Annotated in this window: 55 protein-coding genes and 1 pseudogene (2 of these 56 cut by a window edge); 39 read left to right on the top strand and 17 right to left on the bottom strand. The window is 66.8% G+C overall.

Going from position 1 to position 56557, the window contains the following annotated elements:
* A protein-coding gene (locus BAC01S_RS02115; protein ID WP_027793277.1) for a branched-chain amino acid ABC transporter substrate-binding protein crosses the window boundary here: on the bottom strand, positions 1-929 show its 5' portion. The gene continues 217 nt to the left of window position 1, outside the view; 929 of the gene's 1146 nt are visible here — the first part of the coding sequence; its start codon is at positions 927-929; its stop codon lies off the left edge, out of view.
* A 597-nt stretch (positions 930-1526) separates the two neighbouring features.
* Here BAC01S_RS02115 and BAC01S_RS02110 point away from each other — a divergent pair.
* Both BAC01S_RS02110 and BAC01S_RS02105 read left to right on the top strand, forming a co-directional pair.
* The gene (locus BAC01S_RS02110; RefSeq protein WP_027793276.1) at positions 1527-2225 is read left to right on the top strand and encodes a dienelactone hydrolase family protein; all 699 of its coding nucleotides are present in this window, start codon (positions 1527-1529) and stop codon (positions 2223-2225) included.
* A gap of 133 nt (positions 2226-2358) precedes the next feature.
* Positions 2359-3873 carry an amidase gene (locus BAC01S_RS02105; protein ID WP_027793275.1) on the top strand — a complete coding sequence of 505 codons (1515 nt, stop codon included), beginning with the start codon at positions 2359-2361 and terminating at the stop codon, positions 3871-3873.
* 62 nt (positions 3874-3935) lie between these two features.
* Here BAC01S_RS02105 and BAC01S_RS02100 read toward each other — a convergent pair whose 3' ends face one another.
* On the bottom strand, positions 3936-4247 hold the full coding sequence (locus BAC01S_RS02100; protein ID WP_027793274.1) for a high-potential iron-sulfur protein: 312 nt from the start codon (positions 4245-4247) through the stop codon (positions 3936-3938).
* Between the two features lie 143 nt (positions 4248-4390).
* Positions 4391-5497, bottom strand: a complete 1107-nt coding sequence (locus BAC01S_RS02095) for an NAD(P)/FAD-dependent oxidoreductase (RefSeq protein ID WP_027793273.1) — start codon at positions 5495-5497, stop codon at positions 4391-4393.
* 330 nt (positions 5498-5827) lie between these two features.
* On the opposite strand from BAC01S_RS02095, the gene BAC01S_RS02090 reads away from it, so the two are divergent.
* From BAC01S_RS02090 to BAC01S_RS02020, 14 genes are all read left to right on the top strand, one after another.
* On the top strand, positions 5828-6331 hold the full coding sequence (locus BAC01S_RS02090) for a hypothetical protein (protein WP_027793272.1): 504 nt from the start codon (positions 5828-5830) through the stop codon (positions 6329-6331).
* Positions 6332-6437: 106 nt separating this feature from the next.
* Positions 6438-7235, top strand: coding sequence for an endonuclease/exonuclease/phosphatase family protein (locus tag BAC01S_RS02085; protein WP_027793271.1), 798 nt, complete (start codon positions 6438-6440; stop codon positions 7233-7235).
* Positions 7236-7361: 126 nt separating this feature from the next.
* Positions 7362-8006 carry a LysE family translocator gene (locus BAC01S_RS02080; RefSeq protein WP_027793270.1) on the top strand — a complete coding sequence of 215 codons (645 nt, stop codon included), beginning with the start codon at positions 7362-7364 and terminating at the stop codon, positions 8004-8006.
* Positions 8007-8399: 393 nt separating this feature from the next.
* A complete protein-coding gene (locus tag BAC01S_RS02070; protein WP_027793269.1) occupies positions 8400-9170 on the top strand; it encodes a ferredoxin--NADP reductase in 771 nt (256 codons plus the stop codon).
* Positions 9171-9608: 438 nt separating this feature from the next.
* Positions 9609-10514 (top strand): sensor histidine kinase, encoded by a 906-nt coding sequence (locus BAC01S_RS30050; protein ID WP_043200824.1) that lies wholly within the window; start codon positions 9609-9611, stop codon positions 10512-10514.
* Positions 10511-11167, top strand: a complete 657-nt coding sequence (gene rqpR, locus BAC01S_RS02060; RefSeq protein WP_027793268.1) for a response regulator transcription factor RqpR — start codon at positions 10511-10513, stop codon at positions 11165-11167. Before BAC01S_RS30050 ends, rqpR begins: the two co-directional genes overlap by 4 nt.
* 350 nt (positions 11168-11517) lie before the next feature.
* Positions 11518-12927: an amino acid permease gene (locus BAC01S_RS02055; protein WP_027793267.1), complete on the top strand. Its 1410-nt coding sequence runs from the start codon at positions 11518-11520 to the stop codon at positions 12925-12927.
* A gap of 440 nt (positions 12928-13367) precedes the next feature.
* Positions 13368-13862, top strand: coding sequence for a (2Fe-2S)-binding protein (locus BAC01S_RS02050; RefSeq protein WP_027793266.1), 495 nt, complete (start codon positions 13368-13370; stop codon positions 13860-13862).
* Between the two features lie 12 nt (positions 13863-13874).
* On the top strand, positions 13875-16274 hold the full coding sequence (locus BAC01S_RS02045; RefSeq protein WP_027793265.1) for a xanthine dehydrogenase family protein molybdopterin-binding subunit: 2400 nt from the start codon (positions 13875-13877) through the stop codon (positions 16272-16274).
* A gap of 13 nt (positions 16275-16287) precedes the next feature.
* Positions 16288-17100 (top strand): FAD binding domain-containing protein, encoded by an 813-nt coding sequence (locus tag BAC01S_RS02040; protein ID WP_027793264.1) that lies wholly within the window; start codon positions 16288-16290, stop codon positions 17098-17100.
* Between the two features lie 81 nt (positions 17101-17181).
* Complete coding sequence (locus tag BAC01S_RS02035; RefSeq protein WP_027793263.1) at positions 17182-18069, top strand: AAA family ATPase; 888 nt, start codon at positions 17182-17184, stop codon at positions 18067-18069.
* A gap of 4 nt (positions 18070-18073) precedes the next feature.
* A complete protein-coding gene (locus BAC01S_RS02030) occupies positions 18074-19315 on the top strand; it encodes a vWA domain-containing protein (protein ID WP_027793262.1) in 1242 nt (413 codons plus the stop codon).
* A complete protein-coding gene (locus tag BAC01S_RS02025; RefSeq protein WP_027793261.1) occupies positions 19306-19893 on the top strand; it encodes a CoxG family protein in 588 nt (195 codons plus the stop codon). The genes BAC01S_RS02030 and BAC01S_RS02025 overlap by 10 nt, the downstream gene beginning before the upstream one ends.
* Positions 19866-20888: an XdhC family protein gene (locus BAC01S_RS02020; RefSeq protein WP_027793260.1), complete on the top strand. Its 1023-nt coding sequence runs from the start codon at positions 19866-19868 to the stop codon at positions 20886-20888. The genes BAC01S_RS02025 and BAC01S_RS02020 overlap by 28 nt, the downstream gene beginning before the upstream one ends.
* A gap of 78 nt (positions 20889-20966) precedes the next feature.
* Here BAC01S_RS02020 and BAC01S_RS02015 read toward each other — a convergent pair whose 3' ends face one another.
* On the bottom strand, positions 20967-21095 hold the full coding sequence (locus tag BAC01S_RS02015; protein WP_027793259.1) for an MFS transporter small subunit: 129 nt from the start codon (positions 21093-21095) through the stop codon (positions 20967-20969).
* A gap of 13 nt (positions 21096-21108) precedes the next feature.
* Positions 21109-22503, bottom strand: a complete 1395-nt coding sequence (locus tag BAC01S_RS02010; RefSeq protein WP_027793258.1) for an L-lactate MFS transporter — start codon at positions 22501-22503, stop codon at positions 21109-21111.
* 403 nt (positions 22504-22906) lie between these two features.
* Here BAC01S_RS02010 and BAC01S_RS02005 point away from each other — a divergent pair, with 403 nt between their 5' ends.
* Positions 22907-24850 carry a DUF3857 domain-containing transglutaminase family protein gene (locus BAC01S_RS02005; RefSeq protein WP_027793257.1) on the top strand — a complete coding sequence of 648 codons (1944 nt, stop codon included), beginning with the start codon at positions 22907-22909 and terminating at the stop codon, positions 24848-24850.
* A gap of 67 nt (positions 24851-24917) precedes the next feature.
* Here the strand turns inward: BAC01S_RS02005 and BAC01S_RS02000 are convergent, their stop codons facing one another.
* Both BAC01S_RS02000 and BAC01S_RS01995 read right to left on the bottom strand, forming a co-directional pair.
* A complete protein-coding gene (locus BAC01S_RS02000) occupies positions 24918-25970 on the bottom strand; it encodes a serine/threonine protein kinase (RefSeq protein ID WP_043200821.1) in 1053 nt (350 codons plus the stop codon).
* 99 nt (positions 25971-26069) lie between these two features.
* Positions 26070-26282 carry a hypothetical protein gene (locus tag BAC01S_RS01995; protein ID WP_027793255.1) on the bottom strand — a complete coding sequence of 71 codons (213 nt, stop codon included), beginning with the start codon at positions 26280-26282 and terminating at the stop codon, positions 26070-26072.
* A gap of 390 nt (positions 26283-26672) precedes the next feature.
* Here BAC01S_RS01995 and BAC01S_RS01990 point away from each other — a divergent pair, with 390 nt between their 5' ends.
* Positions 26673-27923 carry an MFS transporter gene (locus BAC01S_RS01990; RefSeq protein ID WP_027793254.1) on the top strand — a complete coding sequence of 417 codons (1251 nt, stop codon included), beginning with the start codon at positions 26673-26675 and terminating at the stop codon, positions 27921-27923.
* Positions 27924-28082: 159 nt separating this feature from the next.
* A complete protein-coding gene (locus BAC01S_RS01985; RefSeq protein ID WP_027793253.1) occupies positions 28083-28268 on the top strand; it encodes a hypothetical protein in 186 nt (61 codons plus the stop codon).
* 95 nt (positions 28269-28363) lie between these two features.
* On the opposite strand, the gene BAC01S_RS30045 is transcribed toward BAC01S_RS01985, so the two are convergent.
* A complete protein-coding gene (locus tag BAC01S_RS30045; protein ID WP_245616477.1) occupies positions 28364-29353 on the bottom strand; it encodes a fatty acid desaturase family protein in 990 nt (329 codons plus the stop codon).
* 141 nt (positions 29354-29494) lie between these two features.
* Positions 29495-30538: an L-glyceraldehyde 3-phosphate reductase gene (gene mgrA, locus BAC01S_RS01975; protein WP_027793252.1), complete on the bottom strand. Its 1044-nt coding sequence runs from the start codon at positions 30536-30538 to the stop codon at positions 29495-29497.
* A gap of 301 nt (positions 30539-30839) precedes the next feature.
* On the opposite strand from mgrA, the gene BAC01S_RS01970 reads away from it, so the two are divergent.
* Positions 30840-31046 (top strand): DUF3185 family protein, encoded by a 207-nt coding sequence (locus BAC01S_RS01970; RefSeq protein ID WP_027793251.1) that lies wholly within the window; start codon positions 30840-30842, stop codon positions 31044-31046.
* A 36-nt stretch (positions 31047-31082) separates the two neighbouring features.
* Here the strand turns inward: BAC01S_RS01970 and BAC01S_RS01965 are convergent, their stop codons facing one another.
* On the bottom strand, positions 31083-31844 hold the full coding sequence (locus BAC01S_RS01965; RefSeq protein ID WP_027793250.1) for a phytanoyl-CoA dioxygenase family protein: 762 nt from the start codon (positions 31842-31844) through the stop codon (positions 31083-31085).
* Between the two features lie 443 nt (positions 31845-32287).
* Here BAC01S_RS01965 and BAC01S_RS01960 point away from each other — a divergent pair, with 443 nt between their 5' ends.
* Positions 32288-32659, top strand: a complete 372-nt coding sequence (locus tag BAC01S_RS01960; RefSeq protein ID WP_027793249.1) for a hypothetical protein — start codon at positions 32288-32290, stop codon at positions 32657-32659.
* Positions 32660-32779: 120 nt separating this feature from the next.
* Here BAC01S_RS01960 and metK read toward each other — a convergent pair whose 3' ends face one another.
* Positions 32780-33967, bottom strand: coding sequence for a methionine adenosyltransferase (metK, locus tag BAC01S_RS01955; RefSeq protein ID WP_027793248.1), 1188 nt, complete (start codon positions 33965-33967; stop codon positions 32780-32782).
* Positions 33968-34287: 320 nt separating this feature from the next.
* On the opposite strand from metK, the gene BAC01S_RS01950 reads away from it, so the two are divergent.
* The 9 genes from BAC01S_RS01950 to hslU all read left to right on the top strand — a co-directional run bounded on the left by BAC01S_RS01950 (position 34288) and on the right by hslU (position 43804).
* Complete coding sequence (locus BAC01S_RS01950; protein ID WP_027793247.1) at positions 34288-35175, top strand: lipid A biosynthesis lauroyl acyltransferase; 888 nt, start codon at positions 34288-34290, stop codon at positions 35173-35175.
* A gap of 71 nt (positions 35176-35246) precedes the next feature.
* Entirely contained in the window at positions 35247-36113 is an 867-nt protein-coding gene (gene dapF, locus BAC01S_RS01945) for a diaminopimelate epimerase (RefSeq protein WP_027793246.1), read from the top strand.
* A gap of 89 nt (positions 36114-36202) precedes the next feature.
* Positions 36203-36886 carry a DUF484 family protein gene (locus BAC01S_RS01940; RefSeq protein ID WP_027793245.1) on the top strand — a complete coding sequence of 228 codons (684 nt, stop codon included), beginning with the start codon at positions 36203-36205 and terminating at the stop codon, positions 36884-36886.
* A 46-nt stretch (positions 36887-36932) separates the two neighbouring features.
* On the top strand, positions 36933-37883 hold the full coding sequence (gene xerC / locus BAC01S_RS01935; RefSeq protein WP_027793244.1) for a tyrosine recombinase XerC: 951 nt from the start codon (positions 36933-36935) through the stop codon (positions 37881-37883).
* 72 nt (positions 37884-37955) lie between these two features.
* Positions 37956-39167: a class I SAM-dependent rRNA methyltransferase gene (locus BAC01S_RS01930; protein ID WP_027793243.1), complete on the top strand. Its 1212-nt coding sequence runs from the start codon at positions 37956-37958 to the stop codon at positions 39165-39167.
* Between the two features lie 251 nt (positions 39168-39418).
* Positions 39419-40516 carry a CobW family GTP-binding protein gene (locus tag BAC01S_RS01925; protein WP_027793242.1) on the top strand — a complete coding sequence of 366 codons (1098 nt, stop codon included), beginning with the start codon at positions 39419-39421 and terminating at the stop codon, positions 40514-40516.
* Between the two features lie 645 nt (positions 40517-41161).
* Entirely contained in the window at positions 41162-41581 is a 420-nt protein-coding gene (gene dksA / locus BAC01S_RS01920; RefSeq protein WP_027793241.1) for an RNA polymerase-binding protein DksA, read from the top strand.
* Between the two features lie 310 nt (positions 41582-41891).
* Positions 41892-42428 (top strand): ATP-dependent protease subunit HslV, encoded by a 537-nt coding sequence (gene hslV, locus BAC01S_RS01915; RefSeq protein ID WP_027793240.1) that lies wholly within the window; start codon positions 41892-41894, stop codon positions 42426-42428.
* Positions 42429-42454: 26 nt separating this feature from the next.
* The gene (hslU, locus tag BAC01S_RS01910; protein WP_027793239.1) at positions 42455-43804 is read left to right on the top strand and encodes an ATP-dependent protease ATPase subunit HslU; all 1350 of its coding nucleotides are present in this window, start codon (positions 42455-42457) and stop codon (positions 43802-43804) included.
* 116 nt (positions 43805-43920) lie between these two features.
* On the opposite strand, the gene BAC01S_RS01905 is transcribed toward hslU, so the two are convergent.
* The 3 genes and pseudogenes from BAC01S_RS01905 to BAC01S_RS01895 all read right to left on the bottom strand — a co-directional run bounded on the left by BAC01S_RS01905 (position 43921) and on the right by BAC01S_RS01895 (position 46375).
* Entirely contained in the window at positions 43921-44463 is a 543-nt protein-coding gene (locus BAC01S_RS01905; RefSeq protein WP_027793238.1) for a response regulator transcription factor, read from the bottom strand.
* 124 nt (positions 44464-44587) lie between these two features.
* Positions 44588-45896 (bottom strand): annotated as a pseudogene (locus BAC01S_RS30040) (ATP-binding protein); the annotation flags it as partial.
* A 248-nt stretch (positions 45897-46144) separates the two neighbouring features.
* Entirely contained in the window at positions 46145-46375 is a 231-nt protein-coding gene (locus BAC01S_RS01895; RefSeq protein WP_027793237.1) for a cysteine-rich CWC family protein, read from the bottom strand.
* 278 nt (positions 46376-46653) lie between these two features.
* On the opposite strand from BAC01S_RS01895, the gene argB reads away from it, so the two are divergent.
* The 9 genes from argB (at position 46654) to BAC01S_RS01850 (ending at position 54567) form a co-directional block, all read left to right on the top strand.
* Positions 46654-47553: an acetylglutamate kinase gene (argB, locus tag BAC01S_RS01890; RefSeq protein ID WP_027793236.1), complete on the top strand. Its 900-nt coding sequence runs from the start codon at positions 46654-46656 to the stop codon at positions 47551-47553.
* A 25-nt stretch (positions 47554-47578) separates the two neighbouring features.
* The gene (locus tag BAC01S_RS01885) at positions 47579-48370 is read left to right on the top strand and encodes a pyrimidine 5'-nucleotidase (RefSeq protein WP_027793235.1); all 792 of its coding nucleotides are present in this window, start codon (positions 47579-47581) and stop codon (positions 48368-48370) included.
* 54 nt (positions 48371-48424) lie between these two features.
* Positions 48425-49099, top strand: coding sequence for a nucleoid occlusion factor SlmA (slmA, locus tag BAC01S_RS01880; RefSeq protein WP_027793234.1), 675 nt, complete (start codon positions 48425-48427; stop codon positions 49097-49099).
* Between the two features lie 236 nt (positions 49100-49335).
* Positions 49336-50481 (top strand): homoserine O-succinyltransferase MetX, encoded by a 1146-nt coding sequence (metX, locus tag BAC01S_RS01875; RefSeq protein WP_027793233.1) that lies wholly within the window; start codon positions 49336-49338, stop codon positions 50479-50481.
* Positions 50478-51086, top strand: a complete 609-nt coding sequence (metW, locus tag BAC01S_RS01870) for a methionine biosynthesis protein MetW (protein ID WP_027793232.1) — start codon at positions 50478-50480, stop codon at positions 51084-51086. The genes metX and metW overlap by 4 nt, the downstream gene beginning before the upstream one ends.
* An 81-nt stretch (positions 51087-51167) precedes the next feature.
* A complete protein-coding gene (locus tag BAC01S_RS01865) occupies positions 51168-52574 on the top strand; it encodes an AmpG family muropeptide MFS transporter (RefSeq protein ID WP_027793231.1) in 1407 nt (468 codons plus the stop codon).
* Positions 52571-53680, top strand: a complete 1110-nt coding sequence (locus BAC01S_RS30035) for a M48 family metallopeptidase (RefSeq protein WP_245616475.1) — start codon at positions 52571-52573, stop codon at positions 53678-53680. Before BAC01S_RS01865 ends, BAC01S_RS30035 begins: the two co-directional genes overlap by 4 nt.
* 174 nt (positions 53681-53854) lie before the next feature.
* Positions 53855-54220, top strand: a complete 366-nt coding sequence (locus BAC01S_RS01855; protein ID WP_027793230.1) for a toxin-antitoxin system TumE family protein — start codon at positions 53855-53857, stop codon at positions 54218-54220.
* On the top strand, positions 54217-54567 hold the full coding sequence (locus BAC01S_RS01850) for an HVO_A0114 family putative DNA-binding protein (protein WP_027793229.1): 351 nt from the start codon (positions 54217-54219) through the stop codon (positions 54565-54567). The genes BAC01S_RS01855 and BAC01S_RS01850 overlap by 4 nt, the downstream gene beginning before the upstream one ends.
* A gap of 32 nt (positions 54568-54599) precedes the next feature.
* On the opposite strand, the gene BAC01S_RS01845 is transcribed toward BAC01S_RS01850, so the two are convergent.
* From BAC01S_RS01845 to gatB, 3 genes are all read right to left on the bottom strand, one after another.
* Positions 54600-55382, bottom strand: coding sequence for an exodeoxyribonuclease III (locus BAC01S_RS01845; protein WP_027793228.1), 783 nt, complete (start codon positions 55380-55382; stop codon positions 54600-54602).
* A 56-nt stretch (positions 55383-55438) separates the two neighbouring features.
* A complete protein-coding gene (locus BAC01S_RS01840; protein WP_027793227.1) occupies positions 55439-56275 on the bottom strand; it encodes a polyphosphate kinase 2 family protein in 837 nt (278 codons plus the stop codon).
* Positions 56276-56419: 144 nt separating this feature from the next.
* Positions 56420-56557: the final stretch of an Asp-tRNA(Asn)/Glu-tRNA(Gln) amidotransferase subunit GatB gene (gene gatB, locus BAC01S_RS01835; protein ID WP_043200814.1), read on the bottom strand. The gene runs 1353 nt beyond the window's last position; only the last 138 of its 1491 coding nucleotides appear in the window; its start codon lies off the right edge, out of view; the stop codon is at positions 56420-56422.

Below are 56557 nucleotides of genomic sequence, written 5' to 3'. Positions count from 1 at the left end.
GGCGCGTAGATCTGGATCGGCTGGCCGAAACGCTTCTCGTACTTGGCCTCGAACTCCTTGCCTTGCGGCATCTTTTCGAGCGCCATGCCCGCTTCCGAGCACACGACGTTGTCGGTCGCGTCGCCGGCGAGGTCGGACAGCTTGTCGGTACAGACGCCGTCACCCGCGAGAATCTTCGCGCGCAGGCCGAGCTGCTTCGCCTGCTTCGCGAACGGGCCGCCGGTGGCGTCCATACCGCCGTACATGATCGCGTCGGGGTTCTCACCCTTGATCTTCGTGAGAATGGCGCGGAAGTCCACGGCCTTGTCGTTGGTCGCGTCATGCGAGAGAACGCTCATGCCCAGCGACTTCGCGGTCTTCTCGAACTCGTTCGCGAGACCCTGGCCGTAGGCCGTCGAGTCGTCGACGATCGCGACGCTCTTGAGCTTCAGCGTCTTGGCCGCGTAGTTCGCGAGCGCCGGGCCCTGCTGGGCGTCGGTCGCCACGACGCGGTAGGTCGTCTTGAAGCCTTGCTGCGTGTAGGCCGGGTTCGTGGCCGACGGCGAGATCTGCACGATGCCCGCGTCGCTATAGATCTTCGAGGCCGGGATCGACGTACCGGAGTTCAGGTGGCCCACGACGGCAACGACCTTGTCGTCGACGAGCTTCTGCGCAACCTGGGTGGCGGTACGCGGGTCGGCCGCGTCGTCCTGCGCGTCGAGCACGAGCGTGACCTTCTGGCCGCCGATCATGAGACCCTTCGCGTTGATTTCCTCGACGGCGAGACGTGCGCCGTTCTCGTTATCCTTGCCGAGGTGGGCAATGCCCCCCGTCAGCGGCGCGACGTGACCGATCTTGACCGTTTCGTCTGCGAACGTTGCCGTGGCAAACGCTCCGAACATCATGACGGCAGCGCTGATCGGCAACAGCTTTTGAAGCTTGATATTCATGTAAGTCTCCAGTTTCGAACCCAAAAGCAACGTAATCGCCCTGGTGCTCCCGCGCCCCGAACGTGTCGCTCCCCTGAGCGGACGACCACGCAGGATGCATCCTTGAATGCACCTGGCCAGCATGCCGTCGGGCCCGCTCATGGCGAACCGTGTGGTCATACTTGCGCGCAAGTGTAGGCGATCAAATTAAATTCGGGGACTTTTTTCAGATATTGGTGCGAGTACCAATAGGCTTTCCACAGGGGAGCTTCGAGCCCCTGAATAATCGAGCCCGAGCCTTACACCGCAAGGTTGAGAGAAGCGATTTGCAATGCTCATGAAATCCCTTCGGAAGCCTTGGGCGGCTATTTTCGAGAGTAATAGCGAAGCCCCCGAAGGGCGTTCGAAAGCGCCAGCGTTTGCGCTCGCCGTGCACGCGCAAACCACGCACGGAGGTAGTCAGTTCAATTAAGCATTCGATTAAACGTATGCGAACATATTGAGAATGAGAGTCCGGCGCAGGAACGAGGCGCGCTGCAGGCTCAGGTAAGGGTGTGGCAAACTGGCCCCCCGAATTTCGCGGCAACGCGACCGACCCAGGATCAGAAGGAGAGTAACGTGAGCGTTTCGACTCGTTGGATCGACATTCCCGCCGGCAACGACAGCTTCGGCGGCTATCTGGCGCTGCCGAAGGGCGGCAAGGGCCCCGGCATCGTCATCATCCAGGAAATCTTTGGCGTCAACGGCCATATCCGCGACGTGGTCGAGCAGTATGCGCTCGACGGCTACGTCGCCATCGCGCCGGATATCTTCTGGCGCATGCAACCGCGCGTCGAGCTCGACTACGTCGGCGCGGACCGGGACAGGGGCATCGAGCTGCTGCAGAAGACCGACGTGAAGCTCGCCGTGCAGGACATCGCCGCGACGGCCGCGGCGCTGCGCGCGCTGCCCGAGTGCACGGGCAAGGTGGCGGCCATCGGTTATTGCTTCGGCGGGCGCATCGCCTATCTCGCGGCGGCCGAAGGCTCGGTGGATGCGGCGGTCGCCTATTACGGCGGCGGCATCCAGAACGCGCTCGACCTCGCCGACAAGGTGAAGGTGCCGATCCAGTTCCACTACGCCGAAAACGATCACGGCATTCCGCTCGACGCCGTGGGCCAGGTGAAGGAGCGCTTCGCAGGCCGCGACAACGCCGAATTCCATCTGTACCCGAACGCCGACCACGGCTTCAACTGCTCGGTGCGCGCGTCGTACAACCAGCATGCCTCCGGGCTTGCCCATGGCCGCACGCTGACGTTCCTCGCCGAGCGTCTGTAAGCTTAGTCTCCGGGCATCAGCCGGCGGCACTGCCCGCTATCGCGGTGCACCGCCGGCGTCACGCGCAGGCATCGCTGCCCGGCGCCGTCGCCCGCCGCCGCGTCCCGTCTTTTCGAAAGCAGGAGGCCCAGCCTTGCAGTCCGACTATCTGGAATACGACGCCATCGGCCTCGCCGAGCTCGTGAAGCGCAAGGAAGTGAGCGCACGCGAACTGCTCGATACGGCCATCGCGCGCGCGGAAGCCGCCAACCCCGCGATCAACGCGATCGTGCTCAAGGACTACGAGGCCGCGCGCCTGCGCACGCGCGCCATCGAGGCGAACGGCAACGGCGCCGACACGCTCGCCGACGGGCCGCTCGCAGGCGTGCCGTTTCTCGTGAAGGACCTCGGCGCGACCGTGGCCGGGCTGCGCTTGACCTACGGCAGCCGCCACTACCGGCACTACGTGCCCGCCGAGGACAGCCCGGTCGTCACGCGCATTCGCGCGGCGGGTCTCAACATCTTCGGCAAAACGAGCGCTTCGGAGCTGGGCCAGATGCCCTACACCGAACCGGAGCTGTTCGGTCCGTGCCGCAACCCGTGGAATCTCGACCACACGCCGGGCGGATCGAGCGGCGGCGCGGCAGCGGCGGTGGCCGCCGGCGTCGTGCCGCTCGCGCATGCTTCGGACGGCGGCGGCTCGATCCGCATCCCGGCTTCGTGCTGCGGCCTCTTCGGACTGAAGCCGTCGCGCTCGCGCCAGGTGCCCACGAACGCGGCGCCGGCGCCCGGTGCGCTCGGCGTCGATCTGGCGGTTTCGCGCAGCGTGCGGGACAGCGCGCTGATGCTCGACCTGCTCGCGGGCGACCCCGAGCTCGCCCCCGGCGCGCCGGGCACGTTCCTCGCGGCCGCCCGCGAGCAGCACGGCTTCGCCAAGCCGCTGAACGTTGCGCTCATCACCGATCCGATGTTCGCCTTCGAGCTCTCGCCCGAAGTGCGCGCCGCCGTGGACGACGCCGCGGCGCTCGTCGCCTCGCTCGGACATCGCGTGGAATCGGTCGCGCTGCCGGTCGACTTTGCCGCTGCGCGCGAAGCGTTTCTGATGCTGTGGTCGGTCGTGGCGGAGCAGATGGTTCTCAAGGCCGACCAGATCACAGGCACGCGGCCGCGCCGCCAGGACTTCGAGATCGCGACGTGGGCGATGGCCCACATCGGCAGCAAGCTGGGCGAGCGCGAGCTGCCGGGCGCGCTCGACGTGCAGCAGCGCATCACGGCGCAGCTCGCCGACCTGATGACGCGCTACGACGTGATCCTCTGCGCGACGCTCGCCGCCGCGCCGGTGAAGATCGGCGAACTGAAGCCGTCGCAAGCCGAGCGCCTGCAGATGCGCGCGGTCACGGCCATGCCGATGGAAGCGTTGATGAGAAAACTGCTGACGGAGGCGTCGAACAAGGCGTTCGCGTGGGCCGGCGGCACCGAACTCTTCAACATGACGGGCCAGCCCGCGATGACGGTGCCGCTCTCGTGGAGCGCGCGCGGCTTGCCGATTGGCGTGCAGTTCGCGGCGCGCGAGGGCAATGATGCGCTGCTCGTGCGCCTCGCGGCGCAGCTCGAAGCGGCGCGCCCGTGGTTTGGGCGGCGCCCGCCGCTCCTGCAGGCGCGCAGCTAGCACTAGCGTGCCGTGGGTTCAGTGCCGCGCGCCAGCTAACGAGGCGCGGCATCGGGAAACGATCACGCCTTCTTGTTATAGGCGCTGCACCAGCCCTTGCCCGCCACCTGCTTGCCGCCGAACATCGGGCACGGAGCCCACGCATCGGCCGCCTTGCCCTGGTAGAACGTGCAGTTGCTGCAGTCCTGACCGGCGGCGTATTTCGCGAACTTCGCCTTGTCGACCTTGCTGGCGTCGGCCTTGTAGCCGAGCGCCTGGGCGGTGGGATCGGATTCGCTGGCCTTCGGGGCATCGGCGAACGCCTGGCGGGACATCGCGACGGTGGCGGCAACACCCATGCTCGTGATCAGAAAGCTGCGGCGGGACGATTTCATAAGACTCACTCCACTCCAGTATGTAGGGCTAAACGCCGTTCTGACGACAGCGTCGCGCAAGCATAGCAACGAAGCACCGCAGAATTTCGTTGCAATTCCGGAGATAAGAGAGCCGCATCAATCGGGGATAAGAATCACTCCGCTCAGGCCGCACCCGCCAGTTCGCACACGCGCTGGGCAATGGCGAGCGACGCCGTCAGCCCCGGCGACTCGATGCCGAACAGGTTGACGAGACCGCGCACGCCATGAGCGGCGGCGCCCTGAATCATGAAATCGGCGGCGGGCTCGCCGGGGCCGGAGAGCTTGGGCCGGATGCCCGCATAGGCCGGCTGCAGCGCGTCGTCGGGCAGGGCCGGCCAGTAGCTGCGGATCTGCGAGTAGAACGCATCGGCGCGATGCGGATCGACGTCGTAGTCGATCGAGTCGATCCATTCGACGTCCGGGCCGAAGCGCGCCTGGCCGCCCAGATCGAGCGTCAGATGCACGCCGAGCCCGGCTTCGTTCGGCATCGGATAGATGAGCCGCGAGAACGGCACGCGCCCCGACACGCTGAAATAATTGCCGCGCGCGAGATAAAGCGGCGGGATGTGCCGCGCGTCGAGCCCGCGGATGCGCCGCGCAAGCTTGTTGGCCGCGAGCCCCGCGCTGTTGACGACGCAGGCCGCGCGCAGGATCGTGGGCGCCTCGCCGCCCACCTTCACCACGAAGCCGTTCGCCGTCGCATCGATCGCCTCGACGGGCGACTTCAGCGCAACGACCGCGCCGTCACGCTCGGCGTCGCCCTGCAGCGCGAGCATCAGCTGATGGCTGTCCACGATGCCGGTCTGCGGCGAGTACACGGCCGCCACGCATTCGAGCGCCGGTTCGAGCGCCAGCGCCTCGGAACCGCTGATGCGCGTGAGGTCGAACACGCCGTTTTCCTTGCCGCGCGCGAGAATCGCCTCGAGCTGCGGGATCTGGTTGGCCGCCGTGGCGACCAGCAGCTTGCCGCAGCGCGCATGCGTGACGTTGCGCGAGGCGCAGTAGTCGTAGAGCATCTCGCGCCCGCGCACGCAGAGCGTGGCCTTGAGCGAGCCGCGCGGGTAGTAGAGCCCCGCGTGGATGACTTCGCTGTTGCGCGAACTCGTGCTGGTGCCGATGGCGTCGGCCGCTTCGAGCACGATGACCTCGCGTCCGCGCGCCGCCAGCGCACGCGCAATCGCGAGCCCGACTACGCCCGCGCCGATGACTACACAGTCGATCTGATCCATGTCTGAGCGTCTGCCTCTGCGGCGCCAGCCGGGACTCGGCCCGCGCCGCAATCCTCTCGGTATGGTTGATGGCGTGCGAGGCACGCCGTCGCTTCGGGGAAATTGTACGCCCTGTGGCGACGCAGCAAAGATGGGACATGCGGCGAACGCGCGGCGCCGCACAAGCGCGGCACCGGCTGACCCTTAATTTGCGCAAGCGCCGGCCGCCCCCGCTTCCATGAACTGTAAGGGTTCGCTTTTTGCGAACCCGGTATAGGATCGGTGGTCAGACTGATCCAGTCTGACCGTCGCTCCGAGGCGGCGAACGTGTAGGGAGTCACCGATATGATGTTGTGGAACCGCCGCATCGCCGCCATGCTGCTGGCCGCTTTCGTCGGCACGGCCGCTGTGGGCGCGCAGGCGCAGGACACCGGAGAGCAGTCCGTCAAGTGGACGCTGCAGGTGATACGCGACGGCCAGCAGATCGACGAATTCGACGGCACGACCGCCGTAGGCCAGGCGCACACCGATACGCACCATCACGCGGTCACGCACGACATCGGCTGCAAAGACCAGCCGGCCGGCAGCATCGACCTCGAGCGCACCGTGACCGTCTCGCCGTTGCGGGCGAATGCGAGCGACGCGATCCTGTCCATCGACGCCGAGGAAACCCTCGAATCCGACGACCGGCCCCAAACGGCCGAAGGCTGCAAGCTGCCGCCGCAGCCGCGCCAGATCAACGCCAGCCACCCGGGGCTGGACGTTCCGGCGGGCCAGACGGTGAGCTGGCAGATCGTCGACAAGGATCCGTCGCTTGCGTACCGGGTCAGCGCGAGCCTCGCGCCGCAGCCGTGAGCGGCGCGGCGGCCAACATGACGAGCGAGCATGACGAACAAGCGCGGCGACGAGGCGCGACCAACGAACACGACGAACCACCGCAAATAACCGCGAACGACCGCTGATGCGAAACCCCGAAGAACCGCTCATCGACACCGCCCACCGCAAGGACTTCGTCGCCGTGAGCTGGAACCTGCACAAGGGCCGCTCGCCGCTGGGCTTCCAGGCCTGGCAGGCCATGCGCCGCTGGGTGCAGTCCACCCATGCCGACGCCTACTTTCTGCAGGAAGCCATGGCGCGGCGCCTGCCGCAGCCCGTGCTGGCATCCACGTTCGGCGCGCCGCTCGGCGATCCGCTCGAAGACGTCTGGCATTGCCAGGCCACCGAGATCGCCGACTCGCTCGAACTGCAGATCGCGCTCGGCACCAATGTGTTCAAGCCCTCGTGGCGGCATGGCAATGCGATCCTCTCGCCGCACCCGCTCGACCTGGGCGGGCGCTGGGACATTTCGGCGCACCGGTTCGAGCGCCGCGGCTTGCTGGTGGCGCGCGCGAGCGTGGCCGGAACCTCCGTCACGCTGCTGTGCGCGCACCTCGCGCTCACGCGCAGCGCGCGGCTGCGCCAGATGAACTGGATCGCCCACTGGATCGCGAGGGAAGCGCCGCAGGGGCCCCTCGTGCTCGCGGGCGACTTCAACGACTGGCGCAACGATTCCGTGCCGCTCTTCGCCGAGCACGGCATGCAGGAGGTGGCGACGCTGCTGGGCGAGCCCGCGCGCACGTTTCCGGCGTTCTCGCCCGCGCTCGCGCTCGACAAGATGTTCGTGCGCGGCCTGCAACCGGTCGAGCTGATCGAGCCCGCGCAAGAGACCGCCTGGCTCTCCGATCACCTGCCCTACATGGCCCGGCTGCGGCTCGAATAAGCCGCCGGGCTCCCGCACGGAGAGTCTCGAATTGGCGCGCGCTAACGCGTTAAGATGGCGGGTCGCGTGCCGCGCATGCCGCGCCGCACATGCCGTTACGCTTCTTCGAGTCGCTCAGGTCTCCTCATGCATTTCTTCACCGCGCTGCTTCAGATCGCCGCTGTCTATTCACTCGCGCTCGTGAGCCCCGGCCCGAACTTCTTCATGGTCACCCAGCTTTCGCTCGCGGGACGGCGCGCGCTGGGCGTGACCTCGGCCTTCGGCGTGGGCGTCGGGTCCACCGCGTGGGCGGCGCTCGCCATGCTCGGCTTCGCCACCGTGCTCCAGCGCATCGACTGGGTCTACACCGGCGTGCGCATTGCCGGTGCGCTCTACCTCGTCTGGTTCGGCATCAAGCTCGTGCGCTCCGGCGCGCGCCGCGACCCGGTTGCCGCGGCGCCGGCGGCCGTGGAGCCGCTGCCGCCGGCCGGGCGCCACGAGTATTTCCGCACCTGGCGCGCGGGCCTTTTCACCTGCCTCACCAATCCGAAGGGCTGCGTCTTCTGGACCAGCGTGTTCGCGGCGATGCTGCCCGCGCATGCGCCGCTGTGGTTCTACGGCGCCGTGCTCGGGACGGTGGCGGCGATGTCGTTCGGCTGGCACTGCAGCATCGCGTTCCTGTTCGCCGACGACCGCACCCAGCGCGGCTACCGCCGCGTGCGGCGCCCGGTCGATGCCTTCTGCGGCGTGGCGCTGGTCGGCCTCGGCCTGAAGCTGGCCACCGACCGCTGAGCGCGCCGGCAAGCTCCGTAACTGCCCCGCCACCAGGGTCTATGCTGCGGTCCGACAGGGCTTCCGGTATCATCTTGCAGAATATTCGTATGCGCGCGCCCGATTGAATCACCGTCGACCGGGCCAGCGTCGCAAGCGGCGCACTGCCCGCTCTCGCGGGCTTAAGGCCTGGTACCACCGGCCCATGCGCCGCCATCACGGCCAATTGCCAGCCTTGCCCGTCACGCGCGCCGTGCGGGCGCCGGCGTCCCGCAGCGCGGCTTCGCCGCCGCAGCGCGAGGCGCGAGCCACTCCTCCCATTGGCGCCCCCCGCCCTCGCGGCGCGGTCGCGGTAAAATGGCGGACTGCGCCTCGTTTTGGTCTGGCGGCCTTTGTTTCGCACCATCAGGAACCATGAGCAAAAACACCGAAGAAACCGTTTTGAGCGTCCATCACTGGACCGACACGCTTTTCAGCTTCACCTGCACGCGCGATCCGGCCCTGCGCTTCGACAATGGCCAGTTCACGATGGTGGGCCTCGAAGTGGACGGCAAGCCGCTGATGCGCGCCTACTCGCTCGCCAGCGCCAACTACGAAGAACACCTCGAATTCCTGAGCATCAAGGTGCCCGACGGCCCGCTCACGTCGCGCCTGCAGCATTTGAAGGTGGGCGACAAGGTGCTGATCGGCAAGAAGCCCGTCGGCACGCTCGTGGCCGACAACCTGCTGCCCGGCAAGGTGCTGTGGCTGCTCTCGACCGGCACGGGTCTGGCGCCGTTCATGTCGATCATCAAGGATCCGGACATCTACGACCGCTACGACAAGATCGTCCTCACGCATACCTGCCGTTTCGTCGATGAACTCGCCTATAAGGAGTACATCACCGAAGAGCTGCGCGAGCACGAGTACCTGGGCGAGATCGTGCGCGAAAAGCTGGTCTACTTCCCGACCGTCACGCGCGAGACCTTCGAGAACCGCGGCCGCATCACCGAGCTGATCGAAACGGGCAAGCTGTTCGAAGACCTCGACCTGCCGGCGTTCACGCCCGAGCGCGACCGCATCATGCTGTGCGGCAGCACGCACATGCTGCGCGACACCGTCGAGCTGCTCGAAAAGGCCGGCCTCACGGAAGGCAGCAACAACAAGCCGGGCCACTACGTCGTGGAAAAGGCCTTCGTCGGCTGATCCGCCAGCCTCTCCGGGCTCGACCCGGACCTCACCGAATGTCACGAAAGCCGGAGCCTCGCGCTCCGGTTTTTTTTCGCCCGTATCTACTGCGACGCGCCGGCACGACGCGGCCCGCCGGCGGTTACATATTTCACAGAAATCGGGTAGCTTCTCTGTCAGCATTTTTCTGACAAATACGGCCCGTGCGCGGCCCATGCGCCACTTCAAGCTGGCTCTTAACTTTTTCCGCTAAGCCTTGTCCAGCCTGAATTTTTTCTTTTTTTAAGATATCATCGCGGCGCAACGCTGGCCGCTTGCACGTCCCGATCAGGGACACAGCCAGGTTGTTACTGGATGTAAATTTCGTTACGCTGCGCCGTGCCGTTATCCGTCGCACCGGGACCCAGATTCCCGGGCACGCATGGCGCGGCAAACCGGTTCCAGAACGGGGGATGAATGGACACGTCGAATTTCGCGGCAGGGATCGCGCGTGCGCCTGACGCGGTGGCGTCGGGCGGCGATTCGTCGCCCGGCGGCCCGTCGCTCCCGCACGCACTCCCTATGCGACACCAGGCCGATGCGGTGCTCGCCGGCCTGAGCGAGATCGTCGGCCGACAGGAACACCTTGCGGCGGCCCGCACGATCCGCATCGAAGCCGACGAGGCGGCCCGCGGCCGTCTCGCCCGCGAGCTGCACGACAGCGTCGGCGCAGAACTCGCCGCCACCCATTTCGCGCTCGCGAACGTCCAGACCTGGCTGCCTGCCGATGCGCCGCCGCAGTGCGCCGAAGCCCTCGCGCTCGTCGCGCGCTCGCTCGAAGCCGCCGGCGAGGCGCTGCGTCACGCGCTCGACGGGCTCGCCGCGCCGCAGCTCGACGCCGGCCTCGTGCCGACGCTCGCCGAGTGGACGCGCGGCTTCGGCAAGCGCACGGGCCTCGCCACGAGCTTCGTCTGCGCGGCCGACGTGCGGCTTGCGCGCCTGCGGGCCGAAGCGGCGCTCGCCGTGTTCCGCGTGGCCCAGGAAGCGCTCGCCAACGTCGCGCGGCATGCGCGCGCGACCCACGCCGACGTGCGCATCGACTGCAGCTCGCGCGACCTGACACTCACCATCAGCGACGACGGTATCGGTCTGCCGCGCAGCGCGACCGGCCTGCGGCGTGCCGGCAGCCGCCGCAGCCAGTACGGCATCGCCGGCATGCGCGAGCGCTGCGCCGCCTTCGGCGGAACGCTGCGCACGAGCGCCCGCAACCCCGGCAACGGCCAGCCCGGCACCGTGGTGCGCGCACGATTCGCCTGGGACGCGCTCCTTGCCGCTCCCGCCCCCGATTTCGCTCCTACCCTCGTGAAAGGCGCTCTCTCATGACCCATCGCATTCTGCTGGTCGACGACCACGCCGTCGTGCGCCAGGGCGTACGCCAGTTGCTGGTCGACCGAGGCGTCGCCAGCGAAGTGATCGAGGCGCAAACCGGCGCCGAAGCGCTCGCCGCCATCGCGAAGCACGCCTGCGACGTGGTGCTGCTCGATATCTCGCTGCCCGACATGAACGGCGTCGAGGTGCTCAAGCGCGCGAAGCGCAAGGCGCCGCGCGTGCCGGTGCTGATGTTCTCGATGTACCGCGAGGACCAGTACGCCGTGCGCGCGCTGAAGGCCGGCGCCTCGGGCTATCTCTCGAAAACGGTGGACGCGGCGCAGATGATCGCCGCGATCCAGCAGGTGGCGAGCGGCCGCAAGTACGTGAGCCCGGCGATGGCCGAGGCGCTGGCCGACTACGTGCTAGTGGACGGCGAGCAGATGCCGCACGAAAAGCTCTCCGACCGCGAGTACCAGACGCTGTGCATGCTCGCCTCGGGCAAGCGGCTCACCGACATCGCGCGCACACTCTCGCTTTCGGTGAAGACGGTGAGCGTGTACCGCACGCGCCTGCTCGAAAAAATGAACCTCACCAACAACGCCGAGCTCACGTTCTACGTGATGAGCAACCGGCTCGTCGATCTCGCTCCGGCGGTAGGCGCGTAAACGCCTTGCAAGGCGAGCAGGCATCCTGCGGCGCCAGGGTGGCGCCGGGTTGCACCTCGCGGGCATGCCGATGCCACCTGGGTGGCAACTAAGCGGCCTTCTCGCCATAAGCCCTTGATCCGGAAATGACTTTTTCCGATTCCGCGCACGCGGGCAAGGATTGCGCGTGCCTGTCCCGGTTTGCGGCAAATTCGCCCGCCACCGCCAGGCCTCTCCGGTCTCTTTTCGCCCCTTCCCTTGGCCCGATCGGCCCGGTTTCACCGCCTATATCCGCTAAAATTTCCGGTTTCCCGTTTTTCGGCACGCAAGCCTCTGCCGAGGCTGCGCGCAAACCAGGAGTTCCCCGCCAAATGTCCCTCTTTCGCAAGAAGAACGTCGAGCACATGCTGCAGGCGAGCGCCCAGGGCGCCGGCCTGAAGAAAGCACTCGGCGCACTGGACCTCACCTTCCTCGGCATCGGCGCGATCATCGGCACCGGCATTTTCGTCCTGACCGGCACGGGCGCCGTGCAGGCCGGTCCCGCCCTGATGGTCGCGTTCCTGATCGCCGCCGTGGCCTGCTGCTTCGCCGCCCTCGCCTACGCCGAGTTCGCCTCGACCATTCCCGTCGCCGGCTCGATCTATACCTACTCGTATGCGACGCTCGGCGAACTGGCCGCCTGGGTGATCGGCTGGGACCTCATGCTCGAATACGGGCTCGCCACCTCCGCCGTCTCGGTGGGCTGGTCGGGCTACCTGCAGTCGCTGCTCGCGGGCTTCGGGCTCAATCTGCCCGCCGCGCTCACGGCCGCGCCCGGCGCGGTGCCGGGCGTGCACACGCTCTTCAACCTGCCGGCGTTCCTCGTGATGATGGTGATCACGGGGCTCCTCTCCATCGGCGTGCGCGAATCCACCCGCATCAACAACGTCATGGTCGCCATCAAGGTGACGGTCGTGCTGCTCGTGATCGCCGTCGGCGCGTTCCACGTCACGCCCGCCAACTGGCACCCGTTCATGCCCAACGGCTGGAACGGCGTATTCGGCGCCGCCGCCGTGATGTTCTTCGCGTTCATCGGCTTCGATTCGGTCTCGTCCGCCGCCGAGGAAGTGAAGAATCCCAAGCGCGATCTGCCTGTCGGCATCATCGCTTCGCTCGCCGTGTGCGCCGTGCTCTACGTGGCCGTCGCGGCCGTCGTGACGGGCATCGTGCCGTCCGCGCAGTTCGCCAACATCGGCCACCCGGTCTCCTACGCGCTGCAGGTGGCCGGCGAAAAGTGGGTGGCCGGCTTCATCGACCTCGGCGCCGTGCTCGGCATGCTCACCGTGATCCTCGTGATGAGCTACGGCCAGACCCGCATCATCTTCGCGATGTCGCGCGACGGCCTGCTGCCCGCCGCGCTCTCGCGCGTGCATCCGCGCTACGCGACGCCATTCCTCACCACCTGGCTCGTCGGCATTTTCTTCGGGCTGATCGGCGCGCTCGTGCCGCTCAACGTGCTTGCGGAGCTCATCAACATCGGCACGCTCGCGGCGTTCTCGATGGTCTCGATCGCCGTGCTGATCCTGCGCAAGACGCATCCGCACCTGCCGCGCGCGTTCCGCTGCCCGGGCGTGCCCGTGGTGCCGATCCTGGCCGTGGCCTCCTGCCTCTTCCTGATGATCAACCTGCAGCCGCTCACGTGGATCGCGTTCGTGGTCTGGCTCGTGATCGGCATGCTGATCTACTTCGGCTATTCGCGCCGTCATTCGCGTCTCGCGCACGAGACGCACGATCAGCATTGAAGCAGGCGTAACAAGCTGGCGTAACGCGGCCCCATTCTCCCCCGCCGCATTTCGCGGCGGCGCATCAAACACACGAATGCGCTCGAACGGCCTGTCCCGGACCGGTAACCCCGCCGTCCGGGACAGGCCGTTTTTCATGCCCGCCCGGCGGTAAAAGCCCGCGCAGCGCAAACCGGCAATTTGTGCTTTACTGTCCGGGCGTCATCCCTTGGCATCACTGAAGAGCAACGCACCAGCCGGACCCTCGCCCCTACTCCTTCCGGGTCGCCCGTGACATATACGGGCAGCCGCGCGCGGCACGCGCAACGGAGGGCAGACACGCAGACGGCATTTCGGGGCAACATGGTGTACGCGGGCCCAGGCCGGTCTCTATCCCATCGCTTTGCATGGGGCCGCACGAGGCGCTGAAGCGCCCGCTGCGGCCGACAAGGAGACAGTCAATGGCGATCAGCATCCGCCTCACGGTCAACGGCGCGCCCGTGACCGCCGAAGTCGAACCCCACACGCTTCTGGTCCAGTTCCTGCGCGAGCAGCTACGCCTCACCGGCACGCATGTCGGCTGCGACACGGCGCAGTGCGGCGCCTGCACCGTCCATCTGAACGGCCGCGCGATCAAGTCGTGCAACCAGCTTGCCGTGCAATGCGACGGCATGGACGTCACCACCATCGAAGGCCTGGCGAAAAACGGCGAGCTGCATCCCATGCAGGCCGCGTTCCGCGAGTGCCACGGCCTGCAGTGCGGCTTCTGCACGCCGGGCATGGTGATGAGCGCAACGGCGCTCGCCACCGAGAACCCGGACCTCACCGAAGCCGACGTGCGCGCGGGCCTCGACGGCAATCTGTGCCGCTGTACGGGCTATCACAACATCGTGAAGGCCGTGCTCGCGGGCGCGGAAGGCATGCGCGCCGGCACGTCCGCCGCCGCCACGGTGTAAGGGGAGGCCGCCATGAACGCACCCGAACCGAACCGCCTGATCGGCGCCCCCATCAAGCGCAAGGAAGACCAGCGCTTCCTCACCGGCGCCGGCCAGTACACCGACGACGTCGTCCTGCCGGCACAGAGTTACGCCGTGTTCGTGCGCTCGCCGCATGCGCACGCGCGCATCAAGCGCATCGACACCAGCGCCGCGAAAGCCGCGCCCGGCGTGGTGGCCGTCTTCACCGGCGCGGACCTCGCCGCCGAAAACGTGGGCGGGCTGCCGTGCGGCTGGCTGATCCACAGCATCGACGGCACGCCCATGCACGAGCCGCCGCACCCCGTAATCGCGCACGAGAAGGCGCGCCACGTGGGCGACCAGGTCGCGCTCGTGATCGCCGAATCGGTGAAGGCGGCGAAGGACGCCGCCGAGCGGGTCGAAGTCGATTACGAAGAGCTGCCCGCCGTCGTCGACACAGCGCACGCCGCCGACGCCGGCCAGGCGCTCGTGCACGACGGCGTGCCGAACAACACCTGCTATACGTGGGGCCACGGCGACAAGGCCGCCACCGACGCCGCGTTCGCCAGGGCGGCGCACGTCACGACGCTCGACATCGTGAACAACCGCCTCGTGCCGAACGCCATCGAGCCGCGCGCCGTGAACGCGAACTACTCGCTGCACGACGACAGCTACACCGTTTATGTGGCCAACCAGAACCCGCATGTCGAGCGGCTGCTCATGGCCGCGTTCGTGCTGGGACTACCGGAAACGAAGTTGCGCGTGGTGGCCCCGGACGTGGGCGGCGGCTTCGGCTCGAAGATCTTCCTCTATGCCGAGGACGTCGCGCTCACGTGGGCCGCGAAGAAGATCCATCGCCCGGTGAAGTGGACCGCCGAGCGCAGCGAATCGTTCGTCTCCGACGCCCACGGCCGCGACCACGTGACGAAGGCCGAACTCGCGATGGACAAGGACGGCAAGTTCCTCGCCATGCGCGTGCACACGACCGCCAACATGGGCGCGTATCTCTCGACGTTCGCCTCCAGCGTGCCGACCATCCTCTACGCGACGCTGCTCGCGGGCCAGTACACCACGCCCGCGATCTACGCCGAGGTGAAGGCCGTGTTCACGAACACCGTGCCCGTGGATGCGTATCGCGGCGCGGGCCGCCCCGAGGCGACCTACGTGGTCGAACGCCTCGTGGAAACGGCCGCGCGCGAGATGAAGCTCGACCCGGCCGAGATCCGCCGCCGCAACTTCATCACGTCGTTCCCGTACGCGACGCCCGTCGGCCTCACCTACGACACGGGCGACTACGAAGCCTGCCTTGGTCGCGCGCTCGAACTCGCCGACGTCAAGGGCTTTGCCGCCCGGCGCGACGCTTCGAAGCAGAACGGCAAGCTGCGCGGCCTCGGCTACTCGTGCTACATCGAGGCGTGCGGCCTCGCGCCGTCGAACGTCGCGGGCGCGCTCGGCGCGCGCGCCGGCCTCTTCGAAGCGGGCGAAGTGCGCGTGAACCCCACGGGCTCCGTCACGGTGTTCACGGGCTCGCACAGCCATGGTCAGGGGCACGAAACAACCTTTGCGCAAGTGGTGTCCGACCGGTTAGGTGTGCCGATCGAGCAGATCGAGATCGTGCACGGCGACACGGCGCGCATTCCGTTCGGCATGGGCACGTATGGCTCGCGCTCGATCGCGGTGGGCGGCTCCGCCCTCATGAAGGCGCTCGACAAGATCGAGTCGAAAGCGAAGAAGATCGCCGCGCACATGCTCGAAGCCGGCGTGGAGGACATCGAGTTCGCGAACGGCGTCTTCCGCGTGGCGGGCACCGACCGCACGAAGGCCTTCGCGGAAATCGCGCTCTCGGCCTACGTGCCGCACAACTACCCGCTGGAAACGCTCGAACCGGGCCTCGACGAAAGCGCGTTCTACGACCCGACCAACTTCACCTATCCCTCGGGCGCCTACATCTGCGAGGTGGAAGTCGATCCCGAAACGGGCGTGACGAGTATCGAGCACTTCACCGCCGTGGACGACTTCGGCAACGTCATCAATCCGATGATCGTCGAAGGCCAGGTGCACGGCGGCCTGGGCCAGGGCATCGGCCAGGCGATGCTGGAGCAGTGCATCTACGACAACGAGACCGGCCAGCTGCTCTCGGGCTCGTATATGGACTACGCGATGCCGCATGCGTCCGACGTGCCCTCGTTCACCGTCGAAACCGCGAAGGGCACGCCGTGCACGCACAACCCGCTCGGCGTGAAAGGCTGCGGCGAGGCGGGCGCGATCGGCTCGCCGCCGGCCGTCATCAATGCGATCCTCGACGCGCTTGGCCCCCTGGGCGTGAAAGACCTGCAGATGCCGGCCACGCCGCATCGCGTGTGGTCGGCAATCCAGGCCGCCGGGGGTTCCGGCGCGGCTTCACAACCTTGAGCGGAGGCGCACCATGTATTCATTCGACTACCAGCGCGCAGACGATGCGCAAGGCGCCGTGAAGACGATCGCAGCCGACGCGGACGCCAAGTACCTGGCCGGCGGCCAGAGCCTGCTCGCAGCGATGAAGCTGCGGCTCGCGCAGCCCTCCACGCTCGTGGACGTCACGCGCATTCCCGACCTGAAAGCGCTCTTCGTGGACGGCAAGGTCGTGAAGGTGGGCGCGGCGGTGTGTCATGCCGACGTCGCCGAAAGCGCGCAGGTCCAGAACGCGCTGCCCGCGCTCGCGCAGCTCGCGGCCGGCATCGGCGATCGCCAGGTGCGCGCGCTCGGCACGATAGGCGGCTCGCTCGCGAACAACGACCCGGCGGCCGACTACCCGGCCGCCGTGCTCGCGCTGAATGCGACCATCGTCACCGACCGCCGCCGCATCGCGGCCGACGACTTCTTCCTCGGCATGTACGAGACGGCGCTGGAACCCGACGAGCTGATCGTGGCCGTCGAGTTTCCGGTGCCCGAGCGTGCGGCCTACGAGAAGTTCAAGAACCCGGCCTCGCACTTCGCGCTGACCGGCGTGTTCGTCGCGCAGTTCGCCAATGGCGCGGCGGGCGGGCCCGTGCGCGTGGCGGTCACGGGCGCGGCGCCTTCGGTGTTCCGTGCGGATGCGCTCGAACAGGCGCTCGCGGCGAACTTCACGCCCGCCGCCGCGCGCGCCGTGACTCTCGCCGCCGACGACCTGAACACCGACCTCCACGCCAGCGCCGCCTATCGCGCGCACCTGATCCCGGTGCTCGCGGGGCGCGCGGTAACCGAGGCCATCGGCTAGGTCCGCCACCGGGACGCTCCCGCGCGCAGCCTGCTGCCCGCGGGAGCGCGCCCGCTTACGCTTTCGCTTTTCAGGCACGCCATGCAACCGGCCTCGATCGACGACACCCAGGCGCAGCTTCAATTGCGCGGCTATTTCGCGAGCCGCGAGCTGGCAACCGCCCTCTTCCTCGCACTGCGCATGCAGCGTCCGCTGTTCCTCGAAGGCGAGCCCGGCGTGGGCAAAACGGAGCTCGCCAAGTCCGCCGCCGCGATGCTCGGCACGACGCTGCTGCGGCTGCAGTGCTACGAAGGGCTCGACACCGCGAGCGCGCTCTACGAATGGGACTATCCGCGCCAGATCATGGCGCTGCGCCTGGCGGAAGCGGCGGGCGAAACGCCGCGCAACGACACGCTCTACCGCGACGAATTCCTGCTCAAGCGGCCGCTTTTGCAGGCCTTGCAGCCCGACCCGCAGAACCCTTCGGCGCGGCGCGTGCTGCTGATCGACGAAATCGACCGCGCCGACGAACCGTTCGAGGCCTTCCTGCTGGAGCTTCTTTCGGACTTCCAGGTATCGATTCCCGAATACGGCACGGTGCGCGCCCACGAACCGCCGCTCGTCGTCATCACTTCGAACCGCACGCGCGAAGTGCACGACGCGCTCAAGCGCCGCTGCCTCTATCAATGGCTCGGCTATCCGGACCGCGATCGCGAGCTCGCGATCGTGGCCGCGCGCGCGCCCGAAATCTCGGAGGCGTTGCAGCGCCGCGCGGTGGGTTTCGTGCATCGGCTGCGCACGATGGATCTCTTCAAAGCGCCCGGGATTGCGGAAACCATCGACTGGTGCCGCGCGCTCGAGGCGCTCTCGGTGACCGAACTCGATCCGCAGTCGGTGCAGGACACGCTGGGCGTCCTGCTCAAGTATCAGGACGACCTCGCACAGCTGGACTCGCAGCGCATTGCCGAAGCGCTCGCGGTGGCGGAGTGAGGCGATGAACACCGCGCCCCCCATGCTCGCGCGCAACGTGGTGCACTTCGTGCGCGTGCTGCGCGGCGCGGGCTTGCCGATGTCGCCCGCCCAGGCTGCCGACGCGCTCGAAGCGCTGAGCCTGATCGATCTCGCGCGCCGCGACGACGTGCGCGCGGCGCTGGCCGCCCTGCTCACGGCGGCCCCCGACGAGCGCGAAATCTTCGACGCCGCCTTCGATCTGTTCTGGCGCGACCCCGACTGGGAGAGCAAGCTGCGCGCCCTGCTGCTGCCGAAGGTGCAGGGCGGCCTGCCGCCGCCGCGCCGCAACAACCGTCTCGCAGAGGCGCTCGCGGCCCGTGCCGCCGCGCCGCGCGACGCGAAGCCTCCGCCGCCTGAAGAGTACAAAGAACACGAATTGCGCGCCCACGCGAGCTTCAGCGCCGAAGAACGCCTGCGCCATCGCGACTTCGAAACGCTCACCGCCGACGAATGGCGCACGCTGCGCCATCTGATCCGGGCGCGCCGCCTGCCGCTCGCGACCGAGCGCACGCGGCGGCTCAAGGCGGCCTCGCACGGCACGCACGCCGACCTGCGCGCGAGCGCGCGCCATGCCGTGCGCGCGGGCGGCGACTGGACCGTGTGGAAATACCGGGCGCCCGTCGAGCGCAAGCCGCCTCTCGTGCTGATGCTCGATATCAGCGGATCGATGAGTGCGTATTCGCGCGCGGTGCTTTACTTCTGTCACGCGTTACTGCATTCTCGCGAGCGCCTTCAGGTCTTCCTGTTCGGCACGCGCCTCACGCACGCCACGCGCGCCCTGCGCGAACGCGATCCCGACATCGCGCTCGCCCAGCTCGCCACGCAGGTAGCGGACTGGTCGGGCGGCACGCGCATCGGCGCGACGCTCGGCGAGTTCAATCGCCGCTGGGCGCGCCGCATGCTGGGCGGAAGGGCAACCGTGCTGATCGTCACCGACGGGCTCGATCACGAGGCAAGCGAGACGCTCGCCGCCGAAATGGCGCGCCTGCATCGCTTCGCGCATCGCGTGGTGTGGCTCAATCCGCTCCTGCGCTACTGCGACTTCGCGCCGAAGGCGCGCGGCGTGCAGGCGATGCTGCCGCACGTGGACGCCCACTACCCGGTCCACAACCTCGATTGTCTCGAAGCGTTCGGGCGCAGTCTGAGCGAAGCGCCGTTCGCCGCGCGCGCGCCGCTTCGCATACCGCTGCGCACGTCACCAGAAGGAGGAGCACGATGGAGCTGACCGAAAGCCACTCGCTGCCGGTGCCGCAGCAGCGAGCGTGGGAAGCGCTCAACGACACGGCGATACTCAAGGCCTGCATTCCGGGCTGCGAGAGCATCGAGCCCGAAGGCGAATCCGCCTACGCCGTCGCGCTGACCGCGGCCGTGGGCCCGGTGAAGGCGCGCTTCAAGGGGCGCATGGAGCTGGCCGATATCGACGCGCCGAGGAGCTACACGATCCAGTTCGAAGGCCAGGGCGGCGCGGCGGGCTTCGGCAAGGGCAGCGCACAGGTGAGGCTCGAGCCGGAAGGCGAGAACGCCACGACGCTCACCTACACCGCGAACGCGCAAGTGGGCGGCAAGCTCGCGCAGATCGGCTCGCGGCTCGTGGACGGTGCGGCGCGCAAGATTGCGGCAGAATTCTTCAAACGCTTCGGCGAACAGTTGGGCGGCGGTTCCGCCACCGCAAGCGAAGCAGCAGGGGCCGAACCCGCTCAAACGGACAGTGAAGCAGACAGTGAAAACGCCGCCGAAGAAACATCGGGCGACGACGGAAAAAAGAGGAAACGATCATGGACAGCGTGGATCTCGAGGTCCTGAAGTCCAGCGTGCGCTGGCTGGAGGAAGGGCATCGCGCCCTTCTGGTGACGGTAGTGAAGACGTGGGGCTCGTCGCCGCGTCCCGAGGGCGCGATGCTCGTCGTGCGCGACGACGGGCTCGTGGTGGGCTCGGTCTCGGGCGGCTGCATCGAGGACGACCTGATCGACCGCGTGCGCCGCGAAGGCATCGGCATCGACAAGCCCGAAGCCGTGAAGTACGGCATCACGGCCGAAGAGGCCCATCGTTTCGGACTGCCATGCGGCGGCACGATCCAGCTCGTGCTGGAACCGCTTGGCAGGACGAGCGGCATCGGCGCGCTGCTCGCCGCCGTGGAGCGCGGCGAACTCGTGGCGCGCACGCTCGACATGGCGACGGGCGTGGCCGCGCTCGGCCCCGCCAGCGCCACGGACGGCGTCTATTTCGACGACGCGCAGCTGCTCACCATCCACGGGCCGCGCTACCGCATGCTCGTCATCGGCGCGGGACAGCTCTCGCGCTACCTGTGCCAGATCGCCGTCGGGCTCGACTACCACGTGACGGTGTGCGATCCGCGCGAGGAGTACACCGATACCTGGGATGTGCCGGGCACGACGCTCGTGCGCACCATGCCCGACGACACCGTGCTGGAGATGAAGCTCGACGAACGCTGCGCCGTGATCGCGCTCACGCACGATCCGAAGCTCGACGATCTCGCGCTGATGGAGGCGCTCAAGACACCCGCGTTCTACGTGGGCGCGCTCGGCTCGCGGCGCAACAATGCGGCACGGCGCGAGCGGCTCAAGGAGTTCGATCTGAGCGAGGCGGAGCTGGCGCGGCTGCACGGGCCGGTGGGCATTTACATCGGCAGCCGCACGCCGCCCGAGATCGCCGTGTCGATTCTCGCCGAGGTGACGGCCGCGAAGAACGGTGTCTCGCTGCCCACCATTCTCCAGGTCGAGGGCGCGAAGGCCGCGCGCGAAATCTCGGCCAGCGTCGGGTCGGCCTGCCACGTTTGAGCGGCTTTGCGTGCAGCGGGCGGGCCGCGGCCCTCGCCGGCGGCCCGCGCTGTCGAGACGGCGCATGGCCGTCTCCGCTTACCCGAAGAGTTTCATCGCCTGGGTAAGCGTACTGGTTACGCCCCATGCAAGCGGCACCAGCACATAGAGCCAGAAAACCGCCATCAGCAGCTTGTTCGAGGATTTCGTGGCAACGGTCGTGCTCATCGTTCGAGACTCCTTAATTTCCGGCCGCGAGCTGCGACTCGCTCATGTGATGTTTCTCGTGCACGCGCGTGACGAGCAGATTGCAGACGAAACCGATCACCAGCAGCACCGCCATGATGTGCACGGTCATCGTGTAAGCGTCGGCCTTCGCGACGCCGTGCGCCACCTGATAAGCGCGCACGTAGTTGACGAGCACCGGCCCCGCGACGCCGGCCGCGGCCCAGGCGGTCAGCAAACGCCCATGGATGCCGCCGACGAACGCCGTGCCGAACATGTCCGCGAGGTAGGCGGGCACGGTGGAAAAGCCGCCGCCGTACATCGAAAGGATCACGCAGTACGCGAGCACGAACAGCACGATGTTGCCGCTCTGCGCGAACTGCGGCACCGCGTAATAGAGCACCGCCCCAAGCACGAAGAAGATGTAGTAGGTGGTCTTGCGGCCCACCCAGTCGGAAGCCGAAGCCCACACGAAACGCCCGCCCATGTTGAAGAGCGAGAGCAGGCCCACGAAGCCCGCCGCGGCCGCCGCCGTCACGGTGCCCTTGAAGCTCTCCTGGATCATCACCGAAGCCTGCCCCAGGATGCCGATGCCGGCCGTCACGTTGAGAAACAGCACGAGCCAGATCAGGTAGAACTGCGGCGTCTTGAGCGCCTGATCGATATGGACGTGCGCGCGCGAAACGAGCCTGGCCGTGGTCGCGGGCGGCGTCCAGCCTTCGGGCTTCCAGCCCGGCGGCGGCACGCGGATCGCGAGCGAGCCGATCGACATGGAGATGAAGTAGACCACGCCGAGCACGACGAAGGTCTGCGCGACGCCCATGCTCGTGTCGCTCGCGAAATGCTTCATCAGCATCACGGAGAGCGGCGCCGCGATCATCGCGCCCCCGCCGAAGCCCATGATCGCGAGGCCCGTGGCCATGCCGCGGCGGTCCGGAAACCAGCGGATCAGCGTCGAAACGGGCGAGACATAGCCGAGCCCGAGCCCGATGCCGCCGATCACGCCGTAGCCCAGATACAGCATCCAGATTTCGTGCAGCCACACGCCGAGCGCCGAAACGAGAAAGCCGCCGCCGAAGCAGCAGGCCGCCGTGAACATCGTGCGGCGCGGCCCCACGTGTTCGAGCCACTTGCCGGCGAACGCGGCCGAAAGCCCGAGGAAAACGATGGCGAGCGAGAAAATCCAGCCGAGCGTGGTGAGCGACCAGTCATCGGGCGCCGATTGCGTGATGCCGATCACCTTCGTGAGCGGCGCGTTGAATACCGAGAAGGCATACGCCTCGCCGATGCACAGATGCACGGCAAGCGCGGCGGGCGGCACCATCCAGCGCGAAAAGCCCGGCGGCGCGATCGTGGCCTCCTTCGAAAAGAAAGGTGGGGCACCGGACGTCGAATCCGCAACGCTGCTCATTTTGGTCTCCTGTTCTGGGGCGTGTGGGTAATTGCGTGTGGCTACATCGAGCCGCGCACCCCACCTGGCTGGATGTACGGTGCGCTTAAATGTCGCAGAGCGACTGCCCGGAACCTTAGTCCCCACCGCAGGCGTTGGCAATATGAGACATCTATGCATATGGGATGCCCCCAGGTCCAGCAGCCCCCGGCAGCGACCAACGAGACCGCGCAACACGGCCCCATGCGCCTGTCCGCACCATTACACGATCGAAAGGAGTCCCCATTGGCCGCGCCCGCAACGCGACCTCCGGCGTTGTGCGCGGCGCCCGCTTGACAAGCGGATCGCGTGACTTTTAAGTGGGAACGTTGCGTTCGACAGCCGTGCCCCCCACACATCCGTTGCCAACCGCACGAACACGCCCATGCGCCTCGCCCACCTGATCGCGCTATGCATTGCCCTTGCCGGCGCGGCGGCGCACGCGACCCGTGCGGCCAACGCGCCGAATGTGCCCAGTGCGGCCCTGCCCGACGACAACGCGCAGGCACCCTATACCAACGAGTCGGAAACGCAGACCTACACCGTCAACAAGGACGGCTCGTTCATCAAGCTGGACAAGCTCACGCTGCGCGTGAACACGGAAGCGGGCGTCGAGCGCGCCGGCCAGTACTACATCTGGTTCAACCGCGAAATGGCCGACGTCGAGGTGCTGGACGCCTGGACCGAGGACGCCCACGGCGGCCGCCACGACGTGCAGCCCGGGCAGATCCGCGACGTCCAGGAAGTGCGCTCCTTCGACGCGCCGATGTTCCAGGACGTGGAGGACAAGGTCATCGTGTTCCCGGCCGTCGAGCCCGGCGCCCGCGTGCACCTCACCTATCGCAAGACGCAGCGCACGCCGGTCGTGGCGGGCTGGTTCAGCGACTTCACGCCGCCCGACCTCGCGCCCACGCGCGACTTCCGCGTGATCTACGACATGCCCGCCTCGGAACCGCTCTATGCCGACGCGCGCGGCTTCACGGCGCTGCCGCCGCGAACCTCGGGCGAGCGCACGCGCTACGAATTCCGCTACGACAAGGCGAATTTCGGGCGCCTCGAATACGGTTCGGTTTCCTACGTAAGCTATGGCGACCGGCTCATGGTCTCGACCTTTCCCGACTATGCGGCGTTCGCGGCGGTGTATCGCGAGTCGGCGGCCGATCCGGGCGCGCGCGATCCGTCGCTCGTCGCATTCGCGAAGCGCCTCACCGAACACGACGCGACACCGCGAGCGAAGGCGCAGACGCTCTACGACTGGGTGCGCCGCAATATCCGCTACGTAGCGATCAATATCGGACGCGGCGAGATCGTGCCGCACCGCGCCACGGACATCCTTGCCAACCGCTACGGCGACTGCAAGGATCACGTGGCGCTCTACGGCGCGCTGCTGGCCGCAGTGGGCGTGAAGAGCGAGCCCGCGCTGGTCAACAGCGGCACGGTCTACACGCTGCCCGACGTGCCGGGCTTCGGCGTGATCAACCACGTCATCACCTGGCTGCCCGATCTGCAGCTGTTCGCCGACTCCACGGCGAACAACATCGAGTTCGGCTTCTTGCCCTCCACCGACATGGACCGCGTGGCGGTGCTCGCGGGCGACGGCACGCGCATACGCACACCGGCCACGGCATCGACGACGCGCGAGAGCGACCTCGACATCACCGTCGCGCCCGACGGCTCCGCACACTTCGTGTTCCGCCTGCAGGCAACCGGCTGGGCCGCCGAGCAGACGCGCAGCGTGCTGCGTCTGCAAACGCCCGCGCAACGCGAAGAATCGCTGCAGTGGGAACTGCACAACGCGAACCTGCGCGGCACGGCAACGATCGCGACGAGCCCGCTCGAAGCGACGAGCGGCCCGCTCGTGCTCATGCTCACGGGCCAGCTGGACGGCTTCGTCGACCCGGAGATGACCACGCCCGTCCCGGCGCTCACGAGCTTCGTGGGCGGGCTCGACGCGAACCTGCGCTACTGGCTGGGCGAGCCGCGCCGCACGCAGCCGTTCGTGTGCCGCAACTTCGTGGCCACCGAACGCGCGCGCATCGCGCTGCCGGCGGGCATGCGCGTGCTGGACGTGCCCACGCCGCAGCACGCCGAAAATGCCTACGTCGACTTCAGTTCGGAGTACACACTCGATCCGGCGACGAACGTGCTGCGCGTCACGCGCACGGGGCGCACGCATTTCGCGAGCGACGTCTGCACGCCCGACGAATTCACGCAAATGCGTCCGGCGTTCGAAACGATGTCGCGCGACCTGCGCGCGCAGTGGATCATCAAGCCGACGACGAACACCGCCGCGACCGGGCAGCCGGTACGCGCGGCAAGCTCGCAATGAGAGACAAACGGGAGACAGCCGGCCGAGAGCCGGCCAGCAGCGGTCTCACGCCGGTCTCACGCCGGCCTCACACCGGCCAGAGCGGCCCTTCCTGCATCGCGCCGATCTGTTCGCGCAACTCGAGAATGCGCTCTTCCCAGTAGCGTTGCGTGTTGAACCACGGAAAGGCGGCAGGGAACGCCGGATCGTGCCAGCGCCGCGCCAGCCACGCCGAGTAATGCAGGAGCCGCAGCGTGCGCAGCGCCTCGATCAGATGGAGCTCGCGCGGCTCGAATTCCGCGAAGTCCTCGTAGCCCGCGAGCAGGTCCGCGAGCGCGCGCGACGCCCCCGCGCGATCGCCCGGCAGCAGCAGCCATAAATCCTGGATAGCGGGACCCATGCGGCTGTCGTCGAAGTCGACGAAATGCGGTCCGGCATCGGTCCACAGCACGTTGCTCGGGTGGCAGTCGCCGTGCAGGCGCAGCGTGCGCACCTCGCCCGCGCGCTCGAACGCGGCCTCGGCGCCTTCCAGCGCGAGATTCGCGGCCGCCTCCCAGGCGCCGCGCACGTCGGCGGGCACGAAGCCCTGCCCGATCAGATAGTCGCGCGGTTCGTAGCCGAAGGTCTGGATGTCGAGCGTGGGCCGCGCGCGATACGGCGTGAGCGCACCCACGGCATGAATGCGGCCGATGAAACGGCCAAGCCATTCGAGCGTATCGCTGCGGTCCAGATCGGGCGCGCGGCCGCCGCGCCGCTCGAACAGGGAAAAGCGAAAGCCCTCGAAGCTGTGCAGCGTGCGGCCTTCGAAGGCGAGCGCCGGCACGGCCGGAATCTCGCGCGCGGCGAGTTCGGCGACGAAGGCATGCTCTTCGAGGATCGCCTCGTCCGACCAGCGCTCGGGACGATAGAACTTCGCGACGATAGGCGCCTCGTCCTCCACGCCCACCTGGTAGACGCGGTTCTCGTAGCTGTTGAGCGCGAGCATGCGGCCGTCCGTGCGGCGGCCGGCCGGCATCAGCACGCTGTCGACGGCGTCGAGCACGCATTCGGGCGTGAGTCTTGCGTAGGGTGCAGACGGGGAAGCCGGCGACGCGGGAGTGTCGTCGGGGAAAGGAGGTTGAGAAGAGGGATCGAGAGTCATACCCGCAATTGTGCCTTCTGCGGGCCGGCTGGGCGAGTAATACGATCGTTCTGCTGCCGGGCGCGTCGCGCGCCCGGCGCCGGCTTCAACCTGCCAGTGTCAATGCACGAGCGAACCCGCCGGCAGGACGTGCTCGCCCGTGTCGATCAGGTCTTCCAGAAAAAAGGGTTCGGTGTTGAGCTGCTTCGATGCGCCAGGCTCGCCGATGTACCAGGTGACCATGGCCATATTGCCGAGAATGCGCATCACGATGCCCCGCGCGCCATGCGGGACGGCGATGTGGACAGTGCGGACGATAGAACCGACTTGCATGATGTTTCCCCGTTCTCCATGCCGGCTTTCCTGCGTGAAACGCCGGTCAATTTGCTGAACCAGGCCTGTGGGCACCAACGGTTGTGCTCACATCCATACCAACGCCGGCGGCCTGCCGTTTTGCGCGCGCCATGCGCGTCAGGCCGGACCGGTTAACGCATTGTTGCCTGTTTGGGCCTGCGCGCAAAGCAAAAAATTAGGGGGGTGAATCCTCTGCCCCATGTTCGTGCCGGCATGATCAGGTGCCCGAATCGGCCGCTTTTCTTACAAGAGACGAACCATAGCAGACGATTAAGTCATCTCTTCGAACCGCCGGCGCTGCGGCCCCGGCGTCGCGATTCACACAACTGGCGTATCGTTGCGCCTTTGTTATCTTTCGGAGACCTTGCCGTGACCGTTTCACCGGGCGCCGATCGCAATTCCACGGCCCCCTCGCCGTCGACCGCACCGTATCTCGAACGAGGCTCGCGTGCCTATTGGCGCGCCTGTCTCGCGCTGCTGTTCGCGGGCTACGCGACCTTCTCGCTGCTCTACTGCGTGCAGCCGCTCCTGCCCGCGTTCTCGCAGGCATTCGGCGTGAGTCCCGCCCAAAGCAGCCTCTCGCTTTCGCTCAGCACCGCCGCGCTCGCGGGCGCGATCTTCATCGCCGGCTTCGTTTCCGAAGGCTGGAGCCGGCGCGCCATGATGACCGCTTCGCTCAGCGCGTCGGCGCTGCTCACGCTCGCGGCCGCATTCGTGCCGCACTGGCACGAACTGCTGGTGCTGCGCACGCTCGAAGGCCTCGCGCTAGGCGGCGTGCCCGCGGTCGCCATGGCCTGGCTCGCCGAAGAGATGCACCCCGACGGTCTCGGCCTCGCCATGGGCCTCTATGTCGGCGGCACCGCCATTGGCGGGATGGCCGGGCGCGTCATCACGGGCGTCCTCACCGATCTGTTCGGCTGGCGCGTGGCCGTCGGCGCGATCGGTGCGCTCGGCATCGCCTCGATGCTCGCGTTTCGCGCGCTGCTGCCCCCGTCGCGCCACTTCGTGCCGAAGAAGGGTCTTGGCTTCGCCCATCACCGCGCCGCGCTCCTCCAGCAGTTCGCGCGGCCCGGCCTGCCCGTGCTGTTCGCCATGGGCTTCGCGCTGATGGGCAGCTTCGTCACGCTCTACAACTACATCGGCTACCGACTCATCGCCGCGCCCTACCACCTGAGCCAGTCCGCCATCGGCGCGATCTTCATCGTCTATCTGACGGGCGTGGTCGCCTCGCCATGGTCGGGCCGCATGGCCGACACGTTCGGCCGCGGACGCGTCCTGATCGCAAGTCTCGCGATCATGCTCGCAGGCGTCGTGCTCACGCTCTTCACGCCGCTCGCGCTGATCGCCAGCGGCATTGGCTGCCTCACGATCGGCTTCTTCGCCGGGCACTCCGTGGCCAGCGGCTGGGTCGGCCGGCTCGCGCGCGAGGCCAAGGGCCAGGCCGCGGCATTGTATTTGCTCGCCTATTACCTCGGGTCGAGCATCATGGGCTCGATTGGCGGGCACTTCTGGGCAACGGGCGGCTGGCCGGGCGTCGCGGGGATGGTGGCCGTGCTGCTGGTCGCGGGCCTGGGCGGAGCGTGGACGCTGCGCCGGCGCGAGCTGGCCGGAACGGCTTGACGCCGAACGCCGGCCGCCTGGTGCCGCCTCGACGCGAAAGGCATTCGTAACCCAGGCGATGCAGCGCACACCGTAGCCGCCTCGTTGCCAACCCTCTCCTATACTCATTGAAGGCTGGGCGCCTCATCGGCGAACACCAGCCTCAGAAAGGAGACGAGCATGGAAGGTTATTTCACGATCGGCGACTTCGTGATGATCATCCCGATGGCCCTCGCCGGCGCCCTCTTTCTTGGCGCGCTGCCTTGCTCAACCGAATTCCGGCACAACACGCTGCGCGTGATCGGCGCGTTGCTTGGCGCGCTGGTAGCCGTTGCCCTTGTCGAAACCCTGCCCGCGCTGATGTAGCGGCCTGCCGGAAGACGTCGCACGCGCCGCTCGTTGCGCCGCGTGCGGGTTGACTGCGGTTTGACTTCGGCCTGACTGCGAGCCGCGGACGCGCTTCAGTGCACGCGGTTTCCCGGCTGTAGTCCGCGCAGTTGCCGCAGCGCCGCGCGAAAATACGCGGGGCGCTCACCCGGATTCTCGCCTTCCGCGCGCGCGAGCGTCGGCAGCGCCGTCCACGGCATCGTCGGATGCAGGTGATGCTGGCGATGCAAATGATGGTTCATCAACATCGCGCCGATCCCGCGCGGCAAGCGGAAGTCGCGCGCCCGCCCCGGCTCGTCGAGCGCGACGCCATAGTGCGGCAGGTTGTCGGCCATCGAAAGCCACAAGCCGCGCAGCCACATCGTTACCAGCAGAACCGGCCAGGCCTTGCCGTACAGCGCAAACGCAAGCGCATAGAGCACGCATGAGCCCAGCCAGTCGCGGCGCGCCTGGCGGCGCTTCCTTGCGTCGCCGGCATGGTTGGCGAAAAGCCGCTGAACCTGCGCGCCCTCGGCGCCGTGTGCGCCCACGCCGCGTGCGATCAGCTCGCGCGCGCGCCGCTCCGGCAGGAAGGCCACGAGCGGTACGATCAGTTCACCCAGGTAAAGGCCGCCGAACAGGCGCACGTAATACGCAAGCCGCTTGCGCCAGCGCGGCTCGGTAGCGTCGTCCACGTCGGGACGGTCGAACGGCTCGCGCGTGAAGCGATGATGCATCAGGTGTCCGAAACGAACCGCATCGAACGGCATGGCAAGTCCGATCGCGAGAAGCCGCGCGAGCGTCTCGTTCGCGCGCCGATCGCGCAGCAACTGGCCGTGTATGCCCTCGTGAATCAAGCCCCAGTGGACCGGCGTGGCAAGCACCACCGGCACGAGCGTCGCGAGCAGCGCCAGCGACGGCCCACCCGATGCGCGCACAACGAGCGGCAATCCCGCCAGCTGCCAGGCGAGCGCGAGCCCCGCGAAAACCAGCATCGCGGCATTCGCGCGAATATCGGGCTGCTGCATCGCAGCCCGCGCACGGGTGCCGGCAGCGGCGGTTCGGTCGGCGATCGTGGGCTCCATCGGCTCTCCTCGCGGCAAAGACTGCGGCGACGTTAGCAGCGGAGCATGACAGCGCGAAGAATCGCGCCGGCCGTTGTAATGGGCCGTAATAAGAAAAAACGCCCCGCGTGCGCGAGGCGTCCAGAACCGATACGACGCGAATCAGATGGGCTGATCCGTGGACGGTTTTTCCCAAAGATTGACGCCGCCTTCCATGGCGTAGCGGTCGATCTCCGCGAGTTCCTCCGGCGAGAACTCGAGATTCTTCAGCGCAGCCGCGTTCTCGCGCACCTGCTCCGCGCGGCTCGCGCCGATCAGCGCCGAAGTCACCCGGCCGCCGCGCAGCGTCCATGCGATGGCCATCTGCGCGAGGCTCTGGCCGCGGCGCTGGGCGATCTCGTTGAGCTTCTTCACGTGTCCGATGTTCTCGGCGCTCAGGTGCTCGCCCTTGAGCGAGCTGCCGCCCGGACGGTTCACGCGCGCGTCGGCCGGCACGCCGTTCAGATACTTGTTGGTGAGCAACCCTTGAGCGAGCGGCGTGAACGCGATGCTGCCCGCGCCGACTTCCTCGAGCGTATCGAGCAGGCCGCGTTCGATCCAGCGGTTGAGCATGTTGTACGACGGCTGATGGATCAGCAGCGGCACCTTGTATTCGGCCAGCAGCTTCGCCATCTCGCGCGTCTTCGCGGGCGAATACGACGAGATGCCGACGTAGAGCGCCTTGCCCTGCTGCACGGCGCTCGCGAGCGCACCGGCGGTCTCTTCGAGCGGCGTTTCCACGTCGAAACGGTGCGAGTAGAAGATGTCGACGTAGTCGAGCCCCATGCGCTGCAAGCTCTGGTCGAGGCTCGCCAGCACGTACTTGCGCGAGCCGCCGCCCTGGCCGTAGGGGCCGGGCCACATGTCCCAGCCGGCCTTCGACGAGATCAGCAGCTCGTCGCGATAGGGGCGGAAGTCATCCTTGAAGATGCGGCCGAAATTGGTCTCGGCGCTGCCATACGGCGGGCCGTAGTTGTTGGCGAGATCGAAGTGCGTGATGCCCAGATCGAACGCGGTACGCAGGATCTCGCGCTGCGTCGAGATCGGCGTGGTGTCGCCGAAGTTGTGCCACAGGCCGAGCGACAGCGCCGGCAGCTTGAGTCCCGACTTGCCGCAAAAACGGTATTGCATCTCCGAATAGCGCTCAGAAGCAGCTTCGTAGGCCATTGATTGAATCCTTGACGAAAACGGGGGAAGTGGGCGGCCGGCAACGTGAAGGCGGCCGCCCCGCGCGCGGGTGCGGCGCCGGTCCGCCGCGCGCAAGACGCGGCGGAGGCTGCCATGGTAGCCAATCCGCGCGCGCTCTGCAGAAGCCCACTATGCGGGAAAAAACGCGGGAAAAAGCACGGGGACCGGTGCGGCGCGCGACGCGAGAAAACCGCGCGGACGATCCGCAGCGGCGCCCCCCATGGACGCCGCGACGCCGCTCGCCTACACTGCGGCGTCCGTCCCACCGAAGAGGTTCCCCATGGTCAAGGCGCTTTCGTTCGCGCTGATCGCCTGCGGCGTCGTGCTGCTGTATTTCGGCGGCCAGTCGTTCCATTCGTTTGCGAACGACATGTCACGACTGTTCACCGGCGCGCCCACCGACCGCACGATCTGGCTGATCGCGGGCGGCGTGGTGGCGACCATTGCCGGCCTCACGGGACTCGCCACTTCGGGGCGGCGGCGCTAAGGTCCGCTTGCGCCCGCCCTTCGCCCGGCGCTCCGCTCAGAGCGACACTTCGGGCAACGACGCCGAACGGGTGCCCGGCAGCGGCACGTTGCTCGCGCCGTGATAGGTGAACACGAGCGAGAACTTCACCTGATCGGTCTGGTTCTGGCCCGCCGAGTGCAGCGTATTGCAGTGAAAGAAGACGACGTCGCCGGTCTGCAGCGTCGGCGACACCGCGCGGTCGATCCACGCCTGGTTCTCGGGCAGGTCCGCGCGGAAGAATTTGGAGGCGTCGAAGCGCTCCGAGGTAAACGCCTCCTGTTGCGAGCCCGGCACGAACCAGAGGCCGCCGTTCTCCACCGTCTCGGGCCCGAGCGCCAGCCAGACGGAAACGAGATCGTCGCGTTCGAACGACCAGTAGCGCACGTCGCGATGCCATCCGGTGAGGCTCCCGTAGGCGGGATGCTTGGACATCATGCAGTTGTGATGCGCGCGCGACAGCACCGGCGTTTCCCCGAAATACACCTCCATCCAGCCGGCAATCTCGGGCGACGCCGCCCACTCGCGAAAACGCGGATGGCGCGAGTACGCGTCGAGCAGACGCCGCACCGTATGGCCGCCCGGCGCCTCCTTCGAGACGGGCGCGCCGGGATAGCGCAGATCGGCTTCGAACTCGATGGGGGCGGCCGCCTCGCGCAGTTGCGCCTCGCCGATGCGCTTCAGTTCCTCGCAGCGCTCCGGCGAGACGAGCCCCGGCACCACCACGAAGCCGCGCTCGCGCAGCGCCTGTACCTGTTCCTTCTTTGACTGGACTGACATGGGACTTCCGTTATTCGATGTCTTTGTGTCTTTGGCGTCGAGCCGCGCGAACCACGCGCGCCGATTACCCGATTGTAAAGCGACCAGGCGTTCGGGAAAGCGCACGGCCTTGGGGCGCGCGCACTGTCGTAGCGTCAAAGGGCGGGATCGTGTGCCTCATAAGCGGTCGGACACGGGGTTTCACCGACTTCAGCCCGTCACGAAACGTGTGTAGTCTGTTTCGATGTCGTTTGATTTTGCTGATCCGAATCCGCATGGACGGGCGGCCCGTACGCACTGCGAGGCCCGCCACAGAACGCAAGCCCGGTCCACCGCCCCCTTCGCCCTACCGCGCGCATGCCGCGGGGCGCCCACCGTTTCCCGATATTGCCGAGACAGGCACGTTTGCTGCTGCAAACGAAGCGCCGCGTATGGCGCTACCCGCCTCCGATTCCGCCAAGACCATGCATACCCTTTTTGATAGCCGTCGTCTCACCCATGCCGCACTGAAGGCGGCACGTCCCGCGCGCCGCCATGTGATGCGCGCGCTGCGGCACCACGCCGCGCGCACGCGCGCGCTCGCCTCGCAGGTGCGCGAAGCCAAGCCCGTCGACGGCATGCGCACCTGGTTCCATTCCTTCTTTGCCGTGCTGCGCATGCGTTCGGGCACGCGGCATTTCTCGCTGCGCACGCTGCTGTATCGGCCGAATATGCCGCTGCAGGCATTCAGCGCCGTGGGCACCTCGGCAAGCGCCAACCGCGCTCCGAGCGGCGCGCGCCGGCCGCGCCGCACATCCGCCAGCAGCACGGGATGGTTCGCGTTCGCCATGCGCTGAGCGCGAAGAGCGGCGCAGGCACGCTGGACCGGCTACATCTCGCGACCGACGCGCCGTACCTCAGGCAGAAGAAAACAATCGAGGGCGGCGAACCCGCCCCCTTACGACGCTTGACGCGTCTCAGGCCAGCGCGCCCACCGGCTCGGTGCCGGCGGCTTCGGCCAGCACGAGCGCCTTGTCGGTCGCTTCCCACGAGAATTCCGGCTCTTCGCGGCCGAAGTGGCCGTAAGCGGCCGTCTTCTCGTAGACCGGACGCAGCAGGTCGAGCATCTGGATGATGCCCTTCGGACGCAGGTCGAAGTGCTCGCGCACGAGCTTCGTGATCGTCGCGTCCGAGACCTTGCCGGTGCCGAACGTGTTGACCATTACGGAAGTGGGCTGCGCCACGCCGATCGCGTACGACACCTGGATCAGGCAGCGCGACGCGAGGCCCGCGGCCACGATGTTCTTCGCGACGTAACGGCCCGCATAGGCGGCCGAACGGTCCACCTTCGACGGATCCTTGCCCGAGAACGCGCCGCCGCCGTGCGGGGCTGCGCCGCCATACGTGTCGACGATGATCTTGCGGCCCGTGAGACCGCAATCGCCCTGCGGGCCACCGATCACGAAACGGCCGGTCGGGTTCACGAGGAACTTGATGTCGCCCTTGATCAGGTCGGCCGGCAGCACGGGCTTGATGACCTCTTCGATCACGGCTTCGCGCAGCGTGGGCAGGTCGATGTCCGGCGAATGCTGCGTCGAGAGCACGACCGTGTCGATCGCGAACGGCTTGCCGTCGACATAGCGGATCGTGACTTGCGACTTCGCATCCGGGCGCAGCCAGGGCAGGCGGCCGTCGCGGCGCAGGTTCGACTGGCGCTCGACGAGGCGGTGCGACAGGTGGATCGGCAGCGGCATCAGTTCGGGCGTTTCGTCGCACGCATAGCCGAACATCAGGCCCTGGTCGCCGGCGCCCTGGTCGAGGTTGTTGTCGTGCGCGCGGTCCACGCCCTGGGCGATGTCCGGCGACTGCTTGTCGTAGGCGACGAGCACCGCGCAGCCGCGGTAGTCGATGCCGTAGTCGGTGTTGTCGTAGCCGATGCGCTTGATCGTGTCGCGCGCCACCTGGATGTAGTCGACGTTCGCGGTCGTGGTGATTTCACCGGCGAGCACGACGAGACCCGTGTTGCACAGCGTTTCCGCTGCAACGCGCGAGTACTTGTCCTGGGTGAGAATGGCGTCGAGGATCGCGTCCGAGATCTGGTCGGCAACCTTGTCCGGATGGCCTTCGGAGACGGATTCGGAGGTGAAGAAATAATCGTTTGCCACGCTTGTGACTCCTGTAGCTGGTGACGGTTGAGTTTCACGTAGCCAACTTCGGGAGGTCTGAAGCGGCGACGCTTTAGCGGATTTCCTGTCCGGCTCGCGCCCGATCGTGGGTTGGATCCTGAACGGATCGGCACGATCTGCTGCCAGCCGGCTTCGCCCCGCAAGTTGTCTATTAACTCGGCGAAGCCCTTATTATAGCGACTTCCTTAATTTGTCGCAGAGTGCCGCCGCGTGCAGCCCACCGCATTCGCCCCCGTTTTCGTTCCTGCTGGCCTCGCTGCCGCTGTCCACGCATCGGCGCCCGACGTGAGAGCCGCCGCATGATAGGCAAGCTCGGCTCCCATTTCGCCATCGGCCTGCTCAAGCTGTTCGCGATCCTGCCCTACGGCTTCGTCGCCCGTCTCGGCGACGGGCTCGGCTGGCTCCTCTACCAGATTCCCAGCCGCCGCAAGCGCGTGGTCCACACCAATCTCAAGCTCTGCTTCCCCGATTGGAGCGACGAGAAGCGCGAAGAGGTGGCAGGCCTGCACTTTCGCCATGCGATCCGCAGCTATCTGGAGCGCAGCGTGCAGTGGTTCGGCTCCGCGAAGAAGCTCGAACAGCTCGTGGAACTCGACAGCGAGATCGACCTCACCGATCCCGACCTCCCGCCCACACTGTTCCTCGGCCTGCACTTCGTCGGCATCGAGGCGGGTTCGATGTTCCTGAACTACTCGCTGCACCGGCCCTGCGGCTCGCTCTACCAACCGTTCTCCAACCCCGAGTTCGAGGCGGCCGCCAAGGCCGGGCGCAGCCGTTTCGGCGCGGAGATGGTGAGCCGCGCGGACAGCGCGCGCGTCGTGCTGCGCTGGCTGCGCGACCGCAAGCCCGTGATGCTCGGCGCGGACATGGACTACGGCGCGCGCAATTCGACCTTCGTGCCGTTTTTCGGCGTGCCGACCTGCACGCTGACCGCCGTGGGCCGGCTCGCGAAGGTGGGGCATGCGCAGGTGGTGCCCTTCATCGGCGAGGTGCTGCCGAACTACAAGGGCTACCGGCTCAAGGTGTTCAAGCCGTGGAACAACTACCCCACCGGCAACGACGAAGAGGATGCGCGGCGGATGAATGCTTTCCTCGAAGAGCAGATTCCGCGCATTCCCGAGCAGTACTACTGGGTGCACAAGCGGTTCAAGACGCGGCCGCCCGGTGAGCCAGGCGTGTATCGTTAAAGGCACCTGCCCGGCGGCCTTCGCCAGGGCAGGCGGGTGGCGAAGGCCCGTACCTCACTTACAATAGCGGCATGAAGCTCAAGTTCACCAAAATGCACGGCGCCGGCAACGACTTCGTCGTGCTCGACGGTTACAGCCAGCCGCTCGCGCTCGCGCCCGAGCAAGTGCGCGCGCTCGCCGACCGTCACTTCGGCATTGGCGCCGACCAGTTGCTGCTCGTCGAAAAGCCCACCATCGAGGGCGTCGATTTTCGCTATCGCATCTTCAATTGCGACGGCGGCGAAGTCGAGCACTGCGGCAACGGCGCACGCTGCTTCGTGAAGTTCGTCCGCGATCGCAAGCTCACCGAAGCAAAGCGCGTGCGCGTCCAGGTCCAGAACGGCACGATCGCGCTCGCGATGCAGGACAACGGCGAGGTCGTGGTGGACATGGGCAGCCCGGTGTTCGAGCCGGCGCGCGTGCCGTTCGACGCAGGCGGCCTCGAAGGCCGCCGCGAGGGCAACGACACGCTCTGGCCGCTCGATGTGAACGGGCAAACCCGCTGGATTTCGGTCGTCTCGATGGGCAACCCGCATGCCGTGCAGGTGGTGGACGACGTGGAAGCCTTCCCGGTGCTCGCCGACGGCCCCGTGGTCGAGGCGCACCCGCGCTTTCCCCACAAGGTCAACGCCGGCTTCATGCAGATCGTCTCGCGCCATGAGGTGCGGCTGCGCGTGTACGAGCGCGGCGCGGGCGAAACGCTTGCCTGCGGCACGGGCGCCTGCGCGGCCGTGGCCGCCGGCATTCGCCGCGGGCTGCTCGACTCGCCGGTCCTCGTGCATACGCACGGCGGCGCGCTGACCATCGCCTGGGACGGCGCGCGCGACGAATTCGCCGCGCTCACGATGGCCGGGCCGGCCGCAACCGTATTCGAAGGTGAAATCGAACTCGCCGACTGAATGCCGACCGAAGCCGGCGTCCGGTTCACCCGCTTTACCGCTGTCATGCCGGCGCCTTGCGCGCCGTCCGTCCACAACGCGCCACCAACATGAACGATCGCGAAGTCGCCGACTACCTGATTGCCAATCCCGAGTTCTTCGTTGAGCACGCCGAACTGCTTGCCGCCATCAAGCTCGGCAACCCGCACGGCAAGGCCGCCGTGTCGCTGCAAGAGCGGCAGATGGAAATGCTGCGCGAGAAGAACAAGCATCTGGAGCGCCGCCTTTCGGAGCTGCTGCGCTACGGCCACGAGAACGACAGCATTGCGACGAAGTTCGCCCGCTGGACCCAGCGCGTGATCGCCGAGCGCGATCCGTACGCGCTGCCGCGCACGATCACCGAGAATCTGCTCGACGTGTTCGACGTGCCGCAAGCGGCGCTGCGTCTCTGGGACGTGGCCGAAGCCTATGCGCAAGCCGATTTCGCGCGCCACACCGGCGAGGAAGTGCGGCTCTTCGCCAGCAGCCTGGCCGTGCCCTACTGCGGCGCGAACTCGGGCTTCGAGGCGGCGCAATGGCTCGACGCGACCGATGGCGCGTCGGAATCGGTCGCGCTGATCGCGCTGCGCGCGCCCGCGGCGGACGGCAGCAGCGAGCCCGAAGGCAACGTATTCGGCCTGCTGGTGATGGGTTCGCCCGATGCGCGCCGCTTTCACGACGGCATGGCCACGGACTTCCTCACGCAGATCGGCGGGCTTGCGAGCGCGGCGCTTACGCGTCTCTTGCCGCACTGAGCCTGAGCGAAACCGACGCACGACTGAAACGAAAGACGCCGCCACCGTGAACCCGACCGATCCGATCGCCGACTACCTCGCGAGCCTCGAGCACGAGCGGCGGCTTTCGGCGCACACGCTGCGCGGCTATACGCACGAGCTCGACGAACTCAAGAAACTCGCGAACGGCCGGCCGCTCGCGCAGGTGAGCGCCGCCGACGTGCGCGGCGCCGTGGCGCGCGCACACGCCGGCGGCCTTTCGGCGCGCTCGATCGCGCATCGGCTTTCGGCATGGCGCGCGTTCTATCGCTGGCTCGCGGGCCGCATCGAGCTCGAGGCGAACCCGGTGGCCGCCGTGCGCGCGCCCAAACGCGCTAAGACGCTGCCGAAGGCGCTCTCGGTAGACGACGCGCAGCGCCTGATGGAAGCGCCGCCGCCCGTCTCCGGCGCGGCCGGTGTTGCCGGCGACGGCGCCGAGTCGCTGCGCGACCGCGCGATGCTCGAACTGTTCTACTCGTCGGGACTGCGCCTCGCCGAGCTCGTGGGGCTCGACGTGCGTTACGTGCGGCGCGACGCCTACGAATCGGCAGGCTGGCTCAAGCGCGACGCCGCCGAAGTCGAAGTCCACGGCAAGGGCAACCGGCACCGGATGGTGCCGGTAGGCCGCAAGGCGCTCGACGCGCTCGACGCATGGCTCGCCGTGCGCGACACGCTCGTCAAGCACGACGACGCCCCGCTCTTTCTCTCCGTGCGCGGCAACCGCATGGCGCCCGGCGTGGTACGCGAGCGCGTGAAGCGCGCGGCGATCGCGGCGGGCATTCCGGCGAACGTCCACCCGCACGTGCTGCGGCACTCGTTCGCCACGCACCTGCTGCAGTCGAGCGGCGACCTGCGCGCGGTGCAGGAGCTGCTCGGCCACGCGAGCATCGCGGCCACCCAGGTCTACACGTCGCTCGATTTCCAGCATCTCGCGAAGGTCTACGACACCGCGCATCCCCGCGCGAAGAAACGCGACTGATGCAACGGGGCAGGCTCGAGCGGCGGCGTTCGTCGGCCGCCGCGCGCCCCGCTTTTCCGTACTGAACTCACCATGAATATCGTCACGCTCAAACCGTCGAAAGAAAAATCCCTGCTGCGCCGCCATCCGTGGGTCTATGCGAACGCAATCGACCGCGTGGAGGGCAAGCCCGCCTCCGGGGCGACCGTCATCGTGCGCTCGCACGACGGCCGCTTCCTCGCGCGCGCCGCGTACAGCCCGCACTCGCAGATCCGCGTGCGCGTCTGGAGCTTCGACGAAAACGAACCCATCGACCACGCGTTCTTCAAGCGCCGCGTGCAGCGCGCGGTCGCGCACCGCCAGGCCATGGTGAGCCGCACCGGCGCCGTGCGCCTGATCTTCGGCGAGGCCGACGGCCTGCCGGGGCTGATCGTCGATCACTATGTCGCGGACCGAGCCGATGGCGCCGCGGGCCGCGGCCAGCTCGTCTGCCAGTTCATGGCGGCGGGCGTGGAGGCGTGGAAGGAGGCGATCGTCGGCGCGCTCGCGGCGGCCACCGGCTGCCCGAACGTCTACGAGCGTTCGGACGTGTCGATCCGCGAAAAGGAAGGGCTCGAACAGATCACGGGCCGGCTCGCGGGCGACGAGCCGCCCGAAACCATCGTCACGAGCGAGAACGGCGTGCGCTATCACGTCGACGTGCGCAACGGTCACAAGACCGGCTTCTACGTCGATCAGCGCGACAACCGGGCGCTCGTGCAAACCTTCGCTCAGGATCGCGAGGTGCTGAACTGCTTCTGCTACACGGGCGGCTTCTCGCTCGCGGCGATGAAGGGCGGCGCGAAGCGCGTGGTGTCGATCGACTCCTCGGGCGAAGCGCTCGCGACGGCGCAAAAGAACGTCGAGGCGAACGGTTTCGATGCGGCGCGCGCGACGTGGCTCGACGCCGACGCCTTCAAGACGCTGCGCCGTCTGCATGAAGAAGGCGAGCGCTTCGATCTCGTGGTGCTCGATCCGCCCAAGTTCGCGGCCTCGCGCGAGCACGTGGACCGCGCCGCGCGCGCGTACAAGGACATCAATCTGACGGGCCTGAAGCTGCTGCGCCCGGGTGGCCTGCTCTTCACGTACTCATGCTCGGGCGCGATCGATGCGGAACTGTTCCAGAAGATCGTCGCGGGCGCGGCCGCCGACGCGAAGGTCGATGCGCGCATCCTCAAGCGTCTGGGCGCAGGCGTGGATCACCCGTTGCTGACCGCGTTCCCGGAAGGCGAATACCTGAAGGGCCTGCTGCTGCAAGTCGCCTGAGCGGCCCGATGGGAGGAGGCCACGGCTCCCTCGTGCCTCGTCGATCTTGCCCCATATCTGGCGGAAGCCGGGCAAAAGCAGCGCCCGGCCGGGGTGCTTCCAGCGTCCTGGCCTCAGATATGTTTCAATAGCTAGTTATGTTGTAACACTGGACGACGGCCACCGCGCCCGCCTTTTGGGCGCGCCTTGCGGCCGGCGCCGGTTTCCGATCGCACAGCACCCGTACAGAACAGGCACCCAGCATGGCAACCATGATCCCCGTCACCATCCTGACCGGCTTCCTCGGCAGCGGCAAGACCACGCTGCTCAAGCGCATCCTGAACGAACAGCACGGCATGAAGATCGCCGTGATCGAAAACGAGTTCGGCGAAGAGAACATCGACAACGAAATCCTCGTGCAGGACAGCAACGAGCAGATCATCCAGATGAGCAACGGCTGCATCTGCTGCACGATCCGCGGCGACCTCGCGCGCGTGCTCGGCGACCTCGCGCAGCAAAAGCGCGACGGCAAGCTCGACTTCGACCGTGTGGTGATCGAGACCACCGGCCTCGCGAATCCGGGCCCGGTCGCGCAGACGTTCTTCATGGATAACGAAATCGCCGACGAATTCCTGCTCGACGCGATCATCACGCTCGTGGACGCGAAGCACGGCAACCATCAGCTCGACGAGCACGAAGTGGTGCAGCGCCAGGTCGGTTTCGCCGACCGCCTGTTCATCACGAAGGCCGACCTCGTGGACGAAAAGGAACTCGCGAATCTGCGCCATCGCGTGCTGCACATGAACCCGAAGGCGCAGGTGCGGCAGGTGAATTTCGGCGAGGCGGACATCAAGGAAGTGTTCGACCTGCGCGGCTTCAACCTGAACGCGAAGCTCGAGATCGACCCGGACTTCCTCGCGGAAGACGAGCACGATCATGCGCACACGCACGCCCACGCGCACGACGATCATGGCCATACGCACGATCACGACCACGCCGACTGCGACCACGATCACGGCCAGTGCAACCATGAAGGCCACGACCACGGCCATCACCACCACGCGCACCACGACGACAAGATCAAGTCGTTCGTGTACCGCAGCGATCGCCCGTTCGACCCGAACCGCCTCGAAGACTTCCTCGGCGGCATCCTGCAGATCTACGGCGAGCGCCTGCTGCGCTACAAGGGCGTGCTGTACATGAAGGGCGTGGATCGCAAGGTGGTGTTCCAGGGCGTCCACCAGATGATGGGCAGCGACCTCGCCGCCAAATGGCTGCCGGTCGAGAAGAAGAACAGCAAGATGGTGTTCATCGGCATCGAGCTGCCGCAGGATCTCATCACCGACGGCCTCGACGCCTGTCTCGTCTGATCTTTACCCCGGCCGGCCCGTGCGCCCAGATGCGCCGGGCCTGGCCGCGCCAGTTTCCCGCCCCGCCGGCCATACCCCGGACGCCGCCGCCGTCTGCCAGCCCACGCAATAACGTGCCCGACCATCGCTTTTTCACTTGCGGCGCGTTATATTTTCTGGATATCGACTGAAGCGCGCCGGTAGCGGAAAGGAAGGGATTTCCCGCTTGCAGTGCCGGTTTGCGATTCAGTTACAATACGGCCCCACTGGAATGCAGGCAGCGCCCGCGCATTACGCCGAACCGGCGTGAGCCGGGCAAGCAAGAGCGTACGGCTGCGCCGACAGTGCGGAAAGTACGACGAGTACGAGCAAATGGGCAACCACCGGAAAATCCGGTCCGGATGGTCTGGCCCTACCGGCGGAACGCGGGCAGCGCGCCGCGTCGCAGCGGGCAGCCGGTATGAAACATGCCTCAGGAGCATCTGAAGACCGGTTTCCAGAGGAGTTCGGCCCCGCAGCGGCGCTTTGGCGTCACGACAGCGCATCGTCCGTGCCATCAGCGTTTGAGCATAAAAGAAAGGCGCGTAATACAAGGCCATTGCGGGTAACACAAAAGTGCAGGCAATATGTGCAAGTTTTGCCTCACTCATTGAAGAAGCAAGCCAGATGACGACGAAACGACTCTTGACTGAAGCCGAAATCCTGAAGATGAGCGACAAGGATTACATGAATGAGGATCAGCTCGCCTTCTTCAAGAACCGGCTCGAACAGCTGCAGGCGGAAATTCTCCGCAATGCGGGCCAGACCACCGAGAACCTGCGCGAAACCGTGATCGTGCCGGACCCGGCCGACCGCGCGACCATCGAGGAAGAGCATGCGCTCGAACTGCGCACGCGCGACCGCGAACGCAAGCTGCTGAAGAAGGTGCAGCAGTCGCTCGCGCGCATCGACTCGGGGGAGTACGGCTGGTGCGAGGAGACCGGTGAGCCGATCGGCATTCCGCGTCTGCTCGCGCGGCCCACGGCCACGCTGTCGCTCGAGGCGCAGGAGCGCCGCGAACTGCGCCAGAAGCTGTTCGGCGATTGATCGATCCGCCGGCGCGCCGCCGCGGGTGCGCGCTGGAGTTCCCGCCTTCTACATGAAAGCGCACGGAATCCCGTGCGCTTTTTTGTTTTGCTTTTTGCGTTTTCGCGAGCCGGAGCGCTCCTTTCCCGCCGGCTTTTCCGGAATGCCGGCTCTTGAACTGCCTATACCCGCCCTAAACTTGAATCGACAACGCGTCAGAGCCACGCGCCGTCCCGCGTGTGCTGCGCGCTCCGTATTCCGGACGCGGCGCCTGCGCCCGCAACCGCGCCCGTCCGCCCACACCCGGCATCAACGGTAAAAAGGAACCCACATGGAGCAATTTCACGGCACGACGATCGTTTCCGTGCGCCGCGGCGACAAGGTCGCCCTCGGCGGCGACGGCCAGGTCACGCTCGGCAACATCGTCATGAAGGGGGGCGCGAAGAAGGTCCGGCGCATCTACGGCGGCAAGGTCATGGTCGGCTTCGCCGGCGGCACGGCCGACGCGTTCTCGCTGCTCGACCGCTTCGAAGCCAAGCTCGAAAAACACCAGGGCAACCTCACGCGCGCCGCCGTCGAACTCGCGAAGGACTGGCGCACCGACCGCATGCTGCGCCGCCTCGAAGCAATGCTGATCGCCGCGGACGCGCAAACCACCCTCGTCATCACCGGCAACGGCGACGTGCTCGACCCCGAAGGCGGCATCTGCGCGATCGGCTCGGGCGGTTCGTACGCACAGGCCGCGGCACGCGCGCTCGTCGACAACACCGAACTCTCGCCGCGCGAGATCGTCGAGAAGTCGCTCGAAATCGCAGGCGACATGTGCATCTACACGAACCACAACCGCGTGATCGAAACCATCGAGTAACCCCGGACAGACGCCAAGGAATCAGGATGAGCACCATGACCCCCGCCGAGATCGTCTCGGAACTCGACAAGCACATCATTGGCCAGGCGAAAGCGAAAAAGGCCGTGGCCGTCGCGCTGCGCAACCGCTGGCGCCGCCAGCAGGTGGCCGAGCCGCTGCGCCAGGAAATCACGCCGAAGAACATCCTCATGATCGGGCCGACGGGCGTCGGCAAGACCGAGATCGCGCGCCGTCTCGCAAAGCTCGCGGACGCGCCGTTCATCAAGATCGAAGCGACCAAGTTCACCGAAGTGGGCTACGTGGGCCGCGACGTCGACAGCATCGTGCGCGACCTGATCGAGATTTCGGTCAAGCAGACGCGCGAGTCGGAAATGCGCAAGGTGCGCAGCAAGGCCACCGACCAGGCCGAGGACCGCATTCTCGACGTCCTGCTGCCGACCGCTCGCCCGGTGGGCTTCGGCTCGTCGTCCCCGGAATCGGGTCACAGCGATAGCGAGAATGCCACGCGCCAGACCTTCCGCAAGCGCCTGCGCGAAGGCCAGCTCGACGACAAGGAAATCGAGCTCGACGTCGAGCTGCCGCAAGCCGGCATGGACATCATGGGGCCGCCGGGCATGGAGGACATGACCGAGCAGATCCGCTCGATGTTCGCCAATCTGGGCGGCGGCAAGAAGACGCGCCGCAAGGTGAAGGTCAAGGAAGCGCTCAAGCTCCTCACCGACGAAGAAGCCGGCAAGATGCTCAACGACGAAGAGGTCAAGCAGAAGGCCGTGCAGAACGTCGAGCAGAACGGCATCGTATTCCTCGACGAGATCGACAAGATCGCCTCGCGCAACAACGAAGGCAGCGGCGGCGAAGTCTCGCGCCAGGGCGTGCAGCGCGACCTGCTGCCGCTCGTGGAGGGCACGACCATCAACACGAAGTACGGGATGGTCAAGACCGATCACATCCTCTTCATCGCGAGCGGCGCCTTCCATCTGGCCAAGCCGAGCGACCTGATCCCCGAACTGCAGGGGCGTTTCCCGATTCGCGTGGAACTGGACTCGCTCTCCGTGAAGGACTTCGAAGCGATTCTCGTCGCCACCGACGCAAGCCTTGTCAAGCAGTACCAGGCGCTGCTCGCCACCGAAGACGTGCGGATCGAATTCGCCGACGACGGCATCCGCCGCCTGGCCGAAATCGCGTTCTCGGTGAACGAAAAGACCGAAAACATCGGCGCGCGCCGGCTCTACACGGTGATCGAAAAGCTGCTGGAGGACGTGTCGTTCTCGGCCGGCAACCATGCGGGCGAGAGCGTGACGGTGGATGCCGCTTACGTGGACCGCGCGCTCGGCGAAGTCGCTCAGGACGAAGATCTGTCGCGCTACGTGCTGTAAGTGCCTTAGGCACTTTTCGGCGCCGGATATGCGCAGCGCCGCTGCGCTGCATGCAAAGGGCCCCGCATCGCGCGGGGCCCTTTTTCATATGGGCGTCACTTCGTGGCAGCCGGCGCTTACTGGCGCACCGGGCGCTTCGCCAGCTTGCGCTGCAGCGTGCGCCGGTGCATGTTGAGCGCGCGCGCCGTGGCCGAGATATTGCCGTTGTGCTCGGCCAGCACACGCTGGATGTGCTCCCATTCGAGCCGCGCGACGGAGAGCGGAGCCGGGTGCTCGATGGCCTCCTCCGCCTGCAGCGTGCTGGAATCGCTTTGCAGTGCCGAGAGAATCATCTCGACGTTCGCGGGCTTCGCGAGGTAGTTGTCGGCGCCGTCTTTCACCGCTTGAACCGCCGTGGCAATGCTCGCGTAGCCGGTCAGGATCAGCATGCGCGCGTCGGGCTGCAGCTGGCGCAGCGGCGCGACAAGAGAAAGGCCCGAGTCGCCGCCCAGATGCAGATCCACCGTGATCTGCGCGAACTTCTGCTGGTTCGCGAAGCGGATCGCCTCGTCCGCGTTGTGCGCCTGCTGCACCTGATAACCGCGTCGCGTCAGGCCGCGCGTGAGGATGTCGGAGAACACCTCGTCGTCGTCGATCACCAGAAAATTCATATCGCTCATGCCTGCTTCTCCGTGTTGTTAGGCGGCGCCGAGCCGGGCCGGCCGGCGCCTGCTGAACCGATATCCGGGGCCGCCGCGTCGGCGGCGTGCGCGGCATTCGCCGCAGCGCTCTTGCCAACCTTCACCGGCACGCGCAGCAGCGCGCGCGTGCCGCGCGGCCTGGCGGGGCGGCCCACCGCGGCGCCTGCTCCTGTGCCGGCGCTGCCGCCGTCGGTCACGGCTGGCCCCGCGCCCGCCGCGACATCCGTCAGTTCGATCGTGCCGCCCAGCCGAGCCGCGGACGAAAACGCCAGATAAAGGCCCACGCCGTGCCCGCCCTGGGTGCTCTCCACCGGCACGGTGCCGAGCGCGTTGCGCAGCGAGGACGGAATGCCGGGCCCGGCGTCGCAGACCTCGAAATCGACGTAGCCCGCGCGCGACGCCGGATAAGCCCGCAGCGTGACATGATCTCGACTGGCGCGCGCGGCATTGTCGAGCAGAATAGTCAGGATCTGCCCGACGGCGACGCTGTCGTCGAGGCTCAGATCGGCAGGCGGCTCGCCGGTCTGTTCGAACGCGACGTGGGGGTGACGCAGCCGCCACTGCTCGACGAACGGACCGAGCCATTCGGCCAGCGCCTGGCGGCTGACCTGCGACGACGCGCGGCTGCGCAGCCGCGCAAGCGCCGACGTGCACAGCGAGATCTGCTTGTCGAGCAGGTCGAGGTCGGCGGTATAGGGCGTGAGGGCTTTGTCGGTGCGGGCCATGTCGCGCAGCTCTTCGGTGAGCATCGCGATGGTCGAGAGCGGCGTGCCGATCTCGTGCGCCACCGTCGCCGCCTGCACGCCGAGCGCGACCGCGCGCTCGTCGCGCAACAGGCGCTGCTGCGCGTCGCCGAGCGCGGCGTCGCGCTGGCGCAGCGCGCGCGACATGCGCGCCACGAACCAGACGATCAACCCGACGCTCACCATGAAGTTCACCCACATGCCCGCGCGGTAGTAGACGAACAGGTTGGCGGGGTTGTCCATGTCGAGCGCGACGTTGTCGAAGCCAAGCAGCACGTAGCACGCCACCGCGAAGGTGGCGAGCCAGCCCGTGAGATACCACGGCAGCACGGCCGCGGCGATCGCGAGCGAGGGCAAATAGAGCGAGACGAACGGATTGGTTGTGCCGCCAGAAAGAAACAGCAGCGCGGAGAGCGCGGCGAGATCCACCCAGATCTGGCCGAACAGCTCGAGATTCGACTCGGGACGATCCTGCGCGACGCGCATCCAGGTCACGCCGTTGAACGCCACTTCCATGGCGATCACGAACAGCATGGCCGGCAGCGGCAGATGCACGCCGAGGAAGCACTGCACGAATGCAATCGTGCAAAGTTGGCCGAAGATGGCGAGGCTGCGCAGCCAGAACAAATGGCGAAGATTGACGCGTGCGCTGACGGTGATGCGATTCATAGGGTCAGTTTACCGGTTCATATGAATCCGGCTCATTATCCCGAAATAATCTGATGCACTGAGACTCGCCGGCCGCATGCCGACGCTGTGGAACCTTACCGCCGCGCACGGACGATCGCGCCCGATTTCCCGCATCTTCACCAATAATCTCGCCGCGCCTTTGATGCAGATCAATTTCGATGGCTGCGAACTCAACCGTCTGCACGAAGAAGCCGTCGCCAACGCTCCGTCCGCCTCGCAGGCCTGGATCAGCCCGGCCCGCCCGCTTCGGGCGTGGCGGCGGCCGCTGCTGCTGCCGTGGCGAGACACTCGGGGCACAGGCAGCGCCCGCGCGGATCCAGCTCGCTCGCGGGCAGCGCCGGCAGCGTGCGGCACCAGCAATCGAACGGTTCGGTATGCCGGCCGCAGTCGAACAGGCGGCCGCAGCGCGGACAGCGGGCGTGTTTCACGTCTGCGGCGGGGGTGGCGGAAGCGGTCATGGCGGCGCGCTCCTCAGGGTGCCGGCCTCGGCGGTAAGGAAATGATGCCACAGCGCGGCCGGGTGGTTCGGGCCGCAGGTTGCGCCGCGGACCGGCCAAAAAATCGGCCGGCGGATCCGCTCATGACAGGCGTATGACGCAGCCGCCGAACCCGCGTCCCGCCGTGTTGCGCGCTGGCCCGCAGGCCCGGCCGAAATCCCTGTTGCGCCGCGCCAGTCCTGTACAATTCGGCCTGTTTCAACCGTTTTCGCCCCGACTCTTCGTCCATTCCCGCCGCCATGTCCGAGCCCCTCGACCTCTCGCAGATCGCCCCCACCCTGAAAGCCGAAATCCTGGCTGAAGCGCTGCCCTATATCCGCCAGTATCACGGCAAGACCGTGGTCATCAAATACGGCGGCAATGCCATGACCGAAGAGCGGCTCAAGCAGGGCTTCGCGCGCGACGTGATCCTGCTCAAGCTCGTGGGCATCAACCCGGTCATCGTGCACGGCGGCGGCCCGCAGATCGACACGGCGCTCAAGAAGATCGGCAAGCAGGGCACCTTCATCCAGGGCATGCGCGTGACCGACGAGGAAACCATGGAAGTCGTCGAGTGGGTGCTCGGCGGCGAGGTGCAGCAGGATATCGTCACGCTCATCAACCACTTCGGCGGGCATGCCGTGGGCCTCACAGGCAAGGACGGCGGCCTGATTCACGCGCGCAAGCTGATGATGCCGGACCGCGACAACCCGGGGCAGTACGTCGACATCGGCCAGGTGGGCGAAGTCGAGGCGATCAACCCGGCCGTGGTGAAGGCGCTCCAGGACGACGCGTTCATTCCGGTGATCTCGCCGATCGGCTTCGGCGAAGACGGTCTCTCGTACAACATCAACGCCGACCTCGTGGCGGGCAAGCTCGCGGTGGTGCTCAACGCCGAGAAGCTCGTAATGATGACCAACATCCCCGGCGTGATGGACAAGGAAGGCAACCTGCTCACGGACCTCTCGGCCCGCGAGATCGACGCGCTCTTCGAAGACGGCACGATCTCGGGCGGCATGCTGCCGAAGATCTCGTCGGCGCTCGACGCCGCCAAGAGCGGCGTGCGCTCGGTGCACATCATCGACGGCCGCATCGAGCATTCGGTGCTGCTCGAAATCCTGACCGAGCAGCCGTTCGGCACGATGATCCGCTCGCACTGAGCGGCTGCCATACACGGCGGCCGGCATGCCCGGCCGCCGCGCTCCCCTCTTGCCCATGACCGTCTCCCGCCCGCGCCCACGCCGGCCGCAGCGCACCAAAGGCACGCCTCGCTCCGGCGCCCCCGTCTGGCTCTTCGACCTCGACAACACGCTGCACGGCGCCTCGCGCGCGATCTTCCCGGCCATCAATGCGGCGATGACGCAGTACATCATCGACACGCTAGGCGTGAGCCGCGACGTCGCGAACCATCTGCGCACGAGCTACACGCATCGCTACGGCGCGGCGCTGCTCGGCCTCACGCGTCACCACGCGGTCGATCCGCACGACTTCCTGAAGGTCGTTCACACGTTCGACGACCTGCCCGGGATGGTCTACGCCGAGCGCGGCCTCGCCCGCACGCTGCGCGCGCTGCCGGGCCGCAAGTTGTTGCTGACCAACGCCCCCGAGGCCTACGCGCGCGCGGTGCTCGCGGAACTGGGCATCGAGCGCCTCTTCGAACGCGTGATCGCCATCGAGCACATGCGCACGCGCCAGCGCTGGCGCGCCAAGCCCGACCGCGCGATGCTGCGCGAGACGCTGCGCCGCGCGGGAGCGACGCTGGCCAACGCCATCCTGATCGAAGATACGCACGGCCATCTAAAGCGCTACCGGTCGCTCGGCATCCAGACGGTGTGGATCACCGGGCATCTGCCCACGCGCGCGCCGGCGGTGCGCGTGTCGGGCCGCGGCCGACCCCACTATGTCGATCACCGCATTCGTTCGCTAAAATCGCTGAAAACGGGCCTGCAGTCGGGAAGACTGCGGCAGACGGGGTGACGACGTAAGCGCCGGAGCGAAGCGAGTCCGGGGCGAAAAACGAGGGCGACATTCATGCAGCCAACCGAAACGCGTGACGCAGTCGTAACAGCAGACCCACCCGGCGTGGTTCGCCGCGCCGCCCGCCCGAAGCCGGGCGAACGCCGCGTCCACATTCTCCAGACGCTCGCCTCGATGCTCGAAGCGCCGCGCGGCGAAAAGATCACCACGGCGTCGCTGGCTGCGCGAATCGGCGTTTCGGAGGCGGCGCTCTATCGCCACTTCGCAAGCAAGGCCCAGATGTACGAAGGCCTCATCGACTTCATCGAGCAGACGCTCTTCGCGCTCATCAACCAGATCGTCTCCAAGGAGCCGAGCGGCGTGCTCCAGGCGCGCGCCATCGCGCTCATGCTCATCAACTTCTCCACCAAGAACGCCGGCATGACGCGCGTGCTGACCTGCGAGGCGCTCGTGGGCGAGCACGAACGGCTCGCCGAGCGCGTGAACCAGATGCTCGACCGCATCGAGGCGTCGCTGCGCCAGTGCCTGCGCGTGAGCGTGGCCGAGCAGGCGCAAAGCGAGGGCGGCACGGCTAACGAAGCCCGGAAAAAATCCGGGTACGATCCTGCGCTACGGGCGAATCTGGTCGTGCGCTACGTGATCGGCTGCTGGCATCGCTATGCGCAAAGCGGCTTCACGCGCTCGCCGAGCGAGCACGCCGAAGAGCAGATTCGCATCATTCTTCAGTAGCCGGCCGGCTCCCAGGGTGCCGGCGCCCTCGCCGGGCGCGTTTTCCGCTATACTTTGCGTTCGTTTTGAAACACCGTCGCGCCGATTTGCTGACTCGATTGCGGGCGCGCGAACCTCTGAGCCAACGCTCGCGGGTTCATTACAAATGCGGCTAAAGAGGTCGTCAGCCGCGCCAATCCTTCGCACTCCGCGCCCCGCCGACACCGTTTAGCCGCCCGAAGACCAAGGCGGAACGAATGGAATCGATCGGCGTCGTCGCTCCACAAACACTGCATTTCGACGAGCCCCTGCAACTGCAGAACGGCATGACTCTCGCCGGTTACGATCTCGTGGTCGAAACCTACGGCACGCTCAATGCCGCGCGCAGCAACGCGGTGCTCGTCTGTCACGCGCTCAATGCCTCGCATCATGTCGCGGGCGTCCATGCGGACGACCCCAGGAACGTGGGCTGGTGGGACAACATGGTCGGGCCGGGCAAGCCGCTCGACACCAACCGCTTCTTCGTGATCGGCGTGAACAACCTCGGCTCGTGCTTCGGCTCGACCGGCCCCATGAGCGTCGACCCGGCCACCGGCCAGCCCTACGGTGCGAAGTTTCCGGTCGTCACCGTCGAAGACTGGGTGGACGCCCAGGCGCGCGTGGCCGACCGCTTCGGCATCGAGAAATTCGCCGCCGTGATGGGCGGCAGCCTTGGCGGCATGCAGGCGCTCGCGTGGAGCCTGCGCTACCCGGACCGGCTCGGGCATTGCATCGTGATCGCCTCCACGCCCAAGCTCTCGGCGCAGAACATCGCGTTCAACGAAGTCGCGCGCTCGGCGATTCTTTCGGACCCCGACTTTCATGGCGGCGACTACTACGCGCACGGCGTGAAGCCGAAGCGCGGCCTGCGCGTGGCGCGCATGATCGGCCACATCACCTATCTCTCCGACGACGACATGGCCGAGAAATTCGGCCGCGCGCTGCGCCGCGCGGAGGGCGCCGTGGACGCCTACAACTTCAACTTCGACGTGGAGTTCGAGGTGGAGTCGTACCTGCGCTACCAGGGCGACAAGTTCGCCGACTACTTCGACGCGAACACGTATCTGCTCATCACGCGCGCGCTCGACTACTTCGATCCGGCGAAGGCTTACGAGGGCGACCTCACGAAGGCGCTCGCGCGCACCAAGGCGAAGTACCTGGTGGCGAGCTTCTCGACCGACTGGCGCTTCGCCCCGGCGCGCTCGCGCGAACTCGTGAAGGCGCTGCTCGACCACAAGCGCCAGGTGACCTACGCGGAGATCGACGCGCCGCACGGCCACGACGCATTCCTGCTCGACGACGCGCGCTATCACGGTGTCATGCGCGCCTATTACGAACGCATTGCCAGCGAGGTGGGCGCATGAACCCGAGCGCTTTCGACAGTCTTTCCGCCCGTCCCGACTTCCGCACCATCGCACGCTGGATCGAGCCGCGCTCGAAGGTGCTCGACCTCGGCTGCGGGGACGGCTCGCTGCTCTCGCTGCTCGGCGAGGAACTGGAATGCACGGGCTACGGCATCGAGATCAACGACGCGGGCGTGCTCGCCTCGGTGGCCAACGGCATCAACGTGATCCAGCAGAATCTGGAAGACGGCCTGCGCCTGTTCGAAGACGCGAGCTTCGACTTCGCGATCCTCTCGCAAACATTGCAGACCATCCACCAGACCGCCGCGATCCTGCGCGAGACGGCGCGCGTGGGCAAGGAATGCATCGTCTCGTTCCCGAACTTCGGCTACTGGCCGCACCGGCTTTCGGTGCTGCGCGGGCGCATGCCGGTGTCGAAGTCGCTGCCTTACCAGTGGCACAACACGCCGAACGTGCGCGTGCTCACGGTGAAGGACTTCGAGGCGCTCGCGCCGGAAGTGGGCATCGAAATTCTCGATCGCGCCGTGCTGCACGGCGGTCAGACCGTGCGATGGGGCGTGAACTGGCGTGGTAGTCTTGCGGTCTATCGCGTGAAGAAAAAATGACGTCGCCCGGCTGACCCCAGGCAGCGGCGGCGCATTTTTCAACCCGGACCCATAAAAACCGCCGCCGCCGCTGACGACGACATGCCGAATCCGCCCCACGAGGCCCCCTCCCGCATCGATCACCTCGCCGCTCACGAAGACCGTCCCGGCTGGCGCGCGTACCTGAACACGCACATGCTGATCTGCGTGTTCCTCGGCTTCACCTCGGGGCTGCCGCTCTTCACGCTCGTCTATCTCGTACAGGCGTGGCTGCGCTCGGAAGGCGTCAATCTGAAAGAGATCGGCCTCTTCGCGCTGATCCAGTTCCCCTACACCTGGAAGTTCGTCTGGGCTCCGCTCATGGACCGCTACGTGCCGCGTCTGCCGGGCTGGCGTCCGGGGCGCCGGCGCGGCTGGATGCTCGTCACGCAGATTCTCGTGGCGGGGGCGATCGCCATGCTCGGCTTCGTTTCGCCGAAGGATTCGATCTGGACCGTGGCCGCGCTCACGACGCTCGTCGCGTTCTTCGGCGCGAGCCAGGACATCGCCATCGACGCTTACCGGCGCGAACTCCTCACGGATACCCAGCAGGGCCTCGGCAACGCCGTCCACGTGAACGCGTACAAGATCGCCGCGCTCGTGCCGGGCTCGCTCGCGCTGATCCTCTCCGACCATCTGCCGTGGAGCACGGTGTTCGTCGTCACGGCGGCGTTCATGATTCCGGGCATGATCATGTCGCTCGTGGTGAGCGAGCCCGAGGTGCACGGCGCGCCGCCGAAGAACCTGAGCGAAGCCATCATCCGGCCGTTCGCCGAGTTCGTGCAGCGCGACGGCTGGACCGGCGCGCTCTTCGTGCTGGCGTTCATCTTTCTCTACAAGCTCGGCGACACGATGGCCACCACGCTCTCGACGTCGTTCTTCCTCGACATCGGCTACACGCGCACCGAGATCGGCGTGATCGCCAAGATGACGGCGTTCGGCGCGAGCCTCGCGGGCGGCATTATCGGCGGCGTGGCGCTCGTGAAGATCGGCATCGGGCGCGGGCTGTGGATCTTCGGCCTCCTTCAGATCGTCTCGACGCTCGGCTTCGCCTGGCTCGCTCAGCTCGGGCCCGGCTCCGCGTCGCTCGCCACGATCTACGACGGCGCGCTCGCCGTGAGCCATGCCGTTGCGCAAGCGGCATCCGCGCTCGGCCTCCAAGCCCACTTCGTGCTCGACCCGCGCGCCGTGGCGCTCGCGCTCGTGTACGGCTTCGAGACCTTCGCGACGGGCCTCACGCTCGCCGCCTTCACCGCCTATATCGCCAGCACCACCGACCCGCGCTATACCGCCACGCAGTTCGCGCTTTTCACGAGCCTCGCCTCGGTCCCGCGCACGCTGGCCTCGGCGGCGAGCGGCTACGTGGTCGCGAAAATCGGCTGGTTTGATTACTTCATCGTATGCACGGCTTTAGCTGTACCGGGTATGCTCCTGCTCGTTCGTATCGCCCCGTGGAGAATCCGGACGTGATCCCGTCCCAGCCTGCCGTCCCCGACTGGTTTCCGAGACCGCGCGCGCGCCGTGCGCGCTGGAGCGCCGTGCATGCGCGCTCGCTCGCACTGGCGCTCGCGGCGCTGGCGACCTGGCACGCTCCGTGGGCGCTTGCCGAGAACACCGCGCCAGCGGTGCCGCCCGCCGCTCCGGCCACGCCTTCGGGAGCCGCATCCGGGGCCGAGCCGTCTGCTCAGGGCCAGCTGCAAGGCGCCCAGGCCGAAGGCAGCGCAAGCGCCGCGCAAGAGGCGTCGAGCGCCGCCGCGCAAAACGCGAGCCGCGAAGTTCGCCTTGGCCAGAGCGCCCTGTTTCGCAACCTGATTCCTTCGCCGGCGCTGGAGGCTCAGGCCGCCGCCGAGTATGCCGAGATCGTGCGCGGCGCCGCGCATTCAGACAGGCTCTACCCCGACACCGATCCGCGCGTGCAGCGCGTGCGCCAGTTCGTCGACCGTCTCGCGCCCTACGCGCAGAAGTGGAGCGACCGGGTGAAGAACTGGAAATGGGAAGTGGCAGTGATCCGCTCGCCGGATATCCGCATGTACTGTCTGCCGGGCGGCAAGATCGTGGTGTACAGCGGCCTGCTCGACCGCGTGAAGCTCAACGACAACGAGTTCGGCATGCTGCTCGGCCACGAGATCGCGCACGCGGTGCGCGAGCACTTGCGCGAGCGCCTCGGCGAACAGCAGGAAGGGCAAATTGCGGCCGGCACGGTGCCGCAGTTGTTCGGGCTCGCGGACCTGGGGGTGTTTCCGCTCGGCATCGGCTCGCAGCTCTACGAGATGCACTACGGCAACGCCGACGAAACCGAAGCCGACGTGATCGGCAGCGACATCGCCTCCCGCGCGGGCTTCGACCCGCGCGCGGCCGTCACGCTGTGGGACAAGCTGGCCCTCGCGACGAAAAGCGACCACGACGATGGCTTCATCTACGTCCATCCGTACACGCCGGCGCGGCGCGCGGACATCATCAAGCGCCTGCCCGACATGCTGCCGCTCTACGCCAAGGCGATCGGCAAGCCGCTCGACGAACTGCCCGACTACGCGGGCATCGCCGTGCCGCAGCGGCGCAAGGTGGCGGCGCCCTGAAGCATAGGCGCCGCCCTTGCCCGAGATTTCGAGTATCGGTGCGCTAGCTCAACAGGGGCAGGCGCGATGCCAGGCGATACAGCACGCTTCAAGGCTAGCATGGTTCCATTCGGCGGCAAGGTGCCCAAGGGCAGGCCGCGCGTGGCAAACCATATGAGCAGCTGATATATACTTGTGAAACGAGACATCGCAATTGACACGCTGCTTGATCTCAATGACTCGATCCTCGATCAGGGGAATGGATACTGGATCAAGCTTGAGGCATGGCGGGTCGATGTGTCAGCTGAGATTCCTCACGGCATCAGATATTCGCTCACATTGCACGAGCCCTATGGGAATCGCATTCTCGGCTACGACAATGCGCATGCGGTCAAGCTGCCGAAGAAGTTCAAATACGCGGGTCGTGTTCTTGCATACGACCACAAGCACCGGCATGCCTCCGACAAAGGAATGCCATATGAATTCAGGGACGCACAGCAACTGCTGAACGATTTCTTCGCAGATGTAGATCGTGTCCTGTCCACAATGAGGAAGCGATGAGGTCCATCGTGATTGGCATCATGTCGCAAGAGAAAATTCGTGCGCGTGTACTGGCGATCGCACGTGGCGAATACAAGCCGAAGCCGGGCGAACCAAAGATCTGGTTCACTTCGATGAAGTCGCTAGCTGAAGTTCTAAGTGACGACAACCGCGCCTTGCTGCACGTCATCACCGAGACGAAACCCCAGTCGATTGCCGAACTGGCCGAGGCAACGGGGCGCAAGCCGAGCAACCTCTCTCGTACCCTCAGAACAATGTCTAACTACGGTATTGTCGATCTGAAGCGCGAGAAAAATTTCGTCCGACCAGTAGCCAAGGCAACAGAGTTTCGCATTGTGGCGGCCTGAGGCCGAGGCTCCATCTGCCGCCGACGCTGCTATCAACCCTTCGCCTTCCAGTCGTAGTCGATGGTGAGCGGAGCGTGGTCGCTGAACTTGATGTCCCTGAAGATCGACGTGCGCTTCGCGGTGGCCGCAATGCCGGGCGTGGCGATCTCGTAGTCGATACGCCACCCCACGTTCTTCGCGTAGGCCTGGCCGCGGTTGCTCCACCACGTGTACTGCTCGGCGCGCGAGTCGAGCGTGCGGAACACGTCCACGTAGCCCACTTCGTCGAACAGCTTCGTGAGCCACGCGCGCTCTTCGGGCAGGCAGCCTGAGTTCTTCTGGTTGCCCTTCCAGTTCTTGATGTCGATTTCCTTGTGGACGATGTTCACGTCGCCGCACACGACCACCTCGCGCCCGGCGCCCTTGAGTTCTGCCAGATGCGGCATGAACTCGTCCATGAAGCGGTATTTCGCCTCCTGGCGTTCCTCGCCGCTCGACCCCGACGGCACGTACACCGAAACGATCGAGAGCTTGCCGAAGCGCGCCTCGACGTAGCGCCCCTCGGGATCGAACTCCTCGCTGCCGAAGCCGATGATCACTTCGTCGGGCTCATGGCGCGTATAGAGGCCCGCGCCGCTGTAGCCCTTCTTCACGGCGTGCTGGAAATAACCCTTGAAATCGTGCGGCGCAAGGAATTCGGGCGTCATGTCGTCCTGCGAGCACTTGATTTCCTGCACGCACAGCACGTCGGCCTTCTGCTCTCCGAACCATTCGAAGAAGCCTTTCTTCGCCGCCGAGCGGATGCCGTTGAGGTTGGCGGTAATCACACGCAGCATGTTTGTTTCCTTATGGTTTCGGCCCGATATCGGCCAGGTCCAGGCCAGATGCTGACCTATTCGATCGTGAGGCCCTTCAGTTCCGGCTTCGCGGGCGGATAGTCGAGCTTGAGGCTTTCCATGAGACGCAGCAGCAGTTCGGCCACCATCAGGTTGCGATGCGACTTCGAGTCCGCCGGAATCACGTACCACGGCGCCTGCTCAGTCGAGGTGGCCGCGAGCGCGTCGCGGTAGGCGGCCTGATACGCGTCCCAGTGCTTGCGCGCCTCGAGGTCGGAGACGTCGAACTTCCAGTGCTTGCCCGGATCGTCGATGCGCGCCTGGATGCGGCTCTTCTGCTCGTCCTTCGAGATATGCAGCAGACACTTGATGATGGTCGTGCCCGTTTCCGCGAGCATGGCCTCGAAATCGCGAATCTGGCGAAAGCGCCGCTCGCATTCGGCTTCGTCGATCTGGCCCATCACGCGCGGCACCAGCACGTCTTCGTAGTGGCTGCGGTTGAAGATGGCGAGCTCGCCCGCGGCCGGCACCTGCAGATGCACGCGCCACAGAAAGTCGCGCGAGAGCTCGATGGGCGTGGGCGCGCGAAATGCCACGATGCGCAGGCCGAGCGGATCGACTTCGTGGAACACGCCGCGTATCGTGCCGTCCTTGCCGCTCGTGTCCATGCCCTGCAGCACGAGCAGCACGCGCTGGTGACGCTGCGCGTGCAGGCGCTCCTGCTGCACGTCGATCTTCGAGCCGATCTCGGCCAGCCGGTCGCGATCACCTTCCTTGCTGCCCCTGGAGAACGGCTTGGCCGCCGGATCGATCGCGTCGAGCGAAAACGTCTCCGCCTTCTTGTCGCCGAAATACGGCACGCGGTAATCGTCGAGACTCGGGAATTTCGCCATGCGGGGTTCTCCTGTTCTTATGCCGGACGCCTTATGCCAGACGTCTCGCGCGGGCGACGCCTCAAACGGCAGGGCGGCGCTGCGCAGTCCACAGACCCGCAGCGCCGCCCCGTCGAAGCCAGCCATGGATGAGCAAACGAACGCTCAGGATAGCTTTTTCTTCAGCAGCTCGTTCACCTGCTGCGGGTTGGCCTTGCCCTTCGTGGCCTTCATCGCCTGGCCGATCAGCGCGTTGAACGCCTTTTCCTTGCCCGCGCGGTACTCTTCCACCGACTTCGGGTT

This window comes from Paraburkholderia acidipaludis NBRC 101816 (assembly GCF_000684975.1).
Lineage (GTDB): Bacteria > Pseudomonadota > Gammaproteobacteria > Burkholderiales > Burkholderiaceae > Paraburkholderia > Paraburkholderia acidipaludis.
The sequence above is the reverse complement of the archived record's forward strand: the minus strand, read 5'-3'. Positions and strand labels throughout refer to the sequence as shown.

Excerpts from the sequence above, each read along its gene's own strand:
- BAC01S_RS01925 (WP_027793242.1), top strand. The coding sequence starts at position 39,419 with ATGATCCCCGTCACCATCCTGACCGGCTTCCTCGGCAGCGGCAAGACC.
- BAC01S_RS01965 (WP_027793250.1), bottom strand. The coding sequence starts at position 31,844 with ATGTCAGTCCAGTCAAAGAAGGAACAGGTACAGGCGCTGCGCGAGCGC.
- BAC01S_RS30045 (WP_245616477.1), bottom strand. The coding sequence starts at position 29,353 with ATGGAGCCCACGATCGCCGACCGAACCGCCGCTGCCGGCACCCGTGCG.
- BAC01S_RS01865 (WP_027793231.1), top strand. The coding sequence starts at position 51,168 with ATGCCGAATCCGCCCCACGAGGCCCCCTCCCGCATCGATCACCTCGCC.
- BAC01S_RS02035 (WP_027793263.1), top strand. The coding sequence starts at position 17,182 with ATGCAACCGGCCTCGATCGACGACACCCAGGCGCAGCTTCAATTGCGC.
- BAC01S_RS01895 (WP_027793237.1), bottom strand. The coding sequence starts at position 46,375 with ATGACCGCTTCCGCCACCCCCGCCGCAGACGTGAAACACGCCCGCTGT.
- BAC01S_RS02025 (WP_027793261.1), top strand. The coding sequence starts at position 19,306 with ATGGAGCTGACCGAAAGCCACTCGCTGCCGGTGCCGCAGCAGCGAGCG.
- BAC01S_RS02010 (WP_027793258.1), bottom strand. The coding sequence starts at position 22,503 with ATGAGCAGCGTTGCGGATTCGACGTCCGGTGCCCCACCTTTCTTTTCG.
- BAC01S_RS02030 (WP_027793262.1), top strand. The coding sequence starts at position 18,074 with ATGAACACCGCGCCCCCCATGCTCGCGCGCAACGTGGTGCACTTCGTG.
- BAC01S_RS01930 (WP_027793243.1), top strand. The coding sequence starts at position 37,956 with ATGAATATCGTCACGCTCAAACCGTCGAAAGAAAAATCCCTGCTGCGC.
- BAC01S_RS02055 (WP_027793267.1), top strand. The coding sequence starts at position 11,518 with ATGTCCCTCTTTCGCAAGAAGAACGTCGAGCACATGCTGCAGGCGAGC.
- metX (WP_027793233.1), top strand. The coding sequence starts at position 49,336 with ATGGAATCGATCGGCGTCGTCGCTCCACAAACACTGCATTTCGACGAG.
- BAC01S_RS01885 (WP_027793235.1), top strand. The coding sequence starts at position 47,579 with ATGCCCGGCCGCCGCGCTCCCCTCTTGCCCATGACCGTCTCCCGCCCG.
- BAC01S_RS02100 (WP_027793274.1), bottom strand. The coding sequence starts at position 4,247 with ATGAAATCGTCCCGCCGCAGCTTTCTGATCACGAGCATGGGTGTTGCC.
- BAC01S_RS01845 (WP_027793228.1), bottom strand. The coding sequence starts at position 55,382 with ATGCTGCGTGTGATTACCGCCAACCTCAACGGCATCCGCTCGGCGGCG.
- BAC01S_RS01940 (WP_027793245.1), top strand. The coding sequence starts at position 36,203 with ATGAACGATCGCGAAGTCGCCGACTACCTGATTGCCAATCCCGAGTTC.
- BAC01S_RS02045 (WP_027793265.1), top strand. The coding sequence starts at position 13,875 with ATGAACGCACCCGAACCGAACCGCCTGATCGGCGCCCCCATCAAGCGC.
- BAC01S_RS01960 (WP_027793249.1), top strand. The coding sequence starts at position 32,288 with ATGCATACCCTTTTTGATAGCCGTCGTCTCACCCATGCCGCACTGAAG.
- BAC01S_RS01985 (WP_027793253.1), top strand. The coding sequence starts at position 28,083 with ATGGAAGGTTATTTCACGATCGGCGACTTCGTGATGATCATCCCGATG.
- metW (WP_027793232.1), top strand. The coding sequence starts at position 50,478 with ATGAACCCGAGCGCTTTCGACAGTCTTTCCGCCCGTCCCGACTTCCGC.
- BAC01S_RS01905 (WP_027793238.1), bottom strand. The coding sequence starts at position 44,463 with ATGAGCGATATGAATTTTCTGGTGATCGACGACGACGAGGTGTTCTCC.
- BAC01S_RS01950 (WP_027793247.1), top strand. The coding sequence starts at position 34,288 with ATGATAGGCAAGCTCGGCTCCCATTTCGCCATCGGCCTGCTCAAGCTG.
- BAC01S_RS02015 (WP_027793259.1), bottom strand. The coding sequence starts at position 21,095 with ATGAGCACGACCGTTGCCACGAAATCCTCGAACAAGCTGCTGATGGCG.
- BAC01S_RS02095 (WP_027793273.1), bottom strand. The coding sequence starts at position 5,497 with ATGGATCAGATCGACTGTGTAGTCATCGGCGCGGGCGTAGTCGGGCTC.
- BAC01S_RS02005 (WP_027793257.1), top strand. The coding sequence starts at position 22,907 with ATGCGCCTCGCCCACCTGATCGCGCTATGCATTGCCCTTGCCGGCGCG.
- hslV (WP_027793240.1), top strand. The coding sequence starts at position 41,892 with ATGGAGCAATTTCACGGCACGACGATCGTTTCCGTGCGCCGCGGCGAC.
- slmA (WP_027793234.1), top strand. The coding sequence starts at position 48,425 with ATGCAGCCAACCGAAACGCGTGACGCAGTCGTAACAGCAGACCCACCC.
- BAC01S_RS02070 (WP_027793269.1), top strand. The coding sequence starts at position 8,400 with ATGAGCAAAAACACCGAAGAAACCGTTTTGAGCGTCCATCACTGGACC.
- BAC01S_RS01970 (WP_027793251.1), top strand. The coding sequence starts at position 30,840 with ATGGTCAAGGCGCTTTCGTTCGCGCTGATCGCCTGCGGCGTCGTGCTG.
- hslU (WP_027793239.1), top strand. The coding sequence starts at position 42,455 with ATGAGCACCATGACCCCCGCCGAGATCGTCTCGGAACTCGACAAGCAC.
- argB (WP_027793236.1), top strand. The coding sequence starts at position 46,654 with ATGTCCGAGCCCCTCGACCTCTCGCAGATCGCCCCCACCCTGAAAGCC.
- BAC01S_RS01995 (WP_027793255.1), bottom strand. The coding sequence starts at position 26,282 with ATGCAAGTCGGTTCTATCGTCCGCACTGTCCACATCGCCGTCCCGCAT.
- BAC01S_RS02085 (WP_027793271.1), top strand. The coding sequence starts at position 6,438 with ATGCGAAACCCCGAAGAACCGCTCATCGACACCGCCCACCGCAAGGAC.
- dksA (WP_027793241.1), top strand. The coding sequence starts at position 41,162 with ATGACGACGAAACGACTCTTGACTGAAGCCGAAATCCTGAAGATGAGC.
- BAC01S_RS30050 (WP_043200824.1), top strand. The coding sequence starts at position 9,609 with ATGGACACGTCGAATTTCGCGGCAGGGATCGCGCGTGCGCCTGACGCG.
- BAC01S_RS01840 (WP_027793227.1), bottom strand. The coding sequence starts at position 56,275 with ATGGCGAAATTCCCGAGTCTCGACGATTACCGCGTGCCGTATTTCGGC.
- mgrA (WP_027793252.1), bottom strand. The coding sequence starts at position 30,538 with ATGGCCTACGAAGCTGCTTCTGAGCGCTATTCGGAGATGCAATACCGT.
- BAC01S_RS02080 (WP_027793270.1), top strand. The coding sequence starts at position 7,362 with ATGCATTTCTTCACCGCGCTGCTTCAGATCGCCGCTGTCTATTCACTC.
- BAC01S_RS02000 (WP_043200821.1), bottom strand. The coding sequence starts at position 25,970 with ATGACTCTCGATCCCTCTTCTCAACCTCCTTTCCCCGACGACACTCCC.
- rqpR (WP_027793268.1), top strand. The coding sequence starts at position 10,511 with ATGACCCATCGCATTCTGCTGGTCGACGACCACGCCGTCGTGCGCCAG.
- dapF (WP_027793246.1), top strand. The coding sequence starts at position 35,247 with ATGAAGCTCAAGTTCACCAAAATGCACGGCGCCGGCAACGACTTCGTC.
- BAC01S_RS02020 (WP_027793260.1), top strand. The coding sequence starts at position 19,866 with ATGGACAGCGTGGATCTCGAGGTCCTGAAGTCCAGCGTGCGCTGGCTG.
- BAC01S_RS02040 (WP_027793264.1), top strand. The coding sequence starts at position 16,288 with ATGTATTCATTCGACTACCAGCGCGCAGACGATGCGCAAGGCGCCGTG.
- BAC01S_RS01850 (WP_027793229.1), top strand. The coding sequence starts at position 54,217 with ATGAGGTCCATCGTGATTGGCATCATGTCGCAAGAGAAAATTCGTGCG.
- BAC01S_RS02050 (WP_027793266.1), top strand. The coding sequence starts at position 13,368 with ATGGCGATCAGCATCCGCCTCACGGTCAACGGCGCGCCCGTGACCGCC.